Raw genomic sequence first — 56,616 nt, 5'->3', positions numbered from 1 at the left:
GATTCATGTATTCGATTCGGCCGTCTGGCGTGGCGGTGGCGATCAGGTCGCTGCTGGCTTCGATGATCGCGGCCAGCTTGTGGTTAAGGGTTGCGGCGCGCTTACGCTCGGTGATGTCGGTGGAGATGCCGCAGGTGGCATAGATGTTTCCGTCCAGATCGGTGAGCGGGAACTGGGACGACAGGAAGGTGCGCCAGGCGCCATTGACCGGCAGCAATTCTTCCACCTGCCGGCAGCCTTGCCCGGACAGCACCCACCGGTCGTTGGCGATAAGCTTTGCGGCGACTTCCGGCGCGAACAACTCGTCGGTAGTCTTGCCTACGATAGCGCCCGGTTCGGCGTTGAGCAGTTCGGCGCAGCGGTGATTCGCGAACAGGTAGCGCCCGTCCATGTCCTTGATGAAGACCAGGACGGGCGCATGGTCGAGCGTGTCTCGAAGCCGCTTCTCGCTTTCGCGCAATCCGCGGAGTTCCTCGTCCTGATGGGACAGCAGCCGACGGTGCCGCTCGAGTTCCGACTTGAGGTACGCAATGCTTTCGGCGTCTGCGCTTACGGCGGTGTTCAGCTCGTTCGCGGCCACCGGTTCGGTAGTGGGCGGGGTCCGGATCCAGTTCTCATCAACGGTGCCGACGGCCGGTTCCTCGACGGCGGGCTTGGGAACCTTCATGATGTCTCATGTCTCCAGGGAACGTGAATTAAGCGCTTTCTCAAGGAAAAGCCACTTACGGCCGCGATGATCGATCCCGGTTGAATGGCCGGCTAAGCGGCAACGGGACCGGGACTTGCGTCATGTCGACACGACGACTCGCCCGCCACTGCCCGGTGCCGGCAAACCCAAGGGTTGCCGGTTGGACTCGAAGACTGGGTACGGGTTGCGGATCCTGAAGCCCGCGATGGGTGGGATCGCCTGAGCCGACTGACGGGCGGGATAAGGGTTTTTTCTGAGTTGTTCAGTTGGAAATGGTATCCCGCGCATCCTGCCTTGGGAATAGGTAGGGCACTCCAACCCAAGGGCGCCAGGCCGTTCAGGGTCGTGACACGCGGCGCAGACGCTGGCAGACTCGCATGGCGACATGGCAAGCTGGCCGGCGAGCGGCATGGCTTCGAGCGGTGCATTGGTCCCCTGTGCGCTCCCCACCGAGCTGGCGCCGCTGAATCGGATTGGCGGGACGATCCTTCGATGCTGCTCGGCGCCGCTGCCATTGTGCTGAAGGCAACCCAGCACTTTTGAGCCGTCGTTCCGGATCGGATCCCGGGACCCCGAAGCGCAGGGATGGCGAAGCCGAGAACCTCCCTGGCACTGTATGCCCGAGTCCCGCCCCGCATAACGCAAAGACCACACCGACTTGACACGCTTAACCATTCACGAGGCCTACCGATGAAAACTTTCCCTGCGCTTGCGGCAATGCTCGCGGCGACGGCAGCGCTTGCCGATGGTCCCCCAGTGAAGAAATGGGCTCCCGGGCATTACTTTGAGGTGAAGGATGGTGGGGATGGCCAGAAGGCGTTGAAGCGGGCGCTGGACACGCCAAAGTCGGCCGGCGCGCTGATCCGGGTGCAGTGGCGCCAGATCGAGACGAGGCCGGGTGTGTTCGATATGTCGATCATCGCCGACAGTCTGGCGCTGGCGCGGGCGGCCGGGAAGAAACTCGGTATTGCGCTGGAGGACAAGGGGTTTAACGTCGAGGATGAGGACGAGGCCCGCTGCGTGCCCGACGACATGCTGACGGATGCTCGCTATAGCGGCGGTCAGGAAGTGACTTCCCAGCATTCGGGGCAGTTCGCCTGCAACCCCAAGCGTGCCGTGCCAGCCGTAGGTGAGCGCTGGGCCGCCCTGCTGAAGGCAGTCGGACAGCGTTTCGATACCGATCCGACCTTGGTGATGGTCCAGAACACCGAGTCCGCCGTGAACAGTAGCGGGCTCTCGCAGCCCGATTATGAGGCGGCGCTGGAGCGGCAGGCCAAAGCGATGGCGGCCGCCTTTCCGATGACGCCCTGGGCCGTGTCGCTGAACTGGTCGCTGATGAACCCGAAGCTGCAGGTGAAGCTCATCGATACGATTGCATCGCTGGGCGGTGGCATGACCCACCCGGACACCGTGCCGCCTTCAGGCAACGGCAACCCGTTCGATGCCTATTTCAGTACCTATGCCGGACGGATCGTGTCTGCCCCGTTGGTCGAGCTGACCTTTCTTGCCGGCGGTCGGGGCCATCTCTTTCGGGATGGGACGGATTGCGGCGGGCACCCCTGCACGTGGACGGACGTATACGACTATGCGGTCAACCGACTGCACGCTCACTATATCTTCTGGCCCCGCATGGGATGGGGTGAAGACCGCTACATCTGGGAGCGCGATTTGCTGCCGGTGCTGGAGGCCAAGAAATGGGCGATCAACACGGCGTGCCCGAGCAACATCCGCTGTTCGAGCCGTTGACCCCGCTGCGGCGCTTCGTGGCGTGCCGAAAGGGCAGGCGGTTGGGTGGTGATGTTCATGGACCTATCGCCTCGCGTGGTTTCGACTAGACTTGGGTCGTGCCGGAGGTGTCAGGCTCCCAAGCCTGAACGGACCTGATTCCCCCCCAATGGCCCCGTATCTTCGGCACTTTCCATCGCACCCTTCCCAGTCGCTGCCCGTGCATGGGCGCGGCAGCAGTCACAAGCGCGGTCTCGTTCCATTCCCGAGAGTCCCGCTCAGGCGAACAGCGCGCGTCAGTTGGAACGTCGCGTGGAGTCCATCGGCGCTCAGCAGACTTGGCACGTGCGGCCCATTCGACCGCGTTGCCTGGCCGGCGATGGGCGTCAGCGTTCCAGCGACTGACCGCAGCTGCGGATTCACCATTCCCCGGTGCCGTACGGATTTCTGACGCCCTCGGGCGAGTAGCGAGACCCGTATTTGCCGTAAGGGTTGTTGATTGAGTCGGGCGAATACGGCGAACCGTAGCGGCCGTAGGGATTCGCGACCGAGTCCGGATCGTATCGATTGGAATTCAGATTGCCCAGGAATTTCCCGTCCGAACTGTAGATGCCTGGCGAGCCCGAGCCATTGTCGAACCGGTCCGTTCCGGTGCCGTCTGTGCCCCGTGTATCCCACGCCTGCGCCGGGCTGGCGAGCAGTATGGCGACGATAGCGAGCTTTGCGGTCATGGGTCCGCACCTCAGGTGATTGACTTGCAGGACCAGTATCAATCCACGGCGTGGATTTTCAAAGGGGCTTTCGATGGGGCTCCTGTGCAGCGCGGTGCCGCAAAAGCGGGGTGGGGTGCGGTAAGCTGCAACAGCCCATGAGTCCCCCCTGGGCCCTGGGGCTTTTGGCGTCCTTCGCGCTACCACCGATGGAAGCGGGGCGGGCGAGAAGATTCGCCGGAAACTGCTCGAAACCCGCGACGCGCACACCATCCTGCCTTGCCGACCGGCATCGTCTACGCCTGGGGCGTCAAGGCGAACGTGCTTTTTGTTCGACCCCTCTTCAAGGACGGCCGGCTCCATACCCAGGGCATCTGGTTCTGCGATATCCGCACCAACAGCCATTCACGCGGAAGACCAAGCCGCTGAAATTCTGGGACCTGCAGGACTGCATCGCTTGCTGCCAAACGGAGAGCCGTCATCGGCGCAAGTCGACGGAACGCTTCAAATATTTCGGCTGTAAAGAACTGTTCGCGCGACAAGGCGAGCCTCGACATTTTCTGGCTGAAGTACGACAGCCTGGATAATCTGGACGACCTGCCTCCACCCGATGTCTTGCAGCAGGAGATCATCGAGCAGCTGGATGCCGCGCTCGCGTCATTTCGGGATGTTGCGACGGGGCCGCAAGGGAACTGATCCGGTGAATCGGCTAAGGCGCCGCTGCGGTGGATTCTAGTCTTCGCCCCAAGCCTGCGGAAGACCGGATTTGGGCCCGATGGCAGGGGAATGCGACCAAGCTGTCAGAGCTCTGGCGCGCTCTGTGCGGAGTTATCGCGAGGCTGACTCGACTTGAGTGCGATGGCCGCGAACTTCGTTGGGAACCGTCCCGGGAGACCGCCGGCATCGGTGCCGCAAGGTCCTGCCGGTGCGGTGCTTACCTTGTCGCAAACCATTGAGATATTGGAGCCGGCGACAGGATTCGAACCCGCGACCCTCTGATTACAAATCAGATGCTCTACCAACTGAGCTACGCCGGCGATGGGCGGATTCTACACAAGTTCCGGGTGCTTGTGAGGCTCGGCGGTGCGGGGGGCGGTTAGTCCAGGTTGTCAGTGCGCGGCGCCCGGCGTGTCATCCTGCGCGGTCCGGGCCAGCTTGTCCGGATACTCGCACAGATCCGCGATGACGCATTCGGCGCACTTTGGCTTGCGCGCGATACAGGTATAGCGTCCGTGCAGGATCAGCAGGTGGTGCGCATCGCGCAGATGCTCGCGCGGCGTGAACCGGTTGAGTTTGTCCTCGACCTCGCGCACATTTCTGCCCGGGGCAAGCCGGGTGCGATTGGCCACCCGGAAGATGTGCGTGTCGACGGCGATGGTGTGCTGGCCAAACGCCGTGTTCAGGATGACGTTCGCCGTCTTGCGGCCCACGCCGGGTAGGGCCTCGAGTTCGCCTCGCGTCGCGGGGACTTCCCCGGCGTGACGCTCCAGCAGAAACGCGCACAGCGCGATGATGTGGCGCGCCTTGCTGTTGAACAGCCCGATCGTCTTGATGTAATCCTTCAGACCATCCTCGCCAAGTGCGAGGATGGCTGCGGGCGTGTTCGCGATGGCGAAGAGCTTTTCCGTTGCCTTGTTGACGCCCTTGTCGGTGGCCTGAGCCGACAGCACGACGGCGACCAGCAATTCGAACGGCGAGGTGTAGCGCAGTTCGGTCGTGGGTTCCGGAATCGCGGCTGCTAGCCGGTCGTAAATCTGCCGGCGCCGTTCCTGGTTCATGCTTCGGAGCTGTCTTCGGAGTGCGGAGTCTTGATTGACGGTGCGCCGCTGGACCCCGCCGGCGCCATCGCCTGCTTGCGAGCCCGGGCCCGTTCTATGGCGCGAGCGATTTCCTCTGCGCCGGGCCGCTGCAAGGCGGCCTTTTGCCGTTCCGCCCGCTCGGTCTTTTGCTGTTGTTCGCGGTTCAGGCGTAGTTGTCGAGCTTCGTGACGCCGACGCCAGTGATCGGGTTGCGCGAGTTTTTCCGGCGGCGCGGACACCATGACGATGCAGTCGACCGGACAGGGCGGGATGCACAGCCGGCAACCCGTGCATTCGGCGGCGATGACCGTGTGCATCAGTTTCGCGGCACCGATGATCGCATCGACCGGACAGGCCTGGATGCACAGCGTGCAGCCTATGCACTTCGGCTCGTCGATCACCGCCAGATGCAGCGGCTGCTCCACACCGTGCTGGGGATTCAGTGGCTTGGGTTCGCATCCCAGTAGGGTTGCCAGTGCTGCGATACCCGCGGTTCCGCCGGGCGGGCACTGGTTGATGTCAGCCTCGCCGCAGGCGATCGCTTCGGCGTATGGACGGCAGCCGGCGTAGCCGCACTGGCGACACTGGGTCTGGGGCAATAGTGCGTCGATGCGCTCCGCTAGGCCGTCGACGGTGGCGGATGGGCTGGAGTTGGACACGGGGTGCGGTTCGTCGGATAGCGTCATCGGGACGTTCGGCGTCGACGTGCGGGGGTATCAACCGGCCCGCCGCTCTACCGATCGGATCTGGCTTGAACGCCGCGATTCTAGGTCTGTTGCAGGGGATGTCAATCGCGCCGGTGGCATGCCGGTGTGGGCCTGTGGGTGAGGGCAGGCCGGGTTTCCCGCCCTCGCCAGGCGTCGGCTCGCGCTAAGCGTGGTGCCAAAGACCGAAAGAGCTGAACTTCGGATCCAGCCACCAGGCGCGGTTCTGCACGACAAGGCGGTAATTGGTCGCACCGGCCTGCGACTCAACGGGACGCTGGATCATACCCTGAGCGTTGCGGGACGCGGAGAAGTCGTCGGTTTCCGGAACCACCGCGGTGATGTGGCCCGAGCGGTTCAGATCCTTCCGCTTCGCGACGATCAGACAGACACCGCCGTCGTTTGCCGCCCGTTGCAATTCGTCGATATCCGCCGCGCGCTGCCACCCGAACCGTTCGCCATAGTCCTCCAGCCAGTCGTGCAGCGCGTTGGCATTGAGTTCGCGCACCGTGCGGTCATAGACCGCGTCGACCGGATCGCCGCGCTGCAGTCGCTCCAGCGCATCGTTCTTCCACCAGACCCGTGGTAGATAGGGGCCGACCAGATAGCAATAGTCATAGGCGTAGATGTTGCAGAAAGTGGTGCTGCCCTGGGGCCAATACCGTTTGTGCGCGGCTTTCGCACTGTCGAGATACGCCACGATGGCATGGATCTCGTCCACGCGTTCGGCCGGGACAGCGCCCTGGCGACCCGGTCGGGGCTTCTCTCCAAGCGGAAACGCGCGGCCCCCGTCGCGGGCCCGCGTGATGTCGGGCCGGTCCTGCTGCAGGTGGGCGGGCGGAATCGCCGCCGCCGGTGCGGCCGCTCGGGCCGCCGGCGCGCCCGAGAAGGGCTTGAGATGGGCGCTGGCGACGAAACCCTCGAACAGGCGTCCATTCAGCGCCACCTGAATCTTCCACCACGCGTCCTCTGGCTTACCCTCCAACAATGCGATCGGCGTGCCCTGAGGGAGCGCCGCCAGTCGATTGCCGTTGTTGACGACCGCTTGGGAGCGCAGGTTCAGCGAGGAAGCCGTGACGCTGTGCGTCGGCGGCAGTCGTTCCGGTGTCGTTGCCGTTGGCAACGAGGCCGATACCCCGGGCCGGCTCGCCAACTGCTGCTTGAGCTTGAGCAGCAGGTGCTTCCGATCTTCAAGGCCGATGGTACCGCCATTCACCGCACGCGTGATGTCGAGCAGGCTGTCTCGGTCGGCATAGGTATTCAGCGACAGGCCGTTGCGTTTGCGGGTGGACCAATAGAACACGGCGGAGTGGACGGCATAGTCGCTGGCCACCTTGTCCGGTGCGGAGACGACGTCGACGCCGAGCCAGTCACTGAAGCTCTGGTAGTTCGCGCGTCCGGTCAGCTGGATGAGGCCGCGACCTCGGAAGCGATAGCCGTCGCCGCTGGCCTCGCTGCCGTTACCGATGCGGTTGGCGTACACCCGGTTCGCGATTTTCGCCGGTTGCCGCGCGAAGGCATTGGCCTCGGCGTCGGAGCGGAAGTACTTGCCGAAGATCGAGCGCAGTCCTTTGGCGGAGTAGTTCAGGTTTTCCTCGACATGCCGCAGCAACCCGGATTCGTGCAGGACCTGAGCCAGGAAATGCGCGACCCGCAGCGGTGTGTCGATGCCGTAACGGGCGAGCAGCGTGTTGAAATCACCGGCATAGCGCTCGGCGCACTCGCGCCGGACGCCGACATTGACGAACAAACTCGAATCGATCTGCATGATGAATTCCCCCGAGTCTGGACGGCCCTGGTTCTTATGGTCCCTGTGGGCCTTTGAGTCGATTCCGCCTAGGGAGTCCTACTGGATCGGTACCCCGTCATGGCTGCTTCCTGATGCAGGTCGGTGGGCCGTTCCACCGGCCGGTCAGTAGTTTACGCTGAGGCGTGTGGATGCAATATAGATGGTCTGCGTAGCAAGAGATGCGGTATGCATACCTGCGGCGCCGGTAATTCTTCCTTGATCGGCACCCCCAATCATGTAGGCCAGGCGTGGCGGTTCGTAGCGAGAGCCTTTGCCATCAGATCAGCACGGCTGCGACGCCGGCGAAAAAAATTACGGGGCTCAGCCAGCGTGAGTGCCAATCGACCCGCTGCCAGTTGGCACTACCGCGGCTTTCGAGAATCTTGACCCAGGTGCTGAGTCCCACGCCGAAGCCGATCGAGATATAGGTCCAGACGAAGAAGCGGTCGATTGGGGTCAGGTAGCTGATCCGGGGCAGGCTGAAGCTGATCGCGAACTGGGTTGCAACGCAGGCGAGCAGGCAGGCCATCGCGATGCCCACACGGTCGTGGTAGGACGCGATATCGACGAAGAACAGCGCGAAGGAGATCATCACGATGATCATGATTGGAACGATCACCCGCCACGTGTAGAAGCTGACGTTCCGCTCGACCGCGAGTTCGAGCACATAGCGGCTGAAATCCTCGTTCCAGCCGCTGATTGCGGACTGGGTCACCGAGGCGTGGACCCCTACCAGATTCAGATCGCCGCTGGCGCTGTCGGGATCGGCGCGCGTGCGGTCGCGGTCGATCGTGAAACGCAACTGCCCGGTCTGCTCCAGAAAGGACTCGAGCATGATCTTCAGTCGCTGCCGATCGAACGGAAAGCGCTGGAAATCCATGGGTGTCGAGAAGCGGCCCAGCACGTCGACACGATGTTCGACGGTCCCATCCGGGTGCAGGGTCAAGGCCTGATTGAAGGTCTGCTTCTCCACGGCATTCACGAACTGCACGTTGGGATTCCAGATGGTTTGCAGTCGTTCCGAGACGGCATCCTCAATCAATCGCAAGGGCTCAGTATGGCGATCGGCGAGACGTGAGTCTTTCCAGCGGAAGTTGAACAGTATTTCGGCCTGAAAGGTTTGCTCTTTTTCATCGATTGACAGCAGGTCCATCAGATACGCGGCGACCTCGACCTCGGCCGGTAGCGGGGCCGGTGGTGGCGGGTCGGTCTGGCGTCCTTCGGGAGTCGGGACGGCAGCGTGAAGTGCCGTGCCCAGCAGACAGGTCAATACGAGGACGATTCCGAAACGGAGCATGCCGCAGCCACTCCGGGTACACGAGTCTTTAAGCATCCGCGTCTTCGATGATCGTCGCGATCCGTTCCCGGTTATCGCGGCAAGCGGCGTTGACGCCCGGCCTCACGCGCCGCCGCACGCTCGAGTCGTCCGGGCAGGGGTCCGGCGGGGCGAGCAAAGCGCCGCGATCGCGGAAGGGGTCCAGCCATTTGTGACCGTTTGCACTGGGCTGGATCATCGGCATGCGCCGGTGGACCGCGGTAGTCATGCCGTTGGTCCGAGTGACGCGGTGCCGCTGCCGGAACGCCGGCTTGCAAGACATCTTTCCGATGCCGTTAAGGAGAGGCACGGACAGCGTGAAGCGTCCGCCCATCAGTATGAGCCCGAGCCTGCCGGGATCGTCACAGGCGGTTCGCTCCCACCCGCGGTCAGGGTCTGGGGGTCAGCGCAAAAGCGTTCTCGGTCATGCGGGTGACGCCGCGTTCGCGAAACCGGGGGCTGTCGTCGAGCGCGTCGGTGCGGGTGAGCGGTTCGATCGTGTGGGTTGCGCCGAAGTACTGCTCCACATCGGTATCGCTGACCGCGAACGGTGGGCCGTCCATCTGCTCCTGCGGGTAATCCAGCGTGATCAGCAGCCCCGGCAGAGGGGTGGGCGCCAAAGTGCGTAACTGCCCGACGTATTGTTCCCGCATCGCAGGTGGCAGCGCCACGAGAGCGCCCCGGTCATAGACCGCATCGACGGCGCCCAGCTGTGCTGCATCCAGTCTGAAAAAATCGCCGCACAGAATCTCGATGGTGCTCGACCGGAAGCGGCGGAACGTACCGGCGGCGTCGATATCGGGTGTCGAGTCGTGTTCGGTAAAGAATGCCGCGGCGGCGGCTGCGCTCAATTCGACGCCGACGACCCGATACCCTTGGTCCGCCAGCCAGGCCATGTCCTCGCTTTTTCCGCACAGTGGCAGCAAGACGCGCGCACCGCGCGGGAGGGCGAGCCTGAACCAGCCCTGCTCTAGCATTGGGTGGACGTGTGGCAGATGCCAGCCGGTTTCGCCGCGTTGCCAGCGTTCATGCCAAAAGTTGCTTTCCATGGGTCCATGCATCCAGGGTCAGTTGCTCTGGCAGACGATACCCCATTTCGTGTATCCCCCGTAAGCCGGATTTGCGGCAGGCGGCGGATTCCTCAACCTGCAGGCCGTTACTGCCTGAAGACTGTGGCAGGGGGAGAATTCGTTAACCGCATCAATGCAAAAGGCGCTATCATGCGGAGCTTTTACAAGTCAATCCGAGATCATTGATGCAGATTTCTCTAAACAAGGTCGTCCACATCCACTACACCCTGACGGATAACGACGGCGAGGTGCTCGACAGCTCGCAGGGCAGCGACCCGATGGCCTACATCCACGGCATGGGCAACATCATCTCCGGCCTGGAGGAAGCGCTGACGGGACGTAAAGTCGGCGATCGTTTTCAGGTGAGCGTGCCACCCGAGGAAGCCTACGGCGTGCGCGACAATGATCTCGTGCAGAAGGTGCCCAAGTCTGCGTTCCACGGTGTCGACGAAGTGCTGCCGGGTATGCAGTTCCACGCCGAGTCATCCGAGGGCATGCAACTCGTGACCGTGATCGAGGTCGAGGGCGATACGGTAATGCTCGATGGTAATCACCCGATGGCCGGCATGACATTGAACTTCGATGTCGAGGTGACCGGTATCCGCAATGCGACTCCAGAAGAACTGGACCACGGCCACGTCCATGGGGCTGGCGGGCATCACGAACACGACTGATCGTTAACGACCGCGCGCAGCGCCTGAGTTGGCTCGGGTGCTGTGGTCCCTGCCAGGGGTTCCCCGGGGAGCTCAGCTCGGGTTTCGATCAGATTCTCGATGGTCGCCGGCGTTGTTGGCTCCACCCTCGCGGCCGTTCATGCCTGGGACGGAATCAGCGCATCCCTGCGACGCGCTAGGAGGGGGAGATCTGAGCCGGTCAGATCTTCCGCAGCGTCAGCCGGTCGTTCCTCTGCGCGGTATATCTGGCCGCACGCCGAGGCTATCGATACCGACCGGGTTCACGCGAGGTGGGCCCAGAGATCGTGTTCGTCGGCCTCCTCGAATTCGACCCGAACGAACGAGCCGACTTCCAGATCGGTCGCACCGTCGATGAACACCTGACCATCGATGTCGGGTGCGTCGGCACGGCTGCGGGCCACTGCGCCCTCCTCGACGACTTCGTCGATCAGCACCGTGTCGGTGCGTCCTACCCGGTTCTGCAGCTTCGCCGCGCTGATCTGCGACTGGACGGCCATGAACCGCTCGAGCCGCTCCTCCTTGACCGCTTCGGGTACCGGATCGGGGTAGTCGTTCGCTGCTGCGCCGTTGACCGGCGAGTAGGTGAAGCAGCCGACGCGGTCCAGTTGTGCCTCGTCGAGAAAAGCGAGTAGCGACTCGAAGTCTTCCTCGGTCTCCCCCGGAAAGCCGACGATAAAGGTGCTGCGGATCGTGATGTCGGGGCATATTTCGCGCCAGCGCCGGATGCGCGCGAGGGTGTCTTCAGTGGCGGCAGGCCGCTTCATGCGTTTCAGGACATCCGGGCTGGCATGCTGGAACGGAATGTCGAGGTAGGGCAGGATCTTGCCGTCGGCCATGAGCGGCACGACCTCGTCGACATGGGGGTAGGGGTAGACGTAATGGAGGCGGATCCAGATGCCGAGGTCGCCCAGCGCTCGCGCCAGATCGAAGAAGCGCGTCCGCAGCGGTCGGCCGCCCCAGAAGCCGGTGCGGTACTTCAGGTCGACGCCGTAGGCGCTGGTATCCTGCGAGACGACCAGAAGTTCCTTCACGCCCGCGTTCACCAGACGTTCCGCTTCGTCCATGACCTCGCCGACCGGCCGGCTGACCAGTGCCCCGCGCATCGACGGGATAATGCAGAAGGTGCAACGATGATTGCAGCCCTCGGAAATCTTCAGGTAGGCATAGTGCCGCGGCGTCAGCTTGATGCCCTGCGGCGGGACGAGGCTGTCGAAATCTCCCGTCGGTGGCGGCAGGTGGGCATGCACTGCGCCGACGACCTGCTCGTAGGCGTGTGCGCCGCTGATGTCGAGCACATGTGGATAGCGTGAGCGAATCTCCTCGGCCCGTGCGCCCAGGCAGCCGGTCACGATGACCCGGCCGTTTTCGGCCAGCGCCTCGCCGATCGCGTCCAGGGATTCCTCGACGGCCGCATCGACGAAGCCGCAGGTGTTGACGACCACGAGGTCGGCATCGTGGTAGCTGGGGACCAGTGCGTAGCCGTCCGCCCGCAGCTTGCTCATGATGCGCTCGCTGTCGACGAGCGCCTTGGGGCAACCGAGGCTGACGAATCCGAGGCGGGGAAGGTTCATGGAATCACCGTGAGGCCACGGCCGGGCCGGTATTGAAGAAAGGCGAGCCGCGCGGCGCCGGCGGCCGATGTCACAAAGCGAGAATCTCGAGTCCCGCGTTGGTGTCCCCGCAGCTTGCCGCCGTCCCGCGCAGGGCCTCGAGTCCGGCGAAGTCGAACCACTGCCGGTCGGCGAGCTGCGACGGAGAGGCATTCTGCAGCGCGCGGAATATCGTCTCCACACGGCCTGGATTGCGTTTCTCCCAGCCGTGCAGCATTTCCTTCATTGCCTGGCGCTGAAGGTTCGGCTGCGATCCGCACAAATTGCACGGGATCAGCGGAAAGTTCTTGATGCGGGCGTATTCCGCGAGGTCCTTTTCACGGCAGTAGGCCAGGGGGCGGATGACAATGTGGCGCCGGTCGTCGCTGAGCAGCTTCGGCGGCATCGCCTTCAAGGTTCCGCCGTAGAACAGGTTCAGGAAGAACGTCTCGAGGATGTCGTCCCGATGGTGGCCCAGCGCAATCTTGGTAACGCCGTTCGCCGCCGCATAGGTATACAGCGAGCCGCGCCGCAGCCGCGAGCACAGGCCGCAGGTCGTTTTGCCTTCGGGGATGACGCGTTTCACGACGCTGTAGGTATCCTGCTCCAGGATGTGGAACGGAATTCCCAGGCCGGACAGGTAGCGCGGCAGCACATCGGCCGGAAAGCCGGGTTGCTTCTGGTCGAGATTGACCGCGAGGATCTCGAAATCCACCGGGGCGTTCTCGCGCAGACCCAGTAGGATGTCGAGCAGTGCGTAGGAATCCTTGCCGCCCGATAGGCAGACCATGACCTTGTCGCCGCCCTGGATCATGTCGTAGTCGGCGATGGCCTCACCGGTCAGACGGCGCAGCCGTTTCTGCAGCTTGTTGAACTCGTACCGCTCCCTGTCGCTGAGCGACAGGCGCAGTTCAGCCGCCATAGCGACGGAAGATCAGCGTCGCGTTGGTGCCGCCGAAACCGAAGCTGTTCGACATCACGGTGTTCAGGGCCGCGTTCTCGCGGTATTCGCGGACGATGGGCACGCCCTCGGCGCCCGGATCAAGGCGCTCGATATTGGCGGATGCGCTGATGAACTGGCCTTCCATCATCAGCAGCGAGTAGATCGCCTCATGGACCCCGGCCGCGCCCAGTGCATGCCCGGTCAGCGACTTGGTCGAACTGATCGGTGGGATGTTGTCGCCGAATGCAGCCTTGACGGCTTCCAGTTCGCGGATGTCGCCGATCGGTGTGCTGGTGCCATGGGCGTTGACGTAGTCGATGGTCGTGCCGGCGGTGGCCATGGCTTGCTGCATGCAGCGCACCGCGCCTTCGCCGGACGGCTGCACCATGTCATAGCCATCGGATGTCGCGCCGTACCCGACAAGTTCGGCATAGATTCTTGCACCGCGCGCCTTGGCGTGTTCGAGCTCCTCGACGACCAGCACGCCGCCGCCGCCGGAGATCACGAACCCATCGCGGTCTGCATCGTACGGACGCGAGGCATGCTGCGGCTCGTCATTGTATTTGGATGACAAGGCACCCATCGCATCGAACAGCAGGGTCATCGTCCAGTGCACTTCTTCGCCGCCGCCGGCAAACACGATGTCCTGCTTGCCGAGCTGGATCTGCTCCGCGGCATTGCCGATACAGTGCGCGCTGGTCGCGCAGGCCGAGCTGATCGAGTAGTTGACGCCCTTGATCTTGAAAGGTGTTGCGAGGCAGGCCGAGTTGGTATTCGACATCGAGCGCGGCACCATGTAGGGGCCAACTTTCTTGATGCCTTTTTCACGGAACGTGTCCCAGGCCAGTAGCATGTTGGACGTCGACGGGCCGCCCGAACCCATGATCAGGCCCGTTCGCGGGTCGGATACTTCATGCGGCTCGAGGCCTGCGTCCCCGATCGCTTCCTGCATCGCCAGATAGTTGAACGCGGCGCCATCCCCCATGAAACGACGGACTTTGCGGTCTATCAGTTCGTCGAGGTCCAGTTCGACTGGGCCGCAAACATGGCTACGGAAGCCGAGGTCACGGTACTCGTCGCTGTGACGGATACCCGAGTGACCCTTGCGCAAGGCTTCAGCGACCTGATCGCGATTGTGACCAATGCTGGATACGATACCGATACCCGTGACAACCACGCGTTTCATAGTTATTCCCTCAGAAGGCGTCCGGGGAGGTGAAGAGACCGACCCGCAGGTCGGTGGCCTCGTAGATCACGCGGCCATCGCATTCCATCTCGGCATCGGCGATGCCCATGACCAGCTTGCGCATCATGACTCGTTTCAAGTGGATACGATACAGGACCAATTTGTTGTGCGGCAGCACCTGACCACGGAATTTGACCTCGCCGACGCCGAGCGCACGCCCGCGTCCCTGGCCGCCCATCCATCCGAGGTAGAAGCCGACCATTTGCCACATCGCGTCGAGTCCCAGACAGCCCGGCATGACCGGGTCGCCCTCGAAATGGCATCCGAAGAACCACAGGTCCGGCTTGATGTCCAGTTCTGCCAGCATCAGCCCCTTTTCGTACGGCCCCTCGGTCGCATTGATGCGGGTGATGCGATCGAACATCAGCATCGGCGGCATCGGCAACTGGGCATTGCCGGGCCCGAATAGCTCGCCGCGACCACAACGAAGCAGCTCCTCCCGATCGTATTGTTCTTGACGCTGCATGAGCAGGATTCCGCGGCAGAAAAGCGCGCATTATAGCGGGAAACGCGTTTCGCGAACCATATGCGGTCTTTCCTGTCGGATCGGGGTTAGGCGGTTCACCGCGAAGAGGGGCTGTCGTAAGAGCACGCTTCCGGTACTCGGCGATCGCTGGTCACCGCCGCCGAGCGGTCAGCTCGCACTCAAGCCGCTACTTCGCAGCTATATGGGGCGAATGTTGGGATCGCGCCGATCTCGGGTTGATGGTCTGGACGTTATCGGCGGGAGAGCGCGGGTGAATCGGGCCTCTGCGAGGTGCCGGATTTCTGCCGGATTTGGTGTCGCTCAAGCACGCTTTGTGACCTGGAAGAAGATTAACGCTGAGCGGGAAATGTCACCTGAGACAGGTCATCGAATAGATTGAGCCGGCCTTTTTCGACCTCACGGACTGGTGATGGGCTGGCCGCTCGGGTGTGTAAATTGGCATACGAAGCTGCGCCGGGGGGCGAGGAGAAAAACGTTTCCGGCCTCTCGCTTCCACCTTCCCTAATCGAAAAGTGTTGGCCCTATTCGCAGAATGGCCTAAGACGATTCCGAATGCTCGGAGTCATACCTTCTGCGCTGTGTCGAAGCCCGCGGTCCGGTGTTTAATGGCGAGTATTGGCGCGAGGAACCGCTCCGCAGCTTTAAAGAGGGGATGCGTATACTGGCAGCAAGCTCGCCATTGAGACTGCCGCACGATGGTGCGGGTATTTCCCGATCGGCTCGGCCAGATCAGGTGGCGGTGTCGAGCGCCGCCGCCTGATGCCACAAAAGCGCCGCTGCGAGTTCGTCAGACCCGAAACTCGTCGACCGACCGGCCTTGGTCCACATACTCCTGCAGCCAGCGAGGCTTCACGCCACGGCCGCTCCAGGCGTTGTTTGGGTTGCCGGGGTCACGGTATTTTATCGCAACCTTGGAGCCCTTGCGGGTGTTTGCCTCGGGGGCCTGCTCGGTTATCTGGACATCGACACCGATCGTAGAGGCGAGTGACTTGATCTGGGCCAGAACATCGCGGCGGGCCTGTTGGCGTTTCGCTTCGAGCGCCTTGGATGCGTCGGCGATCAATGCGGACAGTTCCTGTTCGGAGAGTTTTGCAAAATCGGTCATGGTGAATGTCGTGCGAAGTGGAACATGATGCTGACGGGCGGCCGCGTTAGGCATAGCCAGCGGAGTAGTCGCCGCATCAGACCGTACCGGCTTATTCTATCGCTATGACGGTTAGATCAAAATACCCGGATAACATTTGGTTCAGAAATTTGATGGAAAGGTTTCTGCATTGACCCTAAGACGATGATTATTCCTCACCGCCAACTTACCCCCGACGCGCTTCGGTGCCTTATCGAGGAATTCGTAACTCGCGATGGCACGGATTACGGCGAGAGGGAGACACCATTGCAAATCCGCGTCGGCCAGGTGCAGCGGCAGCTGGAGCTGGGTAACGCGGTGATCTTTTTCGACGAGGACGAGGAATGTTGCACCATTCTTCCGGTGGAGAGGGTGGTGCCGGCGAATGGAAAACGACAGTCCGACTGAGGGGCGCGCCGGGATGTCGGGGGATCGAGCGACAGGCGCGTTCGATATCGCGGTGGTGCACCTTGAGCGCTCAGGTCCGCGTCGTGCTGGGGACCGCGCACTGCCCGGACAGTGTCACGGCGGCGGTCGGCAGATACCAGTACAGGCAGCCGTCTTGCGTTACACACCCGCCCCTCACGTAGTCCACTATGTCGCGCTTCAGCCAGACCGGGAGCGTGCGGAACTCGAGCTGCAGGCAAAACGAGATGAATTCGTCGAGTTCGGCCTCACCGGCAGGATCGAACAAGCCGGTCAGGTCGATCGGCGTCGGCAGCATCCGGAGGTCCGGTTCGACGCCACGTGTTCGCAGCCCCCGCACCAGTTCCAGACTGCTCATGGCATTGTTCTGAAGCATCGGACTGGTGCGGTCAAGCAGCGGCTCGAACAGTGGAAACATCGCGTGGACGCCGTAGGGTCCGGCGATGAAGGCCAGCACCTTGCCGCCAGATACTACCGCTGTCGCTGCATGGAGCATCGTCGCGGCGGGGTCTTCCATCCAATAAAGACTGTGTGAAAAAAGCGCGAAGTCGAAGGGAGTGCCGAGTTCGGTCATGGTCGAGAACGGGCATGCATGCACCTGATGTGGCAGTCCAAGTTGCTGCAAAGTAGCGCGGAGCGCTTCAGCATGCCGGGGATTCGGCTCGAACGCCGTGTAGTGGCCTGGGCTGCGCCCGTCGCCTTCGGCGAGCGCTTGGATCACCTGACCCGTTCCGGCACCGATATCGAGCATCCGATAGCCTTCCGGGCATTCCGCGCGGGTCATGCGCGCCAGTTCGGCGACCATCTGGGGGTATTCCAGCGAGCGTGCGACGAACACGGCGAAGGTTTCGGCATAGCGGCCGGGATCGAGCGACGGAACCGGAATCTTCGTCATCGGTGAAGGTGCGGATTGGCCAGGATGGACTGTTCCGTTGGGCGCGGCAGGGCGCAAAATCCGCTGTCCCGCACCGTGCCGAGTGTAGCAGACCTGTCGGTTGGATCGAGTTGCGCCGCGCGGCGTCAGGCCCGATGTTCCGCGGTTTTTTCGCGGTAAACAGGACTCTCATCGATCAGCCACCGGTTGACAATCCGACGTGCGGACCCGCATGCTCGCGGGCTACGCTACAGTGCGTGTCGGCATCGGACGTAGCAAGCCCGCGCGCCGATTTCCCAGCGTCGCACACCGACTTGCACCTGACTCCGAGCCTAGCGAGGTCCTGTTCATGACCATCGGATCGACTCCCGCGCTGCTCGATTGCGGAGCCTTGGCCGCCTGTCTCGGTAGCTCCGGGATCGTGGTGCTGGACGCCACCTTCTTCCTGCCGAGCCAAGGCCGCGATGCGGCCGCCGAGTTTCGCGCAGCGCATCTTCCAGGCGCCCAGTTTTTCGACATCGATGCCGTTGCCGATCACCGGTCCGCGCTGCCTCACATGCTGCCTAAGCCGGCCGAGTTCGCAGCTGCCGTGGGTGCTTTAGGCATCGGCAATGGGACTCACGTGGTGGTTTATGACGCCAACTCTTTCATGGCTTCGGCCCGCGCGTGGTGGATGTTCCGAGTGTTCGGACACGACCGCGTCTCGGTGCTGGATGGCGGACTGGCCGCTTGGAAAGCACGGGGACAGCCAGTGCAGTCGGCGCCTTCGCCGCCAGTGGCCGTGCGCCGCTTCGAAGCCGGTTTCCGGCCGGAGTTGGTGCGCGATCTGGAGGCCATGCGCCGTCTGGTCGAGGGGACGGGAGCGCAGATCGTTGATGCCCGCTCCCCCGGTCGTTTCGCCGGCAGCGAACCCGAGCCGCGTGCCGGACTACGCTTCGGACACCTGCCCAGCAGTCGCAACCTGTTCTTCAAGTGGCTGATCGATTCCGAAACCGGTTGCATGAAAGCCGAGTCCGAGCTCGCGGACGCCTTCCGGTCGGCCGGGCTCGACCTGCACGAGCCGCTGGTCACAACCTGTGGTACCGGCGTGACGGCGGCGATCCTGGCTCTCGCCTTGTACCGGCTCGGTCGCGTCGATGTCCCTGTTTATGACGGGTCATGGACCGAATGGGGTGGTCGCGCGGACACCCCCATCGCGACCGGTCCGTAGCGATCCGGCGCGGGGTTCCGGTGGCTGACCACGAGCCCGGCATCACTGTGGCCCGCCCCGTGGGCACGATCACCGAAGTCCACGGGCCGGTCGTCGTCATCGCGTGCAGCCGCCTCCCACCGCTGCGGCAGGCTCTGTACGCCGATATCGACTCCGAGACCTACCTGTTCGAGGTCCATCAACATCTCGACGAACGGCGCGTCCGCGCAATTACCTTGCATCAGACGACAGGACTCGAGCGGGGCCTCCCGGTCTACGACACCGGTGCCCCGTTGCGTGTCCCGGTCGGTGCCGATTGCCTGGGGCGCTTGCTGAATCTATTCGGCGAACCGCTCGACGGACTGCCGGCACTGGCCGCTGCCGACAGCCGGTCCATCCATTTTCCGCCGCGTCCCTTGTGGGAGTCCGTGGGGGCGGCCGGGATCCTCGAGACAGGCATCAAGGTCATCGATTTGCTGTGCCCGTTCGTGCGCGCCGGCAAGACCGGCCTGTTCGGCGGAGCGGGGGTCGGCAAGACCGTGCTGGTCATGGAGTTCATGCATGCAGTGATTGCACTGCATCGCGGCGTGTCGGTGTTCGCCGGTATCGGCGAGCGAATCCGCGAAGGTCATGAGCTTTGGCACGAACTCCGCGAAGCGGGCGTACTGGACCGTTCGTTGCTGATTTACGGCCAGATGGACGAGTCGCCCGGCGTGCGCTTTCGGGTGGGACTGTCCGCGCTGACCTATGCCGAGTATCTGCGCGACACGCTGCGGACCGAAGTGCTGTTTCTGATGGACAACGTCTTCCGTTTCGTTCAGGCGGGGAGCGAGATTTCCAGTCTTCTGGGGCGCATGCCGGCGACGGTCGGTTATCAGCCGACGCTGGCGACGGAAGTGGCGGAGATCCAGGAGCGGATCACGTCCACCCCGGCCGGTGCGATCACCTCGGTTCAGGCTGTCTACGTGCCGGCCGATGACATGACGGACCCCGCGGTCAGCGCTATTCTGAGTCACCTCGACACGACCGTCGTGCTGTCGCGCGATCAAGCCGCGAAGGGCATCTACCCGGCCGTCGATCCGCTGAAATCGGGTAGCAAGCTGATGGACCGGAGGGTGCTCGGGGAGCGGCACTACGCCGTCGCCGAGGCGGTCCGCGAGCACTTGGCCCGTTATCGCGAACTGGAGGACATCATCACGATGCTCGGTATCGAAGAGTTGTCGCTAAGCGACCGCAAGATCGTGCTGCGCGCGCGGCGGCTGCAGCGCTATCTGACGCAGCCGTTTTTCGTGACGGCCTCGCAGACCGGCCTCGCCGGCTGCAGTGTGCCGCTGCAACGGACGCTGGCCGACTGTGAGAACTTCCTGAACGGCGCTTTCGATGCCGTGCCGGAGGAGCAATGCTACATGCGCGGACCCATGCCGGATCAATGAGACCCTTCGTGCTACAGCTCCAACAGTCGACGCAGTGCGAGCGGATTGCCGGCGTTTCGTCCTTCGTCGGCGAGGACGCGTCGGGTAGCTTCGGCCTCAGGCCGGGCCATGAGCGCTTCGCGACGGTGCTGGGTTTCGGGCTGGCGCGTTTCAGGATCGCACAGGGTCCCTGGGAGTATCTCGCGGTGCCGGGCGGGGTCTTGTACTGTCGCGGGGATCAGTTGTCGCTGTGCGCCCGCCGGCTCTTTCGGCATGCCGATTATGAGGAGGTGGCGCGGGAGTTGCGCGAGCAGCTGATCGCCGAAGAGCGCGAGCTGCACGAGTTCAAGCAGTCCTTGCGTCGGCTGGAGCAGGAAATGTTGAAACGCGTCTGGCAGATCGGGCGCGACTGGGGTGGTCGGTGAAGGACGATGCGCGCTGGGAGGCCACTGTTCGGCGCCGCGTCGAGCGGATGCGGCAGGCCGAGCGCGACCGTCCGGGCCTGCTGGCCCAGACAGCCTATCTCGGGACGCTCGGCCTGATCGTCGTGCTGCCGATGGTGGGCGGCGCCTTTCTCGGCCGCTGGCTGGACGAGCGGCTGCCCGGCTTCTGTATACACTGGACGCTGAGCCTGTTGTTCGCGGGGCTGGTGGTCGGCGTCTACAGTGCGTACCTGCTGATCAAGCGGCACGAGTGACGCGATGGATGACCTGCAGCCTGGCGCCCGCACCCTGTTCACGCTCGGACCGGTCGCGATCGCCGACAGCATCGTCTACACCTGGCTGATCATGGCAGCGTTCTGGATCGGGTCATGGGCGGTGAGCCGCCGACTGCGCCAGTTGCCAGGGCCGGTGCAGGTCGTCTTCGAAGGCATCGTCGGGGCCTGCGAGAATGCTGTCAGGGAGTTACTGCCGAGGGACTACCTCCGCGTGACGCCCTTCGTGCTGAGCCTGTGGCTGTATCTCGCGGTCGCGAACCTGCTGAGCCTGATTCCGGGCTTCGAGACGCCGACCCGGGACTTGTCGGTGACGTCGGCGTTGGCCGTGCTCGTGTATTTCTCGGTGCACTGGTTCGGTATCCATAGCCAGGGATGGCGCGCTTATCTGAAGCATTACCTGAGTCCAAATCCGATCCTGTTGCCGTTCCATCTGCTCAGCGAGATCACGCGCACGGTTGCTCTCGCCGTCCGCCTGTTCGGCAACATGATGAGCATGGACATGATCGCGCTGTTGCTGCTGCTGATCGCCGGCTTGTTCGTGCCGGTGCCGATCCTGATGCTGCACATCGTCGAAGGCTTGGTACAAGCGTATATTTTCGGAACGCTGGCACTGATCTACATTGCCAGCGGCATCCAGAGCCAACTCAGTGAGCCGGAGCAGGAGAACGGCAGTTCATGAACGAGATGACGTGGTTAGTGATCGCCTCCACCGTCGCTGCGGTGTTGGGTATCGCACTCGCGGTGATGCTGCCGGCGTTGGCAATGGGCCGGGCGATCGGACAGGCGCTGGATGCGCTGGCGCGGCAGCCGGATGCCGAGAAGTCCATCATGCGAACCCTGTTCATCGGGCTGGCGATGATCGAGTCGCTGGCGATTTACGCGCTGGTGATCGTGCTGATCGTGCTGTTCCGCAATCCCCTGCTGGAGTACCTGATCAAATAGGACCGCACGCGTGGGCTTCAACCCCTGGACCTTCCTGCTGGAGGTCATCAATTTTCTGATCCTGGTGTGGATCCTTGGTCGTTTCCTGTACCGCCCGGTTGCCGCGGTGATCGAGGAGCGCCGGCGAGCGATCGCGTCCAGCCTGAACGAAGCCGCCGCGCAGGTGGCTCGGTCCGAGGCGCTGGAGCGCCAGTACGCAGAGCGTCTTTCCGCCTGGGAGCAGGAAAAGCGGTTGGCCCGCGAACAGTGGCTGGCGGACCTGAATGTCGAAAAGACGCGGCTGATGGACGCGTTTCGGCAAGGCCTCGAAGCCGAGCGCCAACAGGCGGATATCCTGGCGCAGCGGCGTCTTTCGGCTCAGCAGTCCGATCTGGAGCAACAGTCGCTGGAACTGGGCGGACGTTTCGCGGCACGGTTGCTGGAGCGCGTCGCGGGCCCCGAGCTGGAAGCGCGCCTGCTCGACCTGTTCATCGACGATTTGAGTCAGGTTCCGGAGGAACGCTGGGAGGCGGTGACTGCCCAGGGCGGCGACGGGGGTGGTCGCGCCCGTCTGATGAGCGCATTCCCGCTGGGAGAACAGCAGCGCGCTGACCTGCAGCAAGCCCTCAGCGCTCAGCTCGGCCACCCTGTCGCCTGCGATTTCATAACGGACCCCGGCCTGATCGCCGGGTTGCGCTTCGAACTCGGTCCGCTTTTGTTGCACGCCAACCTGCACGACGAGCTCGAGTTTTTCCGGCTGGCGGAGTGACTGCAAGGACAGCGTCGGCCGCCAGCCAGGTAATCGCTTGGGAAAGAGCGGGCGGTTGGCTCTGGGCGTCGGACCGAGTCGAGTGGCGTCGGCGCCGTCACCCCCTTGCACCGTGCGCACGAAACCGCAGTGCGCACAAAGCAGATGTACCGCGCCCATGGTGCGCGCGACGCCCCGATCCCCGGACTCAAAACGGCGCCAGCTTGATCGAATGCTTGGCCCGGGTCGCGGCCACGTAATAGACGTTGACCTCCTCGCGCAGCTTCAGCGGATCGGCATCGTCCCCTTTTTGCTTCAGCGTGCGCACCAGATCGGCTCGCGTCAGGAAGTCGTCGCGCAGCATCTCGACATGGTCGTATTCCTGGCCTTTGGCCTTATGCGTCGTCGTGAAGATGAAGTCGGCGTCTGGCCGCTCGACCAGCCGGGCCTTGATCTGTTTGTCGAACTCGAACAGCGTGCCGCCGTATCGCTCGACTAGCCCGACGATGCTCTGCAGCGATTGATTCTGGGTCTGCTGCGCGAAATCCTTCAGCGCGGGAAAGCTCTGGAACCGACTCAGGAACGGGTCACGCACCTTTTCGCGGCGACCCTGGCTCAGGAAGAATGCACCGGCCACGCGGGCATTCAGGAAGGAATAGCCGGCGTAGCCGCCCTGAAAGAAAAACCGGGCGTCGTTTTCGGACAGCCGCTCCAGACAGGCCTCGAACAGGCCGAGGTTGCTCCGTGCGATCAGGGTCAGCGGGCGCGCATCGTCCGGGGCTTTCGAGCCGAAGCGGGTCAGAGCGCGCGTGCCTTCGATGGCGACGGTCCCGGTTTCACCGAGCATCGCGTAGGCCTCATTGACTTGTTTCGCGATGTGCTTGGCCAGCCCGTCGCCGAAGCGGAAGGTCTGGCTCAGCGGCAAGGCCTTGGCCGACAGCCGCTCCAGCGAGTTGACCGCATGCCGGAACCCGTAGATCTGCTGAAAGGTATCGCCGACGAAGACCTTGCGGGCCGGCTGCCGCTCTACGACCGACAGCATCACGCTGGAGGTGTCCTGGGCTTCGTCGACCAGGATCACGTCGTAAGGGAGCGGTTGCCGGGAGAACTGGAACAGTTTCAGGTAGAAGTCATGTACCGCCGGCTGCGCGCCGCTTCGCATTTCCCCTAGCAGGGTCCGGACCAGTCCGAGCAGTTCGCCGCCACGCCGGGTCAGCAGCGCGATGACGCGGGCTTGCGGGGCAGTATCCAGCTCATAGCGCTCGAGCAACTCGTCGTCGATGCCGGGGTGAGCCGAGTTCAGGTAGTAGTTGACCAGATCCTTCAGCAGCCACGCGAACAGCAGGCCGGTCTGAGTGCGCCGGTCGGCGGCCGGGATGCAACGTTCGAGCAGGCGCCACTCGCTGAGTTCGTGCTCCAGCTCGAAGCGGCCGGCGTTGGTGTGGCGGTAGGCCAGGGCGTGAATCGTATGGACGGCGACGTGCCGCAATGCCCGCTGCGCGACCTTGGCCCTGACTTCTTCGGCGACCGACTTGTTGTAGGTCAGGTAGAGGATCGCCTGGTCGGTCCGCCGCGCCGCGTATTCGATCAGGGTCGTGGTCTTGCCACTGCCGGCGACGGCGTTGATCTTGACGATCGGAGTATCCGCCTCGATCGCCGCGCGCTGCTGCTCCGTCAAGCGCAGCGCAGACGCGGTCTTCGTCAGGGACTCGGTTTCAGGCCAGGCAGCGCTCAGGGCCGGTCCTCGCTAAGGGCGGGACGGGATCACGAACGGGTCCCGGCAATTCCCGAAATGGCTCCCGCTCTCGCGCGTCGGAATCGGACGGGTGGGCTGAGGTCCCCATTCGTACAACACATAGACCGAGGACAAGGCGCCGCCTTTGCAGCTCAGGCGCAAGCTGTCGGCCAGTTCGGGCAGCCGCGTTCGCACAACGTCGTTGAACCGCCGGCGCGTCAAGGGCTGGTCGGCCAGCGGTGCCAGCGCATCGGCGATGCGGCGGGTCGTCGCCAGCGACCAGTGAAAATAGGGCTCGGGGTCCATCGGCGAACAGGTGCCGTGCTTGACCCACTCATGACGTTCCAGGCACTTCGCGGTGCCGGCCATGTAATCCTTCAGTTCGGGCCACCAGTCCGTCCGGTAGACGTCCGGCAGGGCCGGATAGCCGCAATAACGGCCCGCGGTGCCGAATTGCTCGCGACATTCCGCCTGCGAGCAACGGCCTTGCGGATAGCCCGATTCGTAGTTGGGCCACAGGCCATGCAACTGGATGGGCGTCGGCTTCGGGAAGTCGCGGCAATCGGGTTCGGCGGCGGCCTTACGGCAATAGGTGGCGGGCACGGTTAGTTCGAGGCGGTAGACTTTCTCACGCGTCGGGTCTACCCGGCAGGATGGCTTCGCCCAGGCAACGGCGCTGCCGAGCAGGAAAGGCGTGGCGCACAGCAGAGCGAGGCGCTGTGCGGTGCGTAGGGTAAACCTTGGACGACGGCTTCGGTCGAAGTGAGGGATTGCCACAACCGCTATGGGAGATGAGTCATGAAAAGTGCCTGGATATTCGCCTTGCTGCTGGCCAGTGGAACGGCCTGGACCGCCGAATCCTGCCCGGATCTTTTGAATTTTTCCCTCGAGAAGCTGCGCAGTAAGGAAACCGTCGACTTCTGCGACAGCTATCGGGGCAAAGTCATTCTTGCGGTCAATACGGCCAGCCAGTGCGGATACACGCCGCAGTTCAAGGGGCTCGAAGCCTTGTACCAAAAATACCGCGACCGCGGTCTCGTCGTATTGGGGTTCCCATCGGATGCCTTCGATCAGGAATACGATGATCCGGCGAAGACCGCAGAGGTATGTTATATCAATTACGGCGTGACCTTTCCCATGTTCGCGCAGACGGCGGTAACGGGAGATAATGCCAATGCGTTTTTCCGCAAGCTGACCGCCGCAACGGGTCAAGCGCCGGCATGGAATTTCTACAAATACCTGATCGATGCCAACGGACAGGTCATGCGTGCGTTTCCGTCCCGGATCGCACCCGAAAGCCCGGAACTGCAGAGCCAGATCGAAGCACTGCTGCCTGTGGGCACGGCCGGACCGGTGCGCTGACTCGGGCGCGGCGGGATGAATCGAACGCCTCCGCATGCCCAACCGCGAACTCCTGACTCGTAAAGCCGAACAACTGGCCGGCTACCGCTTTGGGCTCCGGGTGTCGGAGCGGGGCGTCGTTGCGTCTGTTGGCGATGGGATTGCCTGGATCAAGGGCCTGCCGTCGGCGGCCATGGACGATGTCCTGGAGTTCGAAGACGGCAGCTGGGCGGTCGTCTTCGACCTGATGGCCCAGCAGATCGGCGCCATCCTGCTGCATCAGAGCGCCGCGCTGACGGCGGGTACGCCCGTTCGGCGTGCGCGTCAATCGCTGAGCATTCCGGTTGGGGATGCACTGTCGGGACGGGTCGTTGATCCGATCGGCCAGCCGCTGGACGGTGCGGGGTCTATCGAGGCCGCCGAGCGGCGCCCGCTCGACATTCTTGCGCCACCGATCATCGCGAGGGAATTCGTCCGCGAACCCCTCTACACGGGCTTGCGCTCCATCGATTCGCTGGTGCCCATCGGCAAGGGGCAGCGACAGCTGATTGTCGGCGACGAAGGCACGGGCCGCACCGCGATTGCGATCGATACCGTGATCAACCAGCGCGGACGCGACGTGGCCTGCATCTACGTGTTGATTGGGCAGAAACGTTCGACCGTCGTGAGTACGCTTGAGACGTTGCGCGCGCATGATGCGATGTCCTACACGACGGTCGTCGTCGGGGAGGCCGGTGCGCTGCCGGGGCTGAAGTACCTGGCGCCATTCGCCGGTTGTGCGATCGCCGAGGCCTGGATGGCGCAGGGTCGCGATACGCTGGTCGTGTACGACGATCTCAGCACACACGCCCGCACCTATCGCGAGCTGTCGCTGCTGCTGCGGCGGCCGCCGGGGCGAGAAGCCTATCCGGGCGACATCTTTTATCTACACTCGCGCTTGCTGGAGCGCGCGACCAGCCTGGGCCAGGCCTACGGCGGCGGCAGCATGACCGCGCTGCCGATCGTCGAGACGATGCAGGGCGAGATCAGCGCCTATATCCCGACCAACCTGATCTCGATCACCGATGGGCAGGTCTATCTCGACGCTGACTTGTTCGCCGGGGGATTCCGACCGGCCGTCGACATTCGCCGCTCGGTGTCACGGATCGGCGGTCGAGCGCAGCATCCGCGCGTCAAGGACGAATCCGGCCGGATGAAGCTGGACTATCTGCAATTCCTGGAACTCGAAGTGTTCACCCGCTTCGGTGCCAAGCTGGAGGCCGGGATGGAGGGGAAGATCCGCCGGGGCCGGATTCTCCGCGAGCTATTGAAGCAGGAGAGGCTGGCGCCGTTGTCGCCCGAGTGCCAGTTGGCCTGGCTGATCGCCTTCAACGAGGGGCTATTCGATGCGGTGCCGTTGGACCGCGTCGCTGCGACGCTGCAGGGCCTGTTCGACGGATGGTCCGGACGCAGCCCGGGTATCGAGGCGCCCCGCGCGCTGTGGGTCGATTCCTTGCAGCGCTGGTTCGAGACGCATACCGAGACGGTCCATGACCCGGCGGCATGAACTGCAGCGCCGCATCCGCACGCTGGGTGAAGTCGACGAGATCATGGACTCGATGCGGATGCTGTCGCTGCTGGAGGCGCGCAAGCTTGCGAGGTTCATCGACTGCCAGCGCGCCGTGGTCGCGACGATCCGGACCGCGGCCGCGGATTTCCTGGCCAGTTACCCGTCGTTCGTGCCGATCGCGGGTCCGGCGCAGCCCGTATTGCTCGCCATGGGTACCGAGCGGGGTTTTTGCGGGGACTTCAATGCGCTCGTACGCGACCGGGTGCTTGCGCTGGCTGGGGAAGGACCTGCGGTGGTCGTTGCCATCGGCCGTAAGCTGGGGGGTGATCTGGACCCGCTCGGTGACCGCCTCCGGATATTGGACGGTCCCACCACGGCTGACGACGTTCCGTCGTTGCTGCAACAGCTCGTATCGCTGTTGGGCCGGCTCACGGAGCAACTCGGGGCGATATCCCTGATTGCCGTGCACCATGGCGGAGAGTTTGGGCACATCGTCGAGACGGTCTTGCTACCCGCCTTCTCCGACCTTCAGCAGCCCCAACCGGCCACGGGCAATCCGCTGCGGCTCAATCTGGCCCCGCCGACTTTTCTCTCGGAACTCGTCGAGCAATACCTGTTCGCCGAACTGCACCACATCGTGTTCACGTCGCTACTGCACGAGCACCAGCGTCGCGTGCAGCACCTGGAAGGCGCGACGCAGCGCCTGGACGAGACTCTGGCGGATCTGGCTCGCCGGCAGTCGACGCTGCGTCAGGAAGAAATCACCGAGGAACTCGAGGTGATTCTGTTGGGTGCTGATCTGGTGGCGCCGGGTTCCGGCTAAGGGCCGTCTCGGTCGATTGCGGTTTGCGCCCGCAGTGCTATTGAGCTCCTACTCCGAGACGCCCAGATCAAACGCGTGTACCTTGCCGTTTTCGGAGCCGACGTAGAGCGCACCGCCGACGACGGTCGGTGCCGGGAGTACGTTCTGGCCTGGCAGCCCGCGCCAAAGGAGACTACCGTCGGCCGCGGCAATGGCAACGATCCCGCCGTCGTAGGACCCTACGTAAACAACACCGTTCGCGACCGTCGGGCTCGACCAGATGATTCGGCCGCCGACGTCAGTCGACCAGCGTGGCTTACCGGTCGCCGCGTCGAATGCATATAGAGAAACACCCGCACCGATGTAGACGGTACCCTCCTGCACGGCCGGTCCGCTGAAGCTATTGATGGGCAAGGCCGCAGACCATAGCAGCGATCCGTCGCCGGCGCGGACCGCGTAAACCGCTCCGCCGCTCGATCCGACGTACAAGATGTTGTCGACCAGGGCTGCGGACAGGCTCATCTGGCTGCTGCCCAGCCGCGTTTTCCACAGCGTCGCCCCGGTTCCTGCGTCGAGGGCATAGATGTTGCCGTTGCCCGATCCGACGTAGACGACGCCGTCGGCGACCGTGGCACCCGTGGCTGCTCCACCGTCGAGCCTGACTTTCCAGATCTCGGTTCCCGTATCGGCGTTGAGCGCTCGTAATCCATTAAAGCAGCTCGCCTCGGGGCACCCGCCTCCGATGTAGACGACATGACCAACGACGACCGGTGACTGGACTTCAAGATCGTCTCTGGTGTCGATGGACCAGAGTTGGCGCCCCGTCAGTGCGTCAAACGCATAGAACCTATGGTCGATAGCCCCAATGTAGACTTTGCCGCCAGCGATAGCCGGGGAGCCCGTGTTCATCAAGCCACCGGCAGGAGTGCGCCAGATCTGCTGTCCCGAACGGGCATCGACCGCGTAAAGGTGGCCGTCGAACGAGCCGAAGTAGGCCACGCCGCTCGCCAGGGAAACCGAGCTGTGCACGAAGCTGCCGGTGGAAAATGTCCAACGCAAAGACAATTCGGCGACGTTCGAGGGATCCAAAGTGGCTTCGCTCAGGCTGGCTCCGGCGCGCTCCGGCGAATAGCGGTACTGCGGCCATTCCGCAACCACATCGCCTACCGTGAACGGCGTCCTGATCCATCGCCCGTTGGCGCGGTTGACGGTCCAGACGTTGCGCGCGCCGGGCTCGAGACTTTTGGGCACCTTGAAGGTACAGGAGAAGTGACCTTTCGCGTCGGCACTGACCGAGCAGCGCTTCCATTTCAGGAAGACTTCCACCGGGCTGTCGGGCCGGAAATGCGAGCCCCTTACGGTCACGGTGCCGGCTGGCGGTGCCACTGGCGGCTCGACGGTGACCCAGGAGTATGCGGTGCCGGCAAGCAGCATTGCGCCGAGTGCTGTGCCGATGGTTGCGATTCGCCTGATTACGGCTGAACTGTTCATGGTTGAGCTCCGGGAGAGGAGAGCGCCTTGTCTCTCGGAGACAAGGCGTTGGGCAGGGGGGGGCCATCGAATTGCGGCCGGATCGTGACTGCGAGCCCACCGTTCGCGGTCAGTCGAGGCCCCAGGCCGAGACGTTACCGTCAGTCTGGTTCGCATAAAGACGGCCGTTGACGACGATGGGAGACACGGTGTCGACGAGCTTCGGGTTGGTCCATAGCAAATCGCCATTGCGGGCGTCGTAGGCGCGATTGCCGAGGTAAACGACGCCGTTGGCTACGGTGGGCTGGATGGTACTGGTACCGGCGATCGTCCGGCTCCATAGAGCCGCGCCATCCGCAGCCCCAAATGCATATAGCCGCAGTTCATCGGACGCAGCCACTGACACGTAGAGTGTGCTTGGCGTCAACGCGGGCGCGCCAATCGCTGCCTCAGCCGGCGCGCTCCATGACCACAGGGGCGTCAGGTCCCTCTCCTTGGAAACAGACAACGTTGCTGTTCGAAGCCAGCGGTCGCTTCCCCGGGCACGGACAACCAAGCCGAAGCCTGCGGCCACAAAAGGGGGGGGTGGGGAAGTGGGGGATTCAGATGCATCATTCAGATCAATGCAGTAGCCGAAGTCATAGTGGCAAAGGAAATAGCCAGAGTCTTGAACGATCATTCCATCACTGGTTCGGAACACGGCATTTCGGAAATAATCTCCGTAAAACTCGCTGGATCTGCCGTCGAAGTAAGCCAAGCCGTTCATCAGTAGCGGTACCCGCCATGTACCGCTGTCCTCGTGCCAAATGTCGTGTCCATCCGCTGCGCTTCGGGCGCCCATGAACGACAAGTGACTCCCTCCAACCTCGACCCCATAAGACGAAAAGTAGAGCGCATCGGGAACGTCGGGGCTGGTTGCTAGCGACAGGCTCACCCTCGGGTACATGTCAGAGGTCCACCAAGTCGTCCTCCACAAGCGGATCCCATTGTCCGTCCGCAGCGCATCCACGCCCACGCCCCCACCTTCGGCGTCTTGCGTTCCCACATAAAGGCGACCACCGACGGATGCGAGAATGCCGAGTGGGTCGCCGCCCAACTGCTCAGCAGTCACTCGCCACCGCTCGGATCCGTCGGTCTCGTTCAGCGCCGAAATGCACGAGAACGCTGCGGGCCTAATGAATACCAGCCCATCGGCAACGATCTGCAACGTGCCGGGGATCTCCCAGAGGCGCTGCAATCGGCTGACATTGGTTGGGCCAATTATGATCTCGTGGGGGTTGTACCTAGTGCGGCCGGCGTCGAAAGCCTCGTTGTTCCAGTCGGTACGTGCTGAGACTGACTGCACAGTGAACGGCGTCCTGATCCATCGCCCGTTGGCGCGGTTGACGGTCCAGATGTTGCGCGCGCCGGGTTCGAGACTTTTGGGAACCTTGAAGGTACAGGAGAAGTGACCTTTCGCGTCGGCTCTGACAGAGCAGCGCTTCCATTTCAGGAAGACTTCTACCGGGCTGTCGGGCCCGAAATGCGAGCCCCCTACGGTCACGGTGCCGGCTGGCGGTGCCACTGGCGGTTCGACCGTGACCCAGGCGTGAGCGGTACCTGTCAGGAGCCACAGCGCCAGGGCGCCGCAAAAGTCGATGGTCCACTTGATGGGGGATCGGCGTTTCATGATTCACCTGGTTTTGCGATGACGCCAATGCCGGCAGTCGGGCTGCCGTGTAGCTTCGCGGCACGGTCAGCCCTCCCCCCCAAGGACTGCCGCAGAAACCATACTCGCCAAGGGTCAATTCGGCAACACGGATTCGTGCTGATCGTAGGCGGATCTGGCCACGAGCTTTGGTTCCGGCCGTCCTGCTGATTCCCAGTGTGCGAGGCGGCCTTTATGGGGCTGGCGGTCTCGTCCGCTGGGCCGGAGGTGCCGGTGCTTGGTTTCAATGCGGCAACAGCCCGGAGACATCGCTGGGCAGGATGCTCCGGGCTGATGCGACCGAGTTCGGGCGGAAGTGTTCCGCCCGGCGACCTCAGTCGTGGATGGAGGGCAGATCCAGCAGGGTTGCGGTGCAGGCAGTCGGGGCGGCAGGTCCCCCGAAGCTTCCCGAGTCGACGCCGCCACCGATCGGGCAGCCGGCAGCCCCGGCCGGGCACAGCTGGATGTGGTCTGACCCGAAATTGCCCGCGCCGAACCACGAAGGGTTGGTGCTGAATACGCTGACCGTCAGGACCTTGCCATCGCTGGACGTGCAGCCGCTACCGTTCGAATTGGCGATCATGCTGCCGGCGGTCTTCGTGAAGCCCGACCAGGGCTTGCAGTTACCCGCGTCCGACGAAGGTCGTGCCGCCACTGCCGAAACCGCCGTTCACTGCGATGCAGAAATTCTGCGCGGAGCTTTCCTCCCATACCCAGCGCACGCCATCGGCGACCACGAGCGTCCCGGCCGGGCTCCCTGCGTCCGATAGCCGGACTTCGCTGACACTGCCCGCGGTCAGGTTGACGCAACCGAGGCGGCGCCATGCCCCGCCACCCACGGCGGTGGCCTAGTCCGATCCATAGTAGCCGAGCGAACTCGAGCTCTGGGTCCAGGCGCCCGTAAGCGTTGCCGTGTTGTCGTCGGCGTCGAGCACGACCTCGCAGTAAGCCGGGAAGCTCAGCCCCAGGCTGATGAGCAGCAGGAAAGTCTCGAAGGGTTTCGTCAGGGTGTCTCCGTCATCCAGTGGGGAACAGCATTGACCGAGGCTGTGAATTTAGCCACAGCCGCCCCTGATCATAAGGAGTTGGTGCCGGTGAGCAACAGGTTCCCATTTAACAAGAATCTTCGGCAATAATCCGTGTTGCCGCGCGGCGGTGGAGGGTAAAGGAGCCTGCATTGCGCGCGGTCCGTATCGCCGGCCCGATGCGGCCATCAGAACAGTAAGTGCGGCTCGTTCGGCAATTCGTCGCCTTGTCGGTCTTCGCCGGCGAAGTGTGTGCGGAGTTCCCCGCCAACCTCGCGGATGCCGGCTAGCGCGCCGTCGACGAAGCGCCCGGCGCGAAACTCTTCCTCCATGCGGTCGCAGATGGCTGCCCAGCGCTCCTGCGGCGCGCAGCGGGCGATGCCGCGGTCGGCAAGGATCTCGACGTCCCGATCGGCCAACAGCACATAAATCAGTACGCCGTTGTTGTGTTCGGTGTCCCAGACCCGCAGCAGGGAGAACAGCTCGAGCGCCCGGCCGCGTGCCGATTGTCCGCGAGCAAGGCGGTCCAGTGACAGCGAAGCTTCGACGGCGAAGCAGATTTCGCCCGAATGGCCTCGCTCGCTCTCGCCGATCACCGCGGTGATCGTCCGCAGCGCTGGTGCGGGAAAACGCCGGCGGAGCGTCCAGTCGGGAAACCACAGATGCTTGAGGATGCGCTTCAGCGCCATGGGTCTACCATTGTCCCGAAGCTCCGCCGCCGCTGAAGCCGCCCCCGCCGCCCGAGAATCCGCCGGAATCGCTGCCGCCGCTCCAGCCGCCACCGGTACTCCAGCCACCGCCCCCGACGTAGCCCCCGCCGCTCCAGCCACCCCCGTAGGAGCCGCCGCGCGGGTAGCGATAGCGCCGGCCATAGCCGCCGCCGGTGTAGAAACCCCCGCCGCCGCGCCCGGAGTCACCCACGACGAGGATGAAGGCGATGAAGCCGAGCGCGAGTCCCAGCGCTGAAGGCAGGCCCAGTACCATCGATATCAGGAAGTACACAGCGCCTCCAGTCAGCGCACCGGCCAGCAGCCGGCCGAGCATCAGCCGCAGCAACTGGCCGAACAGCAGCGGGCCGATGAAGGAAAAGAAAACCGCGCCGAGGTCGACTTCGGCACTCTTCGGCGCGTGCCAGCTCGGTTTCGGCAGTGGCTCGCCCTGGATCAGTTTCGTGAGGCTGTCGACGCCGGCCGACAATCCTCCGTGGAAATCGCCGTGCCGGAAGTAGGGCACCATGATGTCCTCGACGATCCGGTTCGCGACGGCATCCGGTACCACCCCTTCGAGCCCTCGTCCGACCTCGATGCGTAAGCTGCGGTCATTTTTTGCCATCAGGATGATCAGTCCGTCGTCGACTCCGGAACGCCCCAGTTGCCAGGCGTCGGCGACCCGGATGCCGTACTGTTCTATCGTTTCCGGTTGGGTGGTCGGTATCATCAGGATCGCGATCTGGCTGCCTTTCTCGCGCTCGAGTGCAGCCAGCCGCTGGTCCAGTTCCCGGCGTTGCTGCGGCGCCAGCGTCCCGGTCAGGTCGGTGACGCGCGCCGTCAGCGGCGGAACGGCGACGTCGGCGCGGCTCGGGTTCCATGGGATGAAACCGAGCAGGCAGACCGCGAAGGTCAGCCAACGCAGCAGGCCGAATGGCATCGGGATGGCAAGGCCTCAGGGTTTTGCCGGCGCGGGCTTCGAGAAATCGACCGTCGGTGCGCTCGAAATCGCGGCTTCGTTTTCTACGGTGAAATTCGGCTTCAAGCCATGGCCGAATGCCAGCGCGGTCAGGTTGGTGGGGAAAGTCCGGACCGTCGTGTTGTAGTCCTGAACCGCCTTGATATAGCGGTTGCGCGCGACGGTGATACGGTTCTCGGTGCCTTCGAGTTGGGCCTGCAGGTCCCGGAACAGGCCGTCGGCCTTCAATTGCGGGTAGTTTTCCGAGACCGCAATAAGGCGTGACAGAGCGCTAGACAGCTCGCCCTGTGTCGACTGGAATTTGGCGAAGGCCGCCGGGTCGTTCAGCAACTCGGGCGTCGCCTGGATGGTCCCGGCGCGGCTGCGCGCCTCGGTGACCTTCGTCAACACCTCCTGTTCCTGCGCGGCGTAGCCCTTCACCACGTTCACCAGGTTAGGCACCAGATCGGCGCGGCGCTGGTACTGATTCACGACCTCGCTCCAGCTGGCCTTGATCTGCTCGTCTTGCTGCTGCAGCGTGTTGTAGCCGCAGCCACTCAGCGCTGAGGCCATCAGGATCGTCAACACCAGCCACTTGAACTTCGACATCTCGGTTACTCCCCATGGGTTTCCCTGTTCGAAGGCGGAATCTACCACAAGGCTCGTCTCCATCGAGAATGTAAGAGCCATTTTTTCGCCGCATCCGAACGTTGATCGGGATGCACCTGCTGGTGACAGAGGTGCGGTGCGATGGTTCGTGGTAGACATGCCGCGCATTAGGTGATTGGCTTGAGCGGCTATCTCCAAAGGAGGATCGAAGCCCTTGACCGACACCACTACGTCTAAGTTGACTCTGGCGCACTACAACGACCGTGCCGAGGCCTTTTGGGAAGGGACACGGGATCACGATGTCAGCCAGAATATCGCCGCGCTGCTGGATCACATTGAGGCGGACCCGCCGTACGCAATTCTCGATCTGGGCTGTGGACCCGGACGCGACCTGGCGACGTTCAAGGCGCTGGGTCATGTCGCCATCGGGCTTGACGGCGCGGAGCGCTTCGTCGAAATGGCGCGGGATCGCACCGGCTGCGAGGTTTGGTGTCAGGACTTTTTGGGGCTCGACCTGCCGGTCTCGCATTTCGACGGCGTATTTGCCAATGCGAGTTTGTTCCATTGCCCGAGTCGCGAATTGCCACGCGTTCTCCGGGACTTGCGGAACACACTGAAGCCGGGCGGTGTCTTGTTCAGCTCGAATCCGCGCGGGCACGACGAGGAAGGCTGGAATGGCGGCCGGTACGGGAGCTACTACGAACTTGACACCTGGCGCAGTTACCTGATTGCGGCCGGTTTCGTCGAATTGTCGCACTACTACCGCCCCCCGGGGCTGCCCCGGTCGCAGCAACCCTGGCTCGCCACCGTATGGCGCGCCGCCCGCTGAGTCGCCGGGCGCGACTCAGCGCCAGGAAAGTCGATTCCGCAGGTATGGCCAATGCAGGCCTTCAAGCGGCTTGCGGCGCGGTAGCCGAGACCGTCGGTCTCATCTGATGGAAGCCCGACAGCGAGTGCCTGCGCCTACCCTGACTCGCATCCCTTCTGCAAAAAGGCGTTGAGGGTCGCGCTCCCCTCGAGCCGACGCCGGTGCTTTCGAAGCGCCGTCCAGACCTCGTGGATCGGTGTTTCGGGTCGCTGACAAGAAAGGAAATGCCTGATGGTGAGGGTAAAATTTCCGATTGCCTTGTAGGGGTTATTCCCCTAGAGTTCTACGCCTCAAGGCGTAAGGGGGCCGGTGTGTCTGGAACCGCCGGTTCGGCTGGAACGTTCAGTCCTCAGGGTTCGGGGGTTGCCATGCCGGAGTCGCCGCAAGTGTACCGCTACGTCCTTTCTCCAACCAACCCTGGAGCACTAACACGATGGCTGCCAAACTCGCTAGACATTTTGCGTTGCTGCTGACCACAGCGCTGGCCACGAACCTTTTATCGCGGCCGGCGCCTGCCGCCGATGTGGAGCCCATGGGGTTCGTTGCGCCCAACGCGGAGAGCTACAGTTCCCTTAGGTTGATCGGGTCCGAGGGCAATCTGAACGACGAGTTTTCCTATCCGCACGGAACGGCGGTGGACGCTTCGGGCAACATCTGGGTGGTGGATCAATACAACCAGCGCGTGTCCAAGTTCGATGCCAACGGCAATTTCCTATTCAATTTCGGTGGGCCGGGTAGTGGTCTCGGCTACTTCAGCTATCCGCGGGACATCGCGGTCGATCGCCAGGGCAATCTGTGGGTTGCGGATACCGGCAATGATCGGGTTCAGAAATTCGATCCGGACGGCAACTTCATTTGTGAGGCACCGGGCTTGAACAATCCGTATGGCATCGGCGCAGATCCGGTTGGCAATTCCGTGTTCGTTGCCAACACCGGTTCGCATGCGATCGTCCGCCTCGGCCTGAATTGTGCCAACAACGGCAGTTGGGGCGGTCCCGGCTCGGACGACGGACGGTTTTCCTCACCTTACGACATTGCCATCGACACCGAGGGTCTGGCCTATGTGGCCGATTTCAACAACGACAGGATCCAGGTTTTCAGGCTGGTCAGGGGCGTCTGGACCTTCCAGCGAAAGTGGGGCCTGCAGGGGGCAGGTGACAGTCGCTTTGCCGGAGCCCAGTTGAACGGCCCTGCCGCGCTGGCGTTCGACGGTTGCGGCGATTTGTATGTCTCTGATTTCTATAACGACCGTATGCAGGTGTTCCGCCGCGATGGGAGCTTCGTGACCAGTTGGGGGTGGACGGGCAAAGGTTCCGGTCAACTCGACGGGCCGGTCGGGGTCGCTGTCGATTTTCGGGGTCGCGTCGTCGTTGCCGATTACCAGAACCATCGCGTGCAGATTTTCCAACCGTCGACGTCCGATATCAGTTACCTGTTCCAGACGAAATGGGGCAGTTCCGGGGCAGCGGATGGGCTCTTCAACTACCCGACAGCGGTCGCTGTCGACCCGGCCAGCGGTGAAGTGTTCGTCGCCGATCAGAACAACAACCGCATTCAGGTTTTCGATCGGGCGGGGAACTTCCTTCGTAAGTGGGGCGTTTACGGTGCCGGGACAGGACAGTTTTATCGACCCATCGCGGTCGCAGTCAATACCGTTACCCATGAAGTGTACGTGGCCGATTACTACAATCATCGGGTTCAGGTCTTCACCCCGGATGGAACCTACCAGCGTCAATGGGGTGGCTCGGGCAAGTTCAGCGGGCAATTCACTTACCCGCGCGGCATCGCAGTGGATTCCGCCCGTGACTGGGTCTACGTTACCGACTCATACAACGACCGGGTACAGAAATTTCAGGGCAGCACCGGCGGTTTCCTGTTGGGCGTAGGGAATGGTACGAGTTGGACGGGGGATGCGCCTACGCCCTCGAGTGGTTCCGGCAATCGCTGGTTCAACTCTCCGGCCGGCGTCGCTGTCGATCCGAAGACCCACGACATCTATGTGGTCGAATACAGCAATCGTCGTGTGCAGAAGCTGTCGAGCAACGGTGTATTCCGGACGCGCTGGGGCTCCAGTGGCAGCGGTAAGGGCCAGTTCTCGAATCCGATCGGCGTGACTGTCGATCCCGCGGGGAATCTGTACGTCGTCGATCAGGGCAACAACCGCATCCAGAAGTTCGCATCCACCGGCCAGTTCATCACGAGTTGGGGCAGCTACTCGAATATCGGGACGGACGGGCTGTTCTACAATCCCGAGGGTTTGGCGTTCGACGGTTCCACCAACACGATCTTCGTGACTGATGGCTATAACCAGCGAGTCCAGGTTTTCGAGGCGTTCGGCTTGGGCCTGTCGGTGACGCCAGCATTGAATAGGATCGTGCAGGACGCCGTCGCGGAATACACGGCGAGAGTCACGGCGGTCGGGCCGAACAGCGGCCGGGAGCGCGTCAATATTTGCCTGCTGTCAGGCAAGCCGCCGGCCACTACCTACGAGTTCTCGCGGCCGGCCGTGGTTCCCCCGAGATCGAGCACGCTGAGCCTGGATACCAAGATCAACACCCCGGCCAGAACCTACGATCTCTATGTTCAGGCTCGCGGAGGTGGTCAGACGCGTGTGAAGCGCGTCCGGCTTCGCGTTACGGCCCCGGTCGAGCCTTAAGGCTCAGCCCTTCACCTGCCGGAAGAGCGGCGGCGGGAGCCGCCGCTCGCGCGTTGGACGACGATGCTACCGGCTGCCGCCCCCGGCAAAGTGACTGGGTGAAGGCGGTGACCGCGCCATGCGGCGCGTCACGGGCGCCAACGAGGGTAACGGCAACCGTCGCCCTCGGCACACTCGGGCGACTCCTGGTCGTCGCGTCGGCGACCCAGCGGCGGCCGTCTGAACGATTGCCGGAGCATCATCATCCGTCTTTCGCCCGGTCTAGCCTGATCCGGTGTTACGCGTCGCAATCCCCGAATCATCCGCCAGCAACAGGGGCCTGCGTGCCATGGATTCGCATCCCTGCGCCGATGGCGACAACATCAACCGTCTAGTCGCAGGATCCTTGATGCGGTTGGTCCGGTTTACCTGAGACGGCCGGAGGATCCGCGAGCGCCGGCCCGAAGCGTGCCCGCAGATAGGCGTGACGGAAGTCGAAAATCTGCTCGAGGCGCTGCCGGACGAAAAGGCGATGTACCAGCCGTCCGATCCATCCGGCGCGCATCACGTAGTGGACGTCGTCTTCCATTTCAATGCCACCCGGGGCGGGGTGAAAGCGGTGCTGGTGATGCCAGAAACGGAACGGTCCGAGCCGTTGTTCATCGACGAACTGAAACGGTTCGACGACGTGCTTGATTTCGGTGACCCAGGTGACCGGAATGCCGGCAACCGCGGCGATGCGATAGGTGATGATGAGACCGTTATAGGTCCGGTCGGGCACCTCGGAGGTGATCCGGAAGTTCAGGAAGGGCGGGGTCATCGCTTCGAGATTGTGGGGAGTCCAGAAGAAATCCCAGGCCTGATCGTGATCGATAGGCAGCCACTGGCGGCGATATATCCGGTAGACCTTCATAGCTTGTTTTTGGCTTTTCGACTCGAAAACCCACGATATCGTTCATTCGTGTGCATCCGGTCAAGCGGCCCGTGATCCCGTATGATGACCCGAGAGCGGGACGGTCGTTGGCGCCGCGGGGGACGTGTGCGGCATTCGACTGTCTAACCAGAGCGGCGAGCGGCGTGGCTTCGCGGGTTCATCCAGTGCTTGGGCTGTGAAGCCGCTGGGCTGCAGAGGCGATGCCACCGCGGTCCGGCTCTGTTTTCTGGAGGTCAAGACCATGTCTTATGCACTCATTACCGGTGGATCTGGCGGTCTCAGTCGCGCGCTGGCCAATCGTCTCGCCGGTGCCGGCTGGGCGCTGGCCCTGGTGACGCGCAATGCTGCCTCGATGGGATCCTTCACGGGAGCTGCAGCGCAAATCATCGAAGCCGACTGCGCCACGGCCGAAGGCGCCCGCGAGGCGATGCGGCAAGCCATCGCGGCCTTCGGCACTCCGCCCGCGGCGCTCGCGCATTGCGCGGGCAATACGTTGATTGCGCCGTTGCACAAAACCAGCGACGAGCAGTTTCGGCAGGCCGTCAGCGCGAATCTGGACAGCGCATTCTTCACGCTTCGGGCCTGGATCGATGCCTGCCTGGAACACCATACCCGGGGTGCGGCGGTGTTGGTGTCTTCCGTCGTCGCGCGGATCGGCGTCACGAATCATGAAGCCATCGCGATGTGCAAGGGGGCGATAGAGGCGCTGGTGCGGTCTGCAGCAGCAACCTACAGCCCGAAGGGTCTGCGCATCAATGCCATCGCGCCGGGTTTGCTGCGCTCGCCGATGACGGATCGGCTCTTCGTTGGCAATGCCGAGCAGTACATCGCGGCGCAGTATCCCCTGGGACGGTACGGTTCGGTCGAGGATGGTGCGGCCGCGATGGCCTGGTTGTTGTCTCCGGATGCGAGCTGGATCACGGGGCAGGTGCTGCCGGTGGATGGTGGCTTCTCCGCCGTTCGTCCGGCCGTGAAGCCATGACGCTGCCACATCATCGACGGTTCGGCGCCGCACTCTGAAGCCGCGTGGAATGGGTGCTGCTGTCGTTGTTGTCCGCGTTCAGCCTGGCCACCTCAGATGCCCTCGCCAAGCGGTACCTGAGCGGTTATGCGACCGCCGAGTTGGTGCTCGTGCGTCTGGTCTACCCGGCCGCGTTATTGCTGCCGGTCGTTGCGGTGCAAGGGCTGCCCGAACTGCCGACCGCATTTTGGGGATGGCTTGCGGTTTCCCTGCCGCTCGAACTGCTGGCCATGGGACTGTACGTGCGAGGCTTGCGCGACTCACCGATGTCGCTGTCGCTGCCATATCTGGCGTTCACGCCGGTGTTCACGATGATCGTTGCCTGGCTGCTGCTGGACGAGCGGGTCTCGAGTATGGGGCTGGCCGGGATAGCGCTTGTGGTGTGTGGCGCATTCCTGCTTCACGCCGGTTCCGGCAACAGCTCGGCGGCCACTTTGCTCGGTCCACTGCGCGCATTCCGGAGCGAACCCGGCGTCCGGCTGATGTTGGGTGTGGCGCTGATCTACAGCGTCACGACCGTGACCGGCAAAGCGGCGATGCACGATGTGCCGAGCGAGCTGTTCGGTGCCCTCTACTTCGTACTGCTGGGCGCATTCGCGCTGATCGTCGTACCGGCAGTCCGTCCCGTCAGCGTGCGGGTGTTGAGCCGCCGCCCCGGTGTTCATTTTCTGATCGGTTTCTGGTTTGCCTTGATGATCGTTAGCCATTTTCTCGCCATCGATCTCGTGCAGGCGGCCTACATGATCGCGGTCAAGCGCAGCAGCATTCTGTTGGCAGTGTTGTACGGTGTGTTGCTGTTCGGCGAGCGCGAGCCGGGGCGGCGGCTCTTTTCGGCCGCGACGATGGTCGTGGGCATGATTCTGATAGGCGCCGATCGCGCCGCCGTATGAAGGTGTTGCCCGGCAATCGTGTTCCAGGGTGGCGGAAACGCCTGCGATCGCGATGCGTCGGTATGCTGAGCGCGGTATTGCCATTGGGTGCGTGCATCCATGTCTCGCCAATTGCTCCGGACGTGTCGCCCAACGCCGGCTGCGAGCGCTTCTTTGCCGAGTTGGACGCTCTGACCGAGCGCGCTGGCGCGCGCGACGCAGGATCCTATCGACTCCCCGGATCGCGCTACCTGCGCAGCGATCGGTTTTTGGCCAGCTTCCGGGGGAACGACCTCGGACCCTCCGCTCAGGCGCAGTGGCTGGAGCGCCTGCGAGCGCTGGATGCCGCATCGCGACGGGTCGAGATTACCAACCTGGGTCAGGCTACCGTCGCCCGTGCGGTGTTTTCGCCTTTTCCCGGGCTTGCACCGGAAGAGGTCGTAGCGGCATGCGGCCGACAGCTCGTCGCGCGTGACCTGACACAGCCGGAGCGGGTCGAGCGACTCAAGGCGGCCGTCAGGACGCCAGATGCCTATTCCGGCTGGCATCGCATGGTAGGGCTCTATCCGTTGACTCGCCTTGCGTTGGAGCAGGGTGTTGCGGTCTTGCATCGGCGCTTACGGGCCGCTTTTGCTGTAACGCCGGGCCCACTATCTCAGGGCGGTCAGCGCCTCCGCTACGCCCCACCGGCTCGGACGGAACCCATCCCCGACGCGATACCGGCACTGCTCGCCCGGGTTGCGCAAAATCCCCTCGCCATTCCCGATCCGCGCGGCAGCGAGCGGCGGCGACTGTTCGAGACATTCGCACCGGTCTGGGAAATCGACGCGCTGTCGTCGGCCGACCGGATCGGTGCCGTGGCGTGGCGTAACGATGGCCTGCCGACGGTACGCGTCGATAGCCCTGTCGTGTACCGGTTCATGACGCACACGCGTTTTCGCGGAGAGTCGCTGTTGCAGCTGAACTATCTGATCTGGTTTCCGCGACGGCCCGCGCGGCACTGGCTGGACATCTATGCCGGAGATCTCGACGGCCTGATCTGGCGCGTCACACTCGATCGGCAGGGCGTGCCGCTCGCCTACGACAGCATCCATCCCTGCGGCTGCTACTATCAGGTCTTCCCGGGGTTGGGCTACCGCGTGCAACAGCCGGCGCTGCACAGTGAGCCCGTGCTGTCGCCGGCGCCGCTGTTGCCGCCCCGCCCCGGGCAACGGCTGGTCCTTCGCATTTCGGCTGGCGAGCATTACCTTCAGGCCGTTTATGCGGACACTGAGGAACTTCCCGCGCAGCGCTATGCATGGCGGGAGCACGAAGAGCTGTTGGCCATGCGCACATCCCGGGGCTCACGCCGCAGCCTTTTCGGTCCGGACGGCCTCGTGCCGCATACGCAACGTATCGAGCGCTTCCTGCTGTGGCCGTCGGGGGTGCCGAGTCCGGGCGCCATGCGACGGATCGGTACCCATGCCATCGCGCTCGTCGGCCGTCGTCATTTCGATGATGCGGATCTCCTCGACAGTTTGCTGAGGCCGTTGTGAGCCCGCTATGGCACAGGCTTGGGACAACCGGGCAGATGTGGATGCTGCTGCTGGGTTCGCTTGCCCCCCTCGGCGCCATGGCTGAGCGCTTGGACGTGGGCACCTTTTCCGCTGGCGATCTGGTTGGTTGGCAGCGCAAGGCTTTCAAGGGCGTCACGGAGTACGGCCTGGTACGGCTGAACGGCAAGACCGTGTTGCGGGCCCAAAGTGAGGCAGCTGCGTCCGGCCTCTATCGCGAGCTCACGGTGGATCTGAACCGAACGCCCTATCTGAACTGGTCCTGGCGGGTGGATCGAACGCTGGGCAACCCGGACGAACGGAGCCGGAGCGGTGACGATTATCCGGCTCGCCTCTACGTTATCGTCAGTGGCGGACTCGCGTTCTGGAGGACGCGGGCATTGAACTATGTATGGTCCAGCTCCGCCGTGGTGGGGACCCATTGGCCGAACGCGTTCGCGGGCAACGGCGTGCTGATGCTGGCCCTGCGCTCGGGTGACCGCGAGGCCGGCCGTTGGGTCACCGAGAAGCGAAATGTCCGCGATGACTGGCGCCGGCTTTTCGGCGATGGTGTCGAGCAACTGGATGCCGTTGCGTTGATGACCGACACCGATAATGCCGGAGGCAGCGCGCTGGCATATTACGGTGACATCTTCTTTTCCTCGGACTAGCGCTGTGCCCCGGGTCTGCCAGCCGGCTTCTCTCCGCTGAAGTTCCTCCGCTCGGTCGCGTCGTCGGACAGATGCGGCGGGACAGTCAAGCGCCTTTCCCCCGGCAGCGACGGCCCGCCAGGGCGTATGGCGGGGCCGCTTATTCCACACGTGAGGGATTGCCTGTTACGCGCCCACGCGCCAAGATGGCACCCTGAAACCCTTCGCCAACCCCCCCACAGTTCCTGAATGTCTGGAATGTCCGTGTGCCGCTGTCAGGCCCGACCGGCGGCCCCGCCGCGATGATCGACAGCATGCGTCCCTTCTTTCGTCCGGCCGCGTCACTGGCTGCCGCGATCCTTACGTTGGCCGTGCTGCTGGCACTGCTGGTACTCAGTCGGGTTCCTGCCGTGGATCTGGTTCCTGTGGCGCAGACCGATGCGCTATCCCGGACGCGCTCGATCCTGCGCAATTCGGTGCCGGACACCCGGCGGCAGATTGTGCGCAAGACCGTTGCGCTCACCACCGACGACATGGCGACGATCACGCAATATGCCTTCGCGCGGAAGCGCTGGTTGGGCGGCGCACAGTTCTCGATTCGCGGGCCGCGGCTGCGCATGCAGGCCACCGCCAAGCTGCCGTGGCGCTGGGCGGATCTGTACCTGAACGTTCGCCTGATCGCGGATGACGCCGAACCGTTTCCGGTGGTCCGGCAGTTGAAGGTGGGGCGTCTGGCCGTCCCGCACCCGCTGATCGGCTGGCTGCTGGAGATCCTGCTCCAATCCAAGTCAGTCTCCCGCTATCGGCGGATCGCCGCGGATGTGGTGCAGGAGATACGTGTCGTGGACGGCCGTCTTCGGGTGCATTTCGACTGGACCCGCAAGGCGCTCGATCAGGCCGGCGACTGGGAGACCGATGTCGCGCTGCGCGAGCGGCTGGTGATCTATCAGCAGTGTCTGAGCGAGGTCGTCAGCCGGCCGGAGATCAAGAAGTATGTCCGCCTCTCGACCTTGATGCAGCCGTTGTTCGCCCTCGCCCAGGCGCGTTCCCTGATGGACCACGAACCCGTCGAGGAAAACCGCGCCGTGATCCTGCTGCTGAACGCTTATGTCAATGGGCGGGATGTCAGCCCGATCGGCGATGTCAGCAGCGCGGAGCCATTGGTGCCCCGGCGTCTGGCCTTACTCAACCGGCGCGTCGACACAGCCCAGCATTTCGTCATTTCGGCGGCGCTGGTGGTATCCGGCACACGCACCCTCGCCGACGTTGCGGCCATGGCTAAGGAGATCAACGATATCCACAGTGGCAGCGGGTTCAGCTTCACGGATTTGGCGGCCGACACTGCCGGCGCGACCTTCGGCAAGTTCGCCGTGCATTCGCCCGAAGCCGCCCGCAACCTGCAGAAGCGCCTGAGCCAGTCCGCTGACGAGTCGCTGTTCATGCCACCGATCAAGGACCTGCCCGAGCATATGCTGACCGACGAGTTCGAACGGCGTTTCGGGTCGATCGAGAGCGCTGCCTTCGATGAGGTCAGGCGAGAGATCGAAGCCCGTATTGCCGCCCTCGCGATATATCGCTTTTGAGCGAAGCGGGGCAGGGTCAGGCGGCGCCGGCCCGAGTCTCGTCGACGAAACGCTCGGTCGTGTCGTCCAGGGCGCGGCTCTTTCGCCCGCGCGACTGGTGGACATAGAGGTTCTTCATGTCGATCTTCGCCTCGGTGCGAGGCGGCGGAGGCGCCATCTCGTATTTGACCGGCCGAGCGTGGTCAGCCATCTGCAGCGCGGGGTTAAACACGCTGTTGAATTTCCACAGGCTCTTCAGGAAGTTGGTCTGCCCGCGTAGCAGGTGGCGGCCGACGATCCTCGCCGTTCCCTTCAGCGATTCCCAGCCGAGGTGCTTCATGTTGAGCACCTGTTGCGTCTTGACCAGTTCCTCGTAGAACTCGTTCAGCGGCAGTCGGGTCGGCAATACCGCGTGCTGGATATCGAACATGCGGTAGTCGCGCGTGGTCAGCGGGCGCGATTCGGTCAGCCAGGTCTCTGTGCCGGGATAGGGGGTATTGACGCTTATGTTGACGATTTCGGGGATTTCCATGCACCACTCGCGGATGACCTTAAAGCGGTCACGATCCCAATCGGGGTCCGCAATGATGTTGATCGCGACCGTGATGCCCAGCGAGCGGGCGAATTCCAGCGCCTCGAAATTCCTGCCCAGGCTGACCCGCTTGCGAAATTTGGTCAGCCCTTCTTCGTCGATGGCCTCGACCCCCAGAAACATATATTCCATGCCGAGGCGTTTCCAGAGCTTGAACACCTCCTTGTTCCGCAGCAGCACGTCGCCCCGGGTTTCCAGGTAGTACTCCTTCTTGATCCCGCGTCGTGCGATCGCCTCGCCGATCTCCAGGCCGTGTTTGTCCTGGATGAAGGCCACGTCATCGACGATGAACACGCCCGGTTCGCGGATGCGCGCCAGTTCGTCTACGGCCTTGTCCGGACTCATGACCCGGTAGCTGCGCCCGTAGAAGGTCCAGGCGCTGCAGAACGCGCAGTCCCAGGGACAGCCGCGGGTGAATTCGATCGATGCGCAGGGATCGAGCGTGCCCAGGAAATACTTGCGGCGGTTCCTGATCAGGTCGCGCGCCGGCCGGATGTCTTCCAGGTCGGCGACGAAGCCCGGCGGCGGACCTTCCCCATCCAGCGTCACGGCGCCCGGCACTAAGCTCACATTCCGCCGGTCGTGCTCGATGGCTTCGAGCAGCGGCGGCAGGCCGGACTCGCCCTCGCCCTTGAGGATGCAGTCGATCTTGCCCTCGCCGTGTTCCAGTAGCTCATGAGCGGTGAACGAGGCGCTGTGCCCGCCGATGAAGATGAAGCTGCGGGGTAGCAAGTCCTTGGCGGCCTTGGCTAGATCGATCACCTCGGGGACGTTGGCGAGATAGTTCAGCGAGAAGGCGACGATGTCGGGTTCCCAGTCCCGGAGTTCTCGCGCGAAATCCTGGTGCGTCTCGACCTGCAAGTCCAAAAGCCGTACCTGATGCCCGGCCCGGCGTGCGGTCTCGGCGACGAGTTCGAGTCCGAGCGGCTCCAGGCGCAGGAAAATCTTTGTGTACATCAGCGGACTGGGGTGAACGGCCAGGAATTTCATGGGCATGGTCTCGCGTCAGTGGGTTCCTCGCAGTGGGGCAGGCCGTGCCCGGCATGGCCTGCAGGGTGGATGGTTTCGGTCCGCCCCTAAAAACAATCTACCCAATCACAAAAAAAAGCCAGCCCCCCGACAGGGGCTGGCTTCGTCGTCGCTGTGGACGGTGAGATCTATTCGTAGGCGAAGGTCTTGTTCGGGTAGTCCGGGAGATGCGGCATCGCCTGGCTCGGGAACTGACCGGTCAAGGCGTTCAGGAAGGCGACGATATCGTTCACCTGCTGTTCGCTGAGATCCTTGTTGAGCTGGGTCTTGCCCATGACCTGAACAGCGGTCGGCAGGTCCATGACCTTGCCGTTATGGAAGTAAGGTGCGGTCAGCGCGATGTTGCGCAGCGTCGGCACCTTGTAGAAGTGCTTGTCCGCTTCGTTCTTGGTCACTTCGGCCCGTCCGATATCCTTTTCGAAACCGTACTTGGCTTCCAGCGCGGCATCGGGGAAGGTCGGGAACTTCATGAAGAAACCCGTGCCCGCGGCCTGTGTCGGACCGTTGAACGCCGGCCCGCTATGGCAACTGACGCAACCGACCTCGGCAAAGGTGTTCATGCCGCGAACCTGCTGCTCGGTCAGCACACCGGTCTTGCCATTGACGTGCTGGTCATACGGGCTGTTGGGTGTGATCAGCGTCCGCTCATACGCGGCGATCGCCCTAGCTGCATTGTCGACGTTGATCGCGTCCGCGCTGCCGAAGGCTGCTGCAAAGCCTTGGCGGTAGCCGGGGATTTCCTTCAGCCGGGCAACGACGTCATCCCAGCTCTTCATGCCCATCTCGATGGGGTTCGTGACCGGGCCCTTGGCCTGGGCTTCCAGGCTATCCGCACGGCCGTCCCAGAACTGCACGGAGTTGAAGGCCGAGTTCCACACGGTCGGGGCGCTGCGTCCACCGACTTGCCCCTTGACCCCCACCGATCCGCCGCGGTTATCTTCGCCGCCAGCCATGACGTTGTGGCAGGAGTTGCAGGAAACCGTACCGCTGGATGACAGTCGCGGGTCCATGTAGAGCATCTTGCCCAGTTCGACCTTCGCGGGGGTGGTGGGATTGTCGGCCGGTTCCGGGGCCTTGGTCGGCAATGCCTGCCATTGGGCAGCCATGACTGCACCACTCACACCGGTCGCCGCCAAGGTTGCGGCAAGCCCGAAATATTTGAACTTCGACATCTGTGACTCCTCAGGTTTAGACGTTACGCGACAGTCCGACATGCAAAGGACCGACAACGGTAAAGCGGCTTTCGTGGAGTGGCGCCAACCCCATCGGGTGGGCGCACCCCGACTTGCCCTGGCTGCGCCTTGCCGTCGGATCCCTCGTTCTTGTGATGTTCAGCGCGCATCTTATAGTGAATAAACCCGCCCAATGCAACACGATCGGGTGGCCTACCCTGCTGGATGGGCCACTCTGCGGCTCAGTGCTTGGTGGCGGGTGATTCGGCTGCAGCGACGAGATGCTTCGGGATCGCGATCAGGTCGAAGGATTCCAGATAGCGGGCGACCAGTTCGGCGCTGACGTTAACTTGAACCTGTGGAGTGGGTACGTTGATCTCCTGACGACTCAGGCGCTCGATCCGGTTGGCCAGGATGCTGACGCTGCAAATCACCCCAAGTCCGAATCCGACAGCCAGGAACAGCAGGTACATTAGGATATCCATCGATGGTCACTCTCTTTTGCGGTCGTCGTGCCGTGTAGCGGCACTCTCGAGGTTTCGACCACCATTTCGTGGCGTCGACAGAACGCGTTTTCAAGTCCTGGTCTCGTCTCGGGGCATCGCGCCGCCCCGGTCGCTAGACTTAATGGCAACGCGCTTCGGCGGGGCTGATTTGTTTCCCGCAGCAGCCTTGGGCCGTACTGCGGCTCTAGCGTGTCATGACCCCGAGCCGCCCATCGACGCGATGGCGAGAGTTCACATGAACATAAACGGATTGGCAGAAACGCTACGCGCGCATGACGCTTGGCGGCAGCGTCTGATCGAGTCGATCGAACGCTATCGCGTCTGGCTGCTCGTAGCAGGACTCGGGGGCGATGCCCTGCTGACGGAGCTGGATCGGATGCGGGAGACGGTGGAGTCGGACGTCCTTACCGTGGCGTTCCTGGCCGAGTTCTCCCGGGGCAAGACCGAACTCATCAACGCGCTGTTCTTTGCTGATACCGGGCTGCGGTTGCTGCCGTCTTCGCCAGGGCGCACGACCATGTGCCCCACTGAAATTTTTTGCGATCCCAGTGGCGAAAGCTATATCAGACTGATCGGCATCGAAACGCGTTTGTCCGCCGAGAACCTGAACGCGTTGAAGCGTGATCCCCGGTGTTGGCAGCAGATCCCGCTCGATGCTGGCTCGCCCCTGCAGATGCAGGAGGCCTTCCGCGCGTTGTCCGCCACGAAGCGGGTGCCGCGCCAGGAGGCGGAACGTCTCGGTCTATCTACCGAAGACGCATGTCACGCGTGCCCCGGCCCGGCGGACGTCGTGGAAATTCCTTCTTGGCGGCATGCGCTGATCAGTTTTCCTCACCCTTTGTTGCAGCGCGGTCTGGTTGTCGTCGATACGCCGGGGCTCAATGCCCTCGGTACGGAACCCGAGTTGACTCTTAGTCTCCTGCCCAGGGCGCAGGCTGTGGTGTTTGTCGTCGCGGCGGACAGCGGCGTCAGCAAGAGCGATATGGACGTTTGGCGCTGTCATGTCAGGGGTGAGCGGCAGACGCGGCGCAAGGGGCTCATTGTTGTGCTCAACAAGATCGATTCGGTCTGGGACGAGTTGAATACCGAAACGGAACTCGAGGCCATGCTTCAGCAGCAGGTGGAGAGCACCGCCCGTACGCTGAACGTGGAATCTCGCGAGGTCTTTCCGATCTCGGCCAAGCAGGGTCTGTTGGCCAAGATCCGGGGCGATGGTTCCTTGCTGAGACGATCGCGCTTGATGAGCCTCGAGCGTTATCTGGCGGACAACATCGTGCATATACGTCAGGAAATACTGGTTGAGAATGTTGTGCGGGTCCTGGCTCGCGAGTTGGAGCAGTGGCGCGCGATCGTTAACGAGCGCGCGCAGAGCCTTGACGCGCAACTCGCCGAACTTCGTGAACTGGGGTTGCGGAACGATGCCTTCAGCCGCCGTTTGCTGGAGCAGGCTCAAGCTGAGCAAGCCGCCTACGCCACGGCGGTGGAGGCGCTGACGAAGGATGTTCGGACCTTTTCGGAGACAGCTCAATCGCTGCAGGAGGTCGTGGCGCCGGGACGTATCCAGGCCATCGTCGACCGAACCCGGCGCAGCATGTCCGACAGTCTGACCACGTTCGGCATGAAGACCGCGATGAAACAAGTGCTGGAAGAACTACGCGGCGCGCTCGGGTCGGCCGCCGAGAAGGGCGAAGGAGCCGGCGTCCTGGCCAGCGCGATTTTCTCACAGTTCGTCGCCGACCCTGCCTTGGGGGAGTTGAAGCCGGCCGAGTTCTCGATGGAGGCCTATCAGACCGAACTGGAGGAGATCTTCGAACAGGGCGAGCAGTTTCGCGCCAGCGCGTCTTCGACGTCGATGTACCAGACCGTCGTCATCAGCCGCCTCTACGGTACGCTTATCGCGCGGGCTCAAGTCCTGTTTCAGCTGGCATATGACGAATGCTCGGCGTGGGCCGCCACGGTTTTCGTGCCGCTACTCGAGCGCCTGCGGGAGCGCAGACTTTCGATCGAAGGCCGTGTCGATATGTACCGGAAGGTGCACGAGCGTGCCGAAGCTCTCGATACGGAGATCACCGCTCTGAGCACCGCGCTGGACGACACCCGCGCCCAATTGGATGAACTCGCCGAGATCCGGCGTCTCACTGCCGCTGTTGAACGGTCTCTTGGCGGCGGACCGGTCGAGGCAGACTCCGCCGCTGACGCGTAGCCGGGCCCGCCGACCTGCCGTTAGGTGTCGATCGGGTCGCTGAGGCCTGGGACAACAGCCACCCCCGCCGAGCGACCATCCTCTTTTTGCCGTGGCTCGACTGATAGATCCTCCAGATCGTCGTCATCACAAGCGAGCCGGGGCCGTCGCCACAGATCAAGGCAGGCCGAAGGGGCCAGGCTGTGGCCGGACGCCGTAGCCCATTCCGGCATTCATCCTCACCCAGCTTTCCGCCAGGAGCGGCTGCGCTCGAACCCGCGTCGTGCGATATGGCTTTGCCGTTTCAGTCCCGTGAATAAGTTGGTGATTTGACTCAGTACTAGGGTATTTCCCGAATCAGATAAGAACCTGCTTGAAATGGATGGCGCGGATCCAAAGGGCTCTGCTCATGGCACGTTTATTGTGCACGTAAACCACGGATCGCTCGACCGTTGTGCCGGAGCTCCGCGCTGGGCACATCCGCTATCGATCCGACATGGAAACTCCAACTTAGCCAAGACACACGAGATCAAGCTTATGAAATTCAATCTGCGAACGACGATTGCCGCCTTGATGGCCGGTTCGGCCCTGGCTTCCGGTGCCGCGAATGCGATCAGCGTCACCGACCTGGGCTCGGTGCCCGCCGCAAAGAATGGTTCGATTGCACTGACCGGTACGGCTCCGGTATACGCGTGGGACGGTCAGAACGGAATCACCCCGGACTGTGGTTGGGCCCACAACAGCAAGTGGTATACGTTCACGGTGCCCTGGAATGCCACCGTACAGATTACGATGGGCACGGGATCGGACACGATGCATCCGGCTTTCTCCGTTTGGCAGACCAATGGCAGCTTTGTCGGCTCCAATCACCTCTCGCACGACTACAACCAGATCAGCCTGGAGGGGACCAGCAGCTTCCTGAAGCCGCAGACTCCGGGTGGCGACGGGGCAACGGCCTTCGTGGGTTATGCCAACTCCGGGATTCCGTTCACGAACTGCGACGGGCAAGCCGTGAAGAAGGGCACGCCGACGCTGTCCCTGGTCGAGCCCGGCTCGACGGCGGCCTTCTCGAAGACGCTCAAGCCCGGTCAGTACCTGATCGTTTTGGGCGGCAGCTGCAACGCGGCTGATTGCGGCACGGGTGGCCCGGGACCGCATGGCTTCAACTACTCGCTCGACATCCGCAAGGCGCCGATTCTGCCGTTGCCGGTGGCCCCGTAGGGGACACTGCACTCTGCGTCGCGGCAGGGAGCCGTATAAGTTTCGCTTCGGCCTAGACCTTGTCCCGGCCGGGTGTGCGACTCGCCTGGCGGGTCCGCTGGAAACGGGGTTCAGGGAAGCTCACCCATTGATAGGGTCGGGTCGAAGCCATCGATGAGGTCCCTTGATTGCGCCATGCGGTTGTGCGGGGCCGAATCGCTCTCGATTTTCCCGCGCCGCTGGAACGGTCCGCTGATTCGACTGCCCCTTCCCGAAGGGGCCTTTCGGCCAGCCCTGGACCTCCCCGCACTACGCCAGTCGGCGCGCCTGGCCTTGTGTCAGGTCAAGGGTGTCCGGCCAGTCTCGACATTTGCCCTTGCCTCAGGGCTTCGAACGCGGTCGGCTCGATACTGAGCTCGCCGATGAAAGGGTGATCCATCGCCACGATAAAGAAGATCATCAGGCCGATAAAGGTTGCGACCAGCCCGATCAGTAGCATGTGCGTTCGTAAGGGTTCGATGCGCAGCACGTAAAGCAGGATCATGTTCAGAATCGCGCCGGCCAGCACGATGCCCCAGAGGATGGGCGGGAGTCCGTTGCCGATACTGGAAATCCGGTCCCTGCGCAGCTCAAACATGACATTGAACTGCTCGATTGCCTCGCCAAACAGCACCGACTCGCGCTCGGTCCGCGGCTCGAACTCGACGAGGCGCTTCTGGAAAGCGTTGATGCGAGAGTCAGCGTCGATGGGCACGCGGCCCTTGCGGTGTTCGGGCCACGCGCTATCGATCACGAAATCGAGATAGTCGCGGAGCAGCGCCCGCAGTTCCACGGATGCCGGTTCAGGCAGCGCGGACACGTCGCGGTCCAGGGCTGACAGCGCCGACGCCTCATGCATGATCAGATCCTCCGACGCGTCGAAGTTATCCCAGGTGGCGACGGCAATCAGCCCGAGTGTGATGCCGTAGAACACTCCATATGAGCCAATGATCGCCCCCACGGCTTCATTGTGGTCTTCGAGGGCTTGGGAAAAGAAGCGCCGCACGAACCGTCGCGACACCCGTTGGCCAAGGATCGAGCCTCCGGTGAACATGACCAGGATAAGCAGGCAGAGCAACCAGTTCGGCAGGTCGTAAAGCCAGGAAATCTGCAGCATGAGGAGTTGGGCCAGTATTTGTGTCTGGAAAATGTCGCGGGGTGGGGCCTGACAAGGCAGGTTATCCCGCAGCTTATCGAATTCTCGGCATTGGTACAGCCTCTGGGTACGTGATTGCAGTGCGTGATCGGCGCGGACCAAGCCGCTGCCGCGCTGTGCTGTTGGACCCTCCCTTCATCCCGCGGCCATCCGATGGTAGTCACCAGCGGGATCTCGCCGCACAGTACAAGCTCCGCGAAGCGGAACCGAGCGGACGGCAGACGCAGCGATTGCTCGGACGGATATCGGGTTCCCGCAAAAGCGCTAAGTAAGCGTACGGATCCAACGCGCGATGAATTTGGTCTACCTTCACCTACCTAATACGACGCGCAGAATCGTTCGCCAGCAAACCCGTGGTGGGGCACCGGGCGGGGCAAAGCGTCCGGGGGCCGTGGCCCAGCGGTCATGCCACGCAACTCGACAATCCGTAAGGTGGAACATCTTCGCGCTGCGTGAAAACTCCATGCTGGCCCCGCCGGATCGCGTCGTGCTCCAGGGGGCCGGGTTTCGTCCGCATCCGGCGCAAGCGGTGGATTGGCGTGGGTTCATTGGATGAGGACTTGCGAAGTGGTTGACGACTGCGTGAAGCGGAAGCAGAGCTGGGATGACTTCGTTGCCTGGGAGCCTTGTACCGGGTTCATGCAGTCGTCGTGGTGGTCGGATTTCATGGCATCGACCGGATGGGATCACTTCGGTATGGTGCTGCGGGACCGGGGAACTATCGTCGGCGGTGCGACGATCTGGAGATGGACCTACGACGCGGAACACTGCTTCTACTTCGTGCCGGAAGGGCCGGTGTTGATGCAAGCGGACGCGATTGCCGATCAGGCGCAGGTTTTCGAGGCGTTCATGGGTTTCATTGACGAGAAGCGTCGGCATGACACCTGCGTGGTGAGTCACCTCAGGATAGAGCCACCATGGGAAAGGCTACCGGCTTTTGTGCATGAATTTCGCGAGGTGGGTGAGTATTTTCATGTCCCCAGAGATACCTTGTTGATTGACCTGACGCTCAGTGACACGGACATCCTCTCGCAGATGAAGTCGAAAGGTCGCTACAACGTGGGTGTTGCGCGGAAACATGGCGTAGCGATCGTTGAGGACACCTCGGAACGCGGTGTACTCGACTTTTGCCAAATGCAGAGCGAGATGTGTGAAAGAAAGGAAATCAAGGGGCACGGACTGGACTACTTCCAGAGGTTGATCCCTTTGCTGGCGCAAATGGGGCATGGTGCCGTCTATTTTGCAGAGTACCGAGGCATCCGGTTGGCAGCAGCGGTGGTGATCATCTTCGGCAACGTGGCGACCTATCTGTACGGCGCATCCCGGGCGACCCACCGCAACGTGATGGCGCCTTATCTCTTGCATTTTCACATCATGCAGGAGGCGAAGGCTCGCGGTTGCGAGATCTATGATCTATTCGGTATTTCTCCACAGCATGAAGGACAGAATGGCTGGGCCAGCTTCAGTGAATTCAAGCGAAAACTCGGGGGGCGCGAGATGAGTTGGGTTCCGTCTCTGGATCATGTATACGATTCGGGTGCTTACGCCCACTATCAAGAGAGCCTTCGGGCGGAGCAGGACGCGTAAGCCGGCTTGCTCTCCAATCAAGTGTTTCCAATCACGGAACGAACGTGATGGGAAACAAGCCTTTTGAGCTGATCGGGTCAATGATTGCATCCTGATTGATGCCAGTACGTCAATAATGCCACGTGGCTGGTTAGATCACTCCGCCCGAGTTCGTTTCTGTTGGTGCGTTGGTGCATTCATTCATGTTTATCAATACGCGTTTCCTGGCGTGGATTAAAATTTCCTGCCAAGTACCGATGTTACGTCCGTCATCCAGTTTTATGTCTTTGACTGCTCGCGTCGTAGCATTTGCTTCGCGTATTTAAACACTTCAATATTTCCCTCTGAAATACGTTGCTACCGCAATTTATCATATGAGTAAGTCGATAGATATAGGTAGTGATTCCGATTTGAATGCCGGATTTATTTGTTAATCTATTTACGCCGCCATTGCCTGCCTAGCGGTGGCTCAATGGGGGGCGCAATGTCGCTTTAAGCGATGAGACAGCGCTGGGCGGCGAGCTTATCAATACAAGTCTTCGATATCTGTCGCCGTCCAGGTTTTGTGTTTTTTTATCACGGAGAAACGTCATGCGTGAGCTAAAAGTAGAGGAAATGGAGTTGGTTTCTGGCGGCGGAAAGGGTGGCGGATACTACGATCCCCCGAAGCATAAGCATCACGATCACCATCATCACAAGCACGCGAAGTATCCGAAGCACGACCATCATCCCAAGTACCCGAAGTACGGCAAGTGCTAGGGCCTCGTGATGGTGTGGAGACTTCCATGAAGGGAATGGGCCACATAATAAGCCGCAAAGGGATGTAAGGCACGGCACGGATGCGCGTGCATCGAGGATCGGTGCGGTAGGCCATCGGGAGGCCGGTACGTGGAGGTCGAGGTCGTCCCGGCGAGGAGTCGGGGCGGCCTCTTTTGCATCTACACGACAGTCATGCTTCTCCCGCCGACCAGGAAATGGTCGTAATGGTTGTCTTTCTGAGCCGGACCCTGGCTGTTGGTCGTGCTGCCCAATGGTCGCTTTTTCGGATGCGCTGCCATGAATCAGTCGCTTTTTCGTCCTGAAGTGCTTGCGGAGAGTCAGGCTCAGTGGCTGGGAACGGTGCTGCTTGCCCCCCGGCTGTCCCATCGACTGTTTTTTGTCTTCGCCACCCTGGCGGGCGGAGCTGTACTGAGTTTGCTGCTCTTTGGCCAGTACACCCGTAAGGCTCAGATCAATGGTTGGCTCGTACCGCAGCAGGGTATGGTTCGGGTGTTTGCGCCGCAGGCCGGTGTCGTGTCCGAGTTGCGGGTGCGTGAGGGCAGCCAGGTGCGGAAAGGGGCACATTTGGCCGTGGTCTCCACCGAGTTGCTGAGTGTCACGCGGGGCGCCACCCAGCAGGAGGTCGCCCGCCAACTGGTCGCGCGGCGGGACAGCCTAAAGGCGGAGTCGGAAGTCCAGAAAAAGCTCCATGCCCAGCGCGCTTCCGCGTTGTCGGAACGCATCGCGGCGCTGGAACGGGAGCGCGAGCACCTGGAACGCGAGATCGAGCTGCAGCGGGAACGGTTGGCTCTTGCGGAGCAGTCGTCGGCCCGGTTCCGGCAGTTGATCGAACGGGGCTTCGTATCGGTGCAGCAACTGCAGGAGAGAGAGGAGGGACGGCTCGACCAGGCTCTCAAGCTGCGCGACCTCGAGCGGAGCCTGACCAACACCAAACGGGATTTGGTCACGTTGCGGAGCGAACAGCAGCAGTTGCCGCTCACTGGCCGCACGCAGCTCGCGCAGATCGAACGGAACATCGCCGAGTTGGAGCAAAGCCTTGCCGAAGCCGAGTCGCGCCGCCAGTTGGTGATTCAGGCGCCGCAGGACGGAACCGTGACGGCCATCCAGGCCGAGTTGGGGGGCGGCGCGAACGTAACCGCGCCACTGCTGAGCATTCTGCCTGAGGACTCGACCCTGGAAGCCCATCTGTTCAGTCCCAGCCGCTCCGTCGGTTTTCTGAGGACCGGGCAGCGCGTGCTGCTGCGCTATCAGGCGTACCCATATCAGAAGTTCGGTCAATACGAGGGGCATGTAGAGCACGTGTCCCGCTCGGCGCTGAGTCCGGGTGAACTGCCGCCGCAGTTGTCCGGCCTGGCCAGCGTCCTCGAGGCCAAAGAGCCCGTGTATAGGGTGACTGTCAGACTGGTGCGCCAGACGGTCAGTGCCTACGGCAAGCCAGTGCCGCTGCAGCCGGGCATGCAGGTTGAAGCCAGCGTCGTGATCGAGCAGCGGCGCCTGTTTGAATGGATGCTTGATCCCCTGTACACCTTGACGGGAAATCTGCACGGATGAAGGCCCTGGATGCGCTTGCGCTGGGTTGGCATAACGCCCGAGTCCCGATGGTGCTGCAGACCGAAGCGGCTGAGTGTGGGCTCGCGTGCCTCGTCATGCTGCTGCACCATCACGGCCATCGCACGGACCTGGCAGACTTGCGGCGCCGCTTCGGTGTATCGCTGAAGGGCTCTACGCTTCAGGACCTGATCCGGGTCGCCGCCCAGATCGGCTTGGCGGCCCGGCCCGTCCGGGTGGAACTCGACGAGCTCTCGCTGCTGACTGCGCCATGCATCCTGCACTGGGACCTGAACCATTTCGTCCTGCTGACGGAGGTCGGTCGCGGCGGCGTGGTGATACACGATCCTGCGATGGGGGTTCGCCGGCTCAAGATGCCCCAGGTTTCAAAGAGCTTCACCGGGGTGGCACTGGAGCTGGCTCCCACGGGCGGTTTCGCGCCATCCGAGGCCCCGGCGCGTGTCCGGGTTCGCGCGTTGCTCGGGCGCGTGGTCGGCTTGAAGCGCTCGCTAGCGCAGCTACTGGGACTCGCATTGGCCATCGAAGTCTTTGCGATAACCGGCCCGCTCTTCATGCAGTGGGTCGTCGATCATGCGCTGGTCACTGCCGATCGCGATCTGCTGATCACATTGGCCCTGGGCTTTTCGATGCTGCTGGTGTTGCAGACCGCGGTGGGCGCCATGCGTGGCTGGATGGTGATGATGCTCAGCGCATCGCTGAA

Annotated in this window: 53 protein-coding genes, 1 tRNA gene and 1 pseudogene (2 of these 55 running past the window's edge); 26 read left to right on the top strand and 29 right to left on the bottom strand. The window is 62.8% G+C overall.

The window, feature by feature from the left end; all coding sequences use genetic code 11:
- Positions 1-667: the 5' end (the start) of a hybrid sensor histidine kinase/response regulator gene (locus ACW73L_RS16895; RefSeq protein WP_498923698.1), read on the bottom strand. The gene continues 1,784 nt to the left of window position 1, outside the view; 667 of the gene's 2,451 nt are visible here — the first part of the coding sequence; it begins with the start codon at positions 665-667; its stop codon lies beyond the left edge, outside the window.
- Between the two features lie 711 nt (positions 668-1,378).
- On the opposite strand from ACW73L_RS16895, the gene ACW73L_RS16890 reads away from it, so the two are divergent.
- Positions 1,379-2,434 (top strand): hypothetical protein, encoded by a 1,056-nt coding sequence (locus ACW73L_RS16890; RefSeq protein WP_498923697.1) that lies wholly within the window; start codon positions 1,379-1,381, stop codon positions 2,432-2,434.
- Positions 2,435-2,832: 398 nt separating this feature from the next.
- On the opposite strand, the gene ACW73L_RS16885 is transcribed toward ACW73L_RS16890, so the two are convergent.
- The 8 genes from ACW73L_RS16885 to ACW73L_RS16850 all read right to left on the bottom strand — a co-directional run bounded on the left by ACW73L_RS16885 (position 2,833) and on the right by ACW73L_RS16850 (position 9,779).
- Positions 2,833-3,144 carry a hypothetical protein gene (locus ACW73L_RS16885; RefSeq protein WP_498923696.1) on the bottom strand — a complete coding sequence of 104 codons (312 nt, stop codon included), beginning with the start codon at positions 3,142-3,144 and terminating at the stop codon, positions 2,833-2,835.
- 940 nt (positions 3,145-4,084) lie between these two features.
- A tRNA-Thr gene (locus tag ACW73L_RS16880) sits at positions 4,085-4,160 on the bottom strand.
- Between the two features lie 72 nt (positions 4,161-4,232).
- A complete protein-coding gene (nth, locus tag ACW73L_RS16875) occupies positions 4,233-4,901 on the bottom strand; it encodes an endonuclease III (RefSeq protein WP_498923694.1) in 669 nt (222 codons plus the stop codon).
- Positions 4,898-5,608 carry an electron transport complex subunit RsxB gene (gene rsxB, locus ACW73L_RS16870; RefSeq protein WP_498923692.1) on the bottom strand — a complete coding sequence of 237 codons (711 nt, stop codon included), beginning with the start codon at positions 5,606-5,608 and terminating at the stop codon, positions 4,898-4,900. The genes nth and rsxB overlap by 4 nt, the downstream gene beginning before the upstream one ends.
- A 184-nt stretch (positions 5,609-5,792) precedes the next feature.
- Complete coding sequence (locus ACW73L_RS16865) at positions 5,793-7,394, bottom strand: glycoside hydrolase family 19 protein (RefSeq protein WP_498923691.1); 1,602 nt, start codon at positions 7,392-7,394, stop codon at positions 5,793-5,795.
- Positions 7,395-7,692: 298 nt separating this feature from the next.
- Positions 7,693-8,712: a hypothetical protein gene (locus ACW73L_RS16860; RefSeq protein ID WP_498923689.1), complete on the bottom strand. Its 1,020-nt coding sequence runs from the start codon at positions 8,710-8,712 to the stop codon at positions 7,693-7,695.
- A gap of 28 nt (positions 8,713-8,740) precedes the next feature.
- On the bottom strand, positions 8,741-8,959 hold the full coding sequence (locus tag ACW73L_RS16855; RefSeq protein WP_498923688.1) for a hypothetical protein: 219 nt from the start codon (positions 8,957-8,959) through the stop codon (positions 8,741-8,743).
- Between the two features lie 160 nt (positions 8,960-9,119).
- Entirely contained in the window at positions 9,120-9,779 is a 660-nt protein-coding gene (locus ACW73L_RS16850) for a thiopurine S-methyltransferase (protein WP_498923686.1), read from the bottom strand.
- 206 nt (positions 9,780-9,985) lie between these two features.
- On the opposite strand from ACW73L_RS16850, the gene ACW73L_RS16845 reads away from it, so the two are divergent.
- The gene (locus ACW73L_RS16845) at positions 9,986-10,474 is read left to right on the top strand and encodes an FKBP-type peptidyl-prolyl cis-trans isomerase (RefSeq protein ID WP_498923685.1); all 489 of its coding nucleotides are present in this window, start codon (positions 9,986-9,988) and stop codon (positions 10,472-10,474) included.
- A 281-nt stretch (positions 10,475-10,755) separates the two neighbouring features.
- Here the strand turns inward: ACW73L_RS16845 and rimO are convergent, their stop codons facing one another.
- From rimO to ACW73L_RS16820, 5 genes are all read right to left on the bottom strand, one after another.
- Entirely contained in the window at positions 10,756-12,066 is a 1,311-nt protein-coding gene (gene rimO, locus ACW73L_RS16840; protein WP_498923683.1) for a 30S ribosomal protein S12 methylthiotransferase RimO, read from the bottom strand.
- 70 nt (positions 12,067-12,136) lie between these two features.
- The gene (ttcA, locus tag ACW73L_RS16835) at positions 12,137-13,006 is read right to left on the bottom strand and encodes a tRNA 2-thiocytidine(32) synthetase TtcA (RefSeq protein WP_498923682.1); all 870 of its coding nucleotides are present in this window, start codon (positions 13,004-13,006) and stop codon (positions 12,137-12,139) included.
- Positions 12,996-14,213 carry a beta-ketoacyl-ACP synthase I gene (gene fabB, locus ACW73L_RS16830; RefSeq protein WP_129882709.1) on the bottom strand — a complete coding sequence of 406 codons (1,218 nt, stop codon included), beginning with the start codon at positions 14,211-14,213 and terminating at the stop codon, positions 12,996-12,998. Before fabB ends, ttcA begins: the two co-directional genes overlap by 11 nt.
- A gap of 10 nt (positions 14,214-14,223) precedes the next feature.
- Positions 14,224-14,739: a 3-hydroxyacyl-[acyl-carrier-protein] dehydratase FabA gene (gene fabA / locus ACW73L_RS16825; protein ID WP_129882710.1), complete on the bottom strand. Its 516-nt coding sequence runs from the start codon at positions 14,737-14,739 to the stop codon at positions 14,224-14,226.
- 808 nt (positions 14,740-15,547) lie between these two features.
- Positions 15,548-15,919, bottom strand: coding sequence for an H-NS histone family protein (locus tag ACW73L_RS16820; protein WP_498923679.1), 372 nt, complete (start codon positions 15,917-15,919; stop codon positions 15,548-15,550).
- Positions 15,920-16,048: 129 nt separating this feature from the next.
- On the opposite strand from ACW73L_RS16820, the gene ACW73L_RS16815 reads away from it, so the two are divergent.
- Positions 16,049-16,291, top strand: a complete 243-nt coding sequence (locus ACW73L_RS16815) for a YheU family protein (RefSeq protein ID WP_498923677.1) — start codon at positions 16,049-16,051, stop codon at positions 16,289-16,291.
- A 70-nt stretch (positions 16,292-16,361) separates the two neighbouring features.
- On the opposite strand, the gene ACW73L_RS16810 is transcribed toward ACW73L_RS16815, so the two are convergent.
- Entirely contained in the window at positions 16,362-17,204 is an 843-nt protein-coding gene (locus ACW73L_RS16810; RefSeq protein WP_498923676.1) for a class I SAM-dependent methyltransferase, read from the bottom strand.
- 328 nt (positions 17,205-17,532) lie between these two features.
- On the opposite strand from ACW73L_RS16810, the gene sseA reads away from it, so the two are divergent.
- Genes sseA through ACW73L_RS16775 form a run of 7 tightly spaced genes read left to right on the top strand, consistent with a single transcriptional unit; the run spans position 17,533 to position 22,192 of the window.
- Positions 17,533-18,393, top strand: coding sequence for a 3-mercaptopyruvate sulfurtransferase (sseA, locus tag ACW73L_RS16805; protein ID WP_498923675.1), 861 nt, complete (start codon positions 17,533-17,535; stop codon positions 18,391-18,393).
- Between the two features lie 47 nt (positions 18,394-18,440).
- The gene (atpD, locus tag ACW73L_RS16800) at positions 18,441-19,805 is read left to right on the top strand and encodes a F0F1 ATP synthase subunit beta (protein WP_498923674.1); all 1,365 of its coding nucleotides are present in this window, start codon (positions 18,441-18,443) and stop codon (positions 19,803-19,805) included.
- Positions 19,806-19,813: 8 nt separating this feature from the next.
- Entirely contained in the window at positions 19,814-20,209 is a 396-nt protein-coding gene (locus tag ACW73L_RS16795) for a F0F1 ATP synthase subunit delta/epsilon (protein ID WP_236102240.1), read from the top strand.
- Complete coding sequence (locus tag ACW73L_RS16790; protein ID WP_498923673.1) at positions 20,206-20,481, top strand: AtpZ/AtpI family protein; 276 nt, start codon at positions 20,206-20,208, stop codon at positions 20,479-20,481. Before ACW73L_RS16795 ends, ACW73L_RS16790 begins: the two co-directional genes overlap by 4 nt.
- Positions 20,482-20,485: 4 nt before the next feature.
- Positions 20,486-21,181 carry a F0F1 ATP synthase subunit A gene (locus ACW73L_RS16785; RefSeq protein WP_498923672.1) on the top strand — a complete coding sequence of 232 codons (696 nt, stop codon included), beginning with the start codon at positions 20,486-20,488 and terminating at the stop codon, positions 21,179-21,181.
- A complete protein-coding gene (gene atpE / locus ACW73L_RS16780; protein WP_139558559.1) occupies positions 21,178-21,444 on the top strand; it encodes an ATP synthase F0 subunit C in 267 nt (88 codons plus the stop codon). The genes ACW73L_RS16785 and atpE overlap by 4 nt, the downstream gene beginning before the upstream one ends.
- Before the next feature lie 10 nt (positions 21,445-21,454).
- Entirely contained in the window at positions 21,455-22,192 is a 738-nt protein-coding gene (locus ACW73L_RS16775; RefSeq protein WP_129882718.1) for a F0F1 ATP synthase subunit delta, read from the top strand.
- Between the two features lie 187 nt (positions 22,193-22,379).
- On the opposite strand, the gene ACW73L_RS16770 is transcribed toward ACW73L_RS16775, so the two are convergent.
- Both ACW73L_RS16770 and ACW73L_RS16765 read right to left on the bottom strand, forming a co-directional pair.
- Positions 22,380-23,849, bottom strand: a complete 1,470-nt coding sequence (locus tag ACW73L_RS16770) for a UvrD-helicase domain-containing protein (RefSeq protein WP_498923670.1) — start codon at positions 23,847-23,849, stop codon at positions 22,380-22,382.
- A 69-nt stretch (positions 23,850-23,918) separates the two neighbouring features.
- Positions 23,919-24,683, bottom strand: coding sequence for a ribonuclease T2 family protein (locus tag ACW73L_RS16765; RefSeq protein WP_498923669.1), 765 nt, complete (start codon positions 24,681-24,683; stop codon positions 23,919-23,921).
- A 21-nt stretch (positions 24,684-24,704) separates the two neighbouring features.
- Between ACW73L_RS16765 and ACW73L_RS16760 the strand changes: the two genes are divergently transcribed.
- From ACW73L_RS16760 to ACW73L_RS16750, 3 genes and pseudogenes are all read left to right on the top strand, one after another.
- Complete coding sequence (locus ACW73L_RS16760; RefSeq protein ID WP_498923668.1) at positions 24,705-25,268, top strand: glutathione peroxidase; 564 nt, start codon at positions 24,705-24,707, stop codon at positions 25,266-25,268.
- Positions 25,269-25,283: 15 nt separating this feature from the next.
- Positions 25,284-26,793: pseudogene (locus ACW73L_RS16755) on the top strand (F0F1 ATP synthase subunit alpha).
- The gene (locus ACW73L_RS16750) at positions 26,777-27,619 is read left to right on the top strand and encodes a F0F1 ATP synthase subunit gamma (RefSeq protein ID WP_498923666.1); all 843 of its coding nucleotides are present in this window, start codon (positions 26,777-26,779) and stop codon (positions 27,617-27,619) included. Before ACW73L_RS16755 ends, ACW73L_RS16750 begins: the two are co-directional and overlap by 17 nt.
- A gap of 48 nt (positions 27,620-27,667) precedes the next feature.
- Here the strand turns inward: ACW73L_RS16750 and ACW73L_RS16745 are convergent, their stop codons facing one another.
- From ACW73L_RS16745 to ACW73L_RS16715, 7 genes are all read right to left on the bottom strand, one after another.
- Positions 27,668-29,089, bottom strand: coding sequence for an outer membrane protein assembly factor BamB family protein (locus ACW73L_RS16745; protein WP_498923664.1), 1,422 nt, complete (start codon positions 29,087-29,089; stop codon positions 27,668-27,670).
- Positions 29,090-29,198: 109 nt separating this feature from the next.
- On the bottom strand, positions 29,199-30,737 hold the full coding sequence (locus ACW73L_RS16740; RefSeq protein ID WP_498923662.1) for an outer membrane protein assembly factor BamB family protein: 1,539 nt from the start codon (positions 30,735-30,737) through the stop codon (positions 29,199-29,201).
- 352 nt (positions 30,738-31,089) lie between these two features.
- Positions 31,090-31,410, bottom strand: coding sequence for a hypothetical protein (locus ACW73L_RS16735; protein ID WP_498923660.1), 321 nt, complete (start codon positions 31,408-31,410; stop codon positions 31,090-31,092).
- Positions 31,379-31,594, bottom strand: coding sequence for a hypothetical protein (locus tag ACW73L_RS16730; RefSeq protein WP_498923658.1), 216 nt, complete (start codon positions 31,592-31,594; stop codon positions 31,379-31,381). Before ACW73L_RS16730 ends, ACW73L_RS16735 begins: the two co-directional genes overlap by 32 nt.
- A 374-nt stretch (positions 31,595-31,968) precedes the next feature.
- On the bottom strand, positions 31,969-32,469 hold the full coding sequence (locus tag ACW73L_RS16725; protein WP_498923657.1) for a TPM domain-containing protein: 501 nt from the start codon (positions 32,467-32,469) through the stop codon (positions 31,969-31,971).
- A gap of 4 nt (positions 32,470-32,473) precedes the next feature.
- On the bottom strand, positions 32,474-33,427 hold the full coding sequence (locus tag ACW73L_RS16720; RefSeq protein ID WP_498923655.1) for a TPM domain-containing protein: 954 nt from the start codon (positions 33,425-33,427) through the stop codon (positions 32,474-32,476).
- A 15-nt stretch (positions 33,428-33,442) separates the two neighbouring features.
- Positions 33,443-34,054, bottom strand: a complete 612-nt coding sequence (locus ACW73L_RS16715) for a LemA family protein (RefSeq protein WP_498923653.1) — start codon at positions 34,052-34,054, stop codon at positions 33,443-33,445.
- 214 nt (positions 34,055-34,268) lie between these two features.
- Here ACW73L_RS16715 and ACW73L_RS16710 point away from each other — a divergent pair, with 214 nt between their 5' ends.
- Together ACW73L_RS16710 and ACW73L_RS16705 are read left to right on the top strand one after the other, a co-directional pair.
- A complete protein-coding gene (locus tag ACW73L_RS16710; protein ID WP_498923651.1) occupies positions 34,269-34,883 on the top strand; it encodes a class I SAM-dependent DNA methyltransferase in 615 nt (204 codons plus the stop codon).
- A 472-nt stretch (positions 34,884-35,355) separates the two neighbouring features.
- A complete protein-coding gene (locus tag ACW73L_RS16705; RefSeq protein WP_498923649.1) occupies positions 35,356-37,578 on the top strand; it encodes a 6-bladed beta-propeller in 2,223 nt (740 codons plus the stop codon).
- 370 nt (positions 37,579-37,948) lie between these two features.
- Here the strand turns inward: ACW73L_RS16705 and ACW73L_RS16700 are convergent, their stop codons facing one another.
- Positions 37,949-38,470 carry an SRPBCC family protein gene (locus tag ACW73L_RS16700; protein ID WP_498923648.1) on the bottom strand — a complete coding sequence of 174 codons (522 nt, stop codon included), beginning with the start codon at positions 38,468-38,470 and terminating at the stop codon, positions 37,949-37,951.
- Positions 38,471-38,732: 262 nt separating this feature from the next.
- On the opposite strand from ACW73L_RS16700, the gene ACW73L_RS16695 reads away from it, so the two are divergent.
- The 5 genes from ACW73L_RS16695 (at position 38,733) to ACW73L_RS16675 (ending at position 44,146) form a co-directional block, all read left to right on the top strand.
- The gene (locus tag ACW73L_RS16695) at positions 38,733-39,473 is read left to right on the top strand and encodes an SDR family NAD(P)-dependent oxidoreductase (protein ID WP_498923647.1); all 741 of its coding nucleotides are present in this window, start codon (positions 38,733-38,735) and stop codon (positions 39,471-39,473) included.
- A 44-nt stretch (positions 39,474-39,517) separates the two neighbouring features.
- A complete protein-coding gene (locus ACW73L_RS16690) occupies positions 39,518-40,402 on the top strand; it encodes a DMT family transporter (protein WP_498923646.1) in 885 nt (294 codons plus the stop codon).
- A 62-nt stretch (positions 40,403-40,464) separates the two neighbouring features.
- Positions 40,465-41,916 carry a hypothetical protein gene (locus tag ACW73L_RS16685; RefSeq protein ID WP_498923645.1) on the top strand — a complete coding sequence of 484 codons (1,452 nt, stop codon included), beginning with the start codon at positions 40,465-40,467 and terminating at the stop codon, positions 41,914-41,916.
- Between the two features lie 77 nt (positions 41,917-41,993).
- The gene (locus ACW73L_RS16680) at positions 41,994-42,584 is read left to right on the top strand and encodes a DUF3047 domain-containing protein (protein WP_498923644.1); all 591 of its coding nucleotides are present in this window, start codon (positions 41,994-41,996) and stop codon (positions 42,582-42,584) included.
- A 281-nt stretch (positions 42,585-42,865) separates the two neighbouring features.
- A complete protein-coding gene (locus ACW73L_RS16675; RefSeq protein ID WP_498923642.1) occupies positions 42,866-44,146 on the top strand; it encodes a hypothetical protein in 1,281 nt (426 codons plus the stop codon).
- A gap of 16 nt (positions 44,147-44,162) precedes the next feature.
- Here the strand turns inward: ACW73L_RS16675 and hpnR are convergent, their stop codons facing one another.
- From hpnR to ACW73L_RS16660, 3 genes are all read right to left on the bottom strand, one after another.
- The gene (hpnR, locus tag ACW73L_RS16670) at positions 44,163-45,713 is read right to left on the bottom strand and encodes a hopanoid C-3 methylase HpnR (RefSeq protein ID WP_498923641.1); all 1,551 of its coding nucleotides are present in this window, start codon (positions 45,711-45,713) and stop codon (positions 44,163-44,165) included.
- A 161-nt stretch (positions 45,714-45,874) separates the two neighbouring features.
- Positions 45,875-46,918 (bottom strand): cytochrome-c peroxidase, encoded by a 1,044-nt coding sequence (locus ACW73L_RS16665; protein WP_498923640.1) that lies wholly within the window; start codon positions 46,916-46,918, stop codon positions 45,875-45,877.
- Positions 46,919-47,160: 242 nt separating this feature from the next.
- The gene (locus tag ACW73L_RS16660; RefSeq protein WP_129882733.1) at positions 47,161-47,403 is read right to left on the bottom strand and encodes a hypothetical protein; all 243 of its coding nucleotides are present in this window, start codon (positions 47,401-47,403) and stop codon (positions 47,161-47,163) included.
- Positions 47,404-47,659: 256 nt separating this feature from the next.
- On the opposite strand from ACW73L_RS16660, the gene ACW73L_RS16655 reads away from it, so the two are divergent.
- Together ACW73L_RS16655 and ACW73L_RS16650 are read left to right on the top strand one after the other, a co-directional pair.
- Positions 47,660-49,627, top strand: a complete 1,968-nt coding sequence (locus ACW73L_RS16655) for a dynamin family protein (RefSeq protein ID WP_498923637.1) — start codon at positions 47,660-47,662, stop codon at positions 49,625-49,627.
- 516 nt (positions 49,628-50,143) lie between these two features.
- The gene (locus ACW73L_RS16650; RefSeq protein WP_129882735.1) at positions 50,144-50,827 is read left to right on the top strand and encodes a hypothetical protein; all 684 of its coding nucleotides are present in this window, start codon (positions 50,144-50,146) and stop codon (positions 50,825-50,827) included.
- Positions 50,828-51,149: 322 nt separating this feature from the next.
- On the opposite strand, the gene ACW73L_RS16645 is transcribed toward ACW73L_RS16650, so the two are convergent.
- Positions 51,150-51,962, bottom strand: coding sequence for a bestrophin-like domain (locus tag ACW73L_RS16645; RefSeq protein WP_498923635.1), 813 nt, complete (start codon positions 51,960-51,962; stop codon positions 51,150-51,152).
- Positions 51,963-52,568: 606 nt separating this feature from the next.
- On the opposite strand from ACW73L_RS16645, the gene ACW73L_RS16640 reads away from it, so the two are divergent.
- From ACW73L_RS16640 to ACW73L_RS16625, 4 genes are all read left to right on the top strand, one after another.
- Positions 52,569-53,588 (top strand): lipid II:glycine glycyltransferase FemX, encoded by a 1,020-nt coding sequence (locus ACW73L_RS16640; protein ID WP_498923633.1) that lies wholly within the window; start codon positions 52,569-52,571, stop codon positions 53,586-53,588.
- A gap of 570 nt (positions 53,589-54,158) precedes the next feature.
- Positions 54,159-54,326: a hypothetical protein gene (locus tag ACW73L_RS16635; RefSeq protein WP_498923631.1), complete on the top strand. Its 168-nt coding sequence runs from the start codon at positions 54,159-54,161 to the stop codon at positions 54,324-54,326.
- A gap of 297 nt (positions 54,327-54,623) precedes the next feature.
- Positions 54,624-55,898 (top strand): HlyD family secretion protein, encoded by a 1,275-nt coding sequence (locus ACW73L_RS16630; RefSeq protein ID WP_498923630.1) that lies wholly within the window; start codon positions 54,624-54,626, stop codon positions 55,896-55,898.
- On the top strand, positions 55,895-56,616 hold the 5' end (the start) of the coding sequence (locus tag ACW73L_RS16625; RefSeq protein ID WP_498923628.1) for a peptidase domain-containing ABC transporter. Its footprint extends 1,444 nt past the window's final position; 722 of the gene's 2,166 nt are visible here — the first part of the coding sequence; it begins with the start codon at positions 55,895-55,897; its stop codon lies off the right edge, out of view. Before ACW73L_RS16630 ends, ACW73L_RS16625 begins: the two co-directional genes overlap by 4 nt.

The organism is Methylolobus aquaticus (assembly GCF_054172105.1).
This window is presented reverse-complemented; position numbering and strand designations above follow the sequence as displayed.

Excerpts from the sequence above, each read along its gene's own strand:
- ACW73L_RS16675 (WP_498923642.1), top strand. The coding sequence starts at position 42,866 with ATGATCGACAGCATGCGTCCCTTCTTTCGTCCGGCCGCGTCACTGGCT.
- nth (WP_498923694.1), bottom strand. The coding sequence starts at position 4,901 with ATGAACCAGGAACGGCGCCGGCAGATTTACGACCGGCTAGCAGCCGCG.
- ACW73L_RS16720 (WP_498923655.1), bottom strand. The coding sequence starts at position 33,427 with ATGCCATTCGGCCTGCTGCGTTGGCTGACCTTCGCGGTCTGCCTGCTC.
- ACW73L_RS16850 (WP_498923686.1), bottom strand. The coding sequence starts at position 9,779 with ATGGAAAGCAACTTTTGGCATGAACGCTGGCAACGCGGCGAAACCGGC.
- ACW73L_RS16695 (WP_498923647.1), top strand. The coding sequence starts at position 38,733 with ATGTCTTATGCACTCATTACCGGTGGATCTGGCGGTCTCAGTCGCGCG.
- ACW73L_RS16630 (WP_498923630.1), top strand. The coding sequence starts at position 54,624 with ATGAATCAGTCGCTTTTTCGTCCTGAAGTGCTTGCGGAGAGTCAGGCT.
- ACW73L_RS16745 (WP_498923664.1), bottom strand. The coding sequence starts at position 29,089 with ATGAACAGTTCAGCCGTAATCAGGCGAATCGCAACCATCGGCACAGCA.
- ACW73L_RS16845 (WP_498923685.1), top strand. The coding sequence starts at position 9,986 with ATGCAGATTTCTCTAAACAAGGTCGTCCACATCCACTACACCCTGACG.
- ACW73L_RS16890 (WP_498923697.1), top strand. The coding sequence starts at position 1,379 with ATGAAAACTTTCCCTGCGCTTGCGGCAATGCTCGCGGCGACGGCAGCG.
- hpnR (WP_498923641.1), bottom strand. The coding sequence starts at position 45,713 with ATGCCCATGAAATTCCTGGCCGTTCACCCCAGTCCGCTGATGTACACA.
- ACW73L_RS16855 (WP_498923688.1), bottom strand. The coding sequence starts at position 8,959 with ATGACTACCGCGGTCCACCGGCGCATGCCGATGATCCAGCCCAGTGCA.
- ACW73L_RS16650 (WP_129882735.1), top strand. The coding sequence starts at position 50,144 with ATGAAATTCAATCTGCGAACGACGATTGCCGCCTTGATGGCCGGTTCG.
- ACW73L_RS16680 (WP_498923644.1), top strand. The coding sequence starts at position 41,994 with ATGGCTGAGCGCTTGGACGTGGGCACCTTTTCCGCTGGCGATCTGGTT.
- ACW73L_RS16785 (WP_498923672.1), top strand. The coding sequence starts at position 20,486 with ATGGATGACCTGCAGCCTGGCGCCCGCACCCTGTTCACGCTCGGACCG.
- ACW73L_RS16705 (WP_498923649.1), top strand. The coding sequence starts at position 35,356 with ATGGCTGCCAAACTCGCTAGACATTTTGCGTTGCTGCTGACCACAGCG.
- ACW73L_RS16810 (WP_498923676.1), bottom strand. The coding sequence starts at position 17,204 with ATGACGAAGATTCCGGTTCCGTCGCTCGATCCCGGCCGCTATGCCGAA.
- ACW73L_RS16635 (WP_498923631.1), top strand. The coding sequence starts at position 54,159 with ATGCGTGAGCTAAAAGTAGAGGAAATGGAGTTGGTTTCTGGCGGCGGA.
- ACW73L_RS16750 (WP_498923666.1), top strand. The coding sequence starts at position 26,777 with ATGACCCGGCGGCATGAACTGCAGCGCCGCATCCGCACGCTGGGTGAA.
- fabA (WP_129882710.1), bottom strand. The coding sequence starts at position 14,739 with ATGCAGCGTCAAGAACAATACGATCGGGAGGAGCTGCTTCGTTGTGGT.
- ACW73L_RS16865 (WP_498923691.1), bottom strand. The coding sequence starts at position 7,394 with ATGCAGATCGATTCGAGTTTGTTCGTCAATGTCGGCGTCCGGCGCGAG.
- sseA (WP_498923675.1), top strand. The coding sequence starts at position 17,533 with ATGACCATCGGATCGACTCCCGCGCTGCTCGATTGCGGAGCCTTGGCC.
- ACW73L_RS16820 (WP_498923679.1), bottom strand. The coding sequence starts at position 15,919 with ATGCCTAACGCGGCCGCCCGTCAGCATCATGTTCCACTTCGCACGACA.
- ACW73L_RS16655 (WP_498923637.1), top strand. The coding sequence starts at position 47,660 with ATGAACATAAACGGATTGGCAGAAACGCTACGCGCGCATGACGCTTGG.
- ACW73L_RS16715 (WP_498923653.1), bottom strand. The coding sequence starts at position 34,054 with ATGTCGAAGTTCAAGTGGCTGGTGTTGACGATCCTGATGGCCTCAGCG.
- rsxB (WP_498923692.1), bottom strand. The coding sequence starts at position 5,608 with ATGACGCTATCCGACGAACCGCACCCCGTGTCCAACTCCAGCCCATCC.
- ACW73L_RS16660 (WP_129882733.1), bottom strand. The coding sequence starts at position 47,403 with ATGGATATCCTAATGTACCTGCTGTTCCTGGCTGTCGGATTCGGACTT.
- ACW73L_RS16685 (WP_498923645.1), top strand. The coding sequence starts at position 40,465 with ATGCTGAGCGCGGTATTGCCATTGGGTGCGTGCATCCATGTCTCGCCA.
- ACW73L_RS16645 (WP_498923635.1), bottom strand. The coding sequence starts at position 51,962 with ATGCTGCAGATTTCCTGGCTTTACGACCTGCCGAACTGGTTGCTCTGC.
- ttcA (WP_498923682.1), bottom strand. The coding sequence starts at position 13,006 with ATGGCGGCTGAACTGCGCCTGTCGCTCAGCGACAGGGAGCGGTACGAG.
- ACW73L_RS16665 (WP_498923640.1), bottom strand. The coding sequence starts at position 46,918 with ATGTCGAAGTTCAAATATTTCGGGCTTGCCGCAACCTTGGCGGCGACC.
- ACW73L_RS16760 (WP_498923668.1), top strand. The coding sequence starts at position 24,705 with ATGAAAAGTGCCTGGATATTCGCCTTGCTGCTGGCCAGTGGAACGGCC.
- ACW73L_RS16740 (WP_498923662.1), bottom strand. The coding sequence starts at position 30,737 with ATGAAACGCCGATCCCCCATCAAGTGGACCATCGACTTTTGCGGCGCC.
- fabB (WP_129882709.1), bottom strand. The coding sequence starts at position 14,213 with ATGAAACGCGTGGTTGTCACGGGTATCGGTATCGTATCCAGCATTGGT.
- rimO (WP_498923683.1), bottom strand. The coding sequence starts at position 12,066 with ATGAACCTTCCCCGCCTCGGATTCGTCAGCCTCGGTTGCCCCAAGGCG.
- ACW73L_RS16815 (WP_498923677.1), top strand. The coding sequence starts at position 16,049 with ATGATTATTCCTCACCGCCAACTTACCCCCGACGCGCTTCGGTGCCTT.
- ACW73L_RS16860 (WP_498923689.1), bottom strand. The coding sequence starts at position 8,712 with ATGCTCCGTTTCGGAATCGTCCTCGTATTGACCTGTCTGCTGGGCACG.
- ACW73L_RS16885 (WP_498923696.1), bottom strand. The coding sequence starts at position 3,144 with ATGACCGCAAAGCTCGCTATCGTCGCCATACTGCTCGCCAGCCCGGCG.
- ACW73L_RS16725 (WP_498923657.1), bottom strand. The coding sequence starts at position 32,469 with ATGGCGCTGAAGCGCATCCTCAAGCATCTGTGGTTTCCCGACTGGACG.
- ACW73L_RS16700 (WP_498923648.1), bottom strand. The coding sequence starts at position 38,470 with ATGAAGGTCTACCGGATATATCGCCGCCAGTGGCTGCCTATCGATCAC.
- atpE (WP_139558559.1), top strand. The coding sequence starts at position 21,178 with ATGAACGAGATGACGTGGTTAGTGATCGCCTCCACCGTCGCTGCGGTG.